This is a genomic window from Photorhabdus australis DSM 17609, from assembly GCF_000711895.1.
In the GTDB taxonomy this organism is placed as follows: domain Bacteria; phylum Pseudomonadota; class Gammaproteobacteria; order Enterobacterales; family Enterobacteriaceae; genus Photorhabdus; species Photorhabdus australis.
In genome coordinates this window covers 1-57671 of the sequence record NZ_JONO01000036.1, presented here as the reverse complement: position 1 = coordinate 57671, position 57671 = coordinate 1, and the positions used below count along the sequence as shown (strand labels likewise).

Genomic DNA, 57671 nt, shown 5'->3' with positions numbered 1-57671 from the left:
TTTTTTTTGCATAACATGACAAAGAACACATTAATAAAAATACAATTAAAACTATATATGAAATTGATATTAAAATAAAAAAACCATACAACACAGAAAATTCAATAATATAAAATCCACATTAAAAAATAGCTTTTTCAATATAAATATTTCCCAACAAAAATAAATTCAGAATTATTTATCAATGATAATATTTTAGCAGAAATTCATTAACATTAACTTATTTAACCTATTATAATGATGGATAAGAAACCATAAAATCAAGAATAAGATAAAATTTATAAAATAAAAAAGCGTAACAATTAAATTGCCACGCTTTTTAAATACACCAGAATTTAATTAATCCTGAGAAATTTTTGCCCAAGTATCACGTAAGCCAACAGTACGATTAAATACCAGATGTTCTGCACTAGAGTGACAGCTATCAGCACAAAAATAACCTTCACGCTCAAACTGATAAGTTTCTTCTGGCTTAGCATCAGCTAAACCTGGTTCAACAAATCCCTGACGAATTACCAGCGATTCAGGGTTAATAGTCGCCAGAAAATCATCTTCCACACTTGGGTTTGGTACACTGAACAGACGATCATACAGGCGGAATTCAGCAGGAACAGCATGAGTAGCACTAACCCAATGAATAACACCTTTCACTTTACGGCCATCTGCCGGATCTTTATTCAAAGTCTGTTCATCGTAACTACAATAGATTGTCGTGATATTGCCGTCGGCATCTTTTTCAATACGTTCCGCTTTGATGATATAAGCATTACGCAAGCGAACTTCTTTACCTAATACCAAACGCTTATATTGACGATTCGCCTCTTCACGGAAATCAGCCCGATCAATATAGATCTCACGGCTAAATGGCACTTCACGGTTGCCCATCTCCGGTTTATTCGGATGGTTAGGCATACTCAGCATCTGAGTCCCTTCTGACCTATTTTCGATCACCAATTTAACTGGATCGAGAACAGCCATGGCGCGAGGTGCATTTTCATTCAGATCATCACGGATACAGGATTCCAATGCGGCCATTTCCACATTATTATCCTGCTTGGTGACACCAATACGACGACAGAATTCACGGATGGCAGAAGCGGTATAACCACGACGGCGCAAGCCTGAAATAGTCGGCATACGTGGGTCATCCCAACCTTCAACAATCTTGTCAACCACCAGCAAATTCAATTTACGCTTGGACATAACGGTATATTCAAGATTCAAGCGCGAGAATTCATACTGGCGCGGATGACAATCAATGGTGATATTTTCCAACACCCAGTCGTACAGGCGGCGGTTATCCTGAAACTCCAGCGTACACAGCGAATGTGTAATACCTTCCAGCGCGTCAGAGATACAGTGGGTAAAATCGTACATTGGGTAGATGCACCATTTGCTACCAGACTGATGATGCTCTGCAAATTTAATACGATACAGAACCGGATCACGCATCACAATAAAGGGAGATGCCATGTCAATTTTGGCACGCAAGCAAGCTTTACCTTCGCCAAATTCACCAGCGCGCATTTTTTCAAACAAAGCCAAGTTTTCTTCAATACTGCGATCACGATACGGGCTGTTTTTACCCGGCTCTTTCAACGTTCCACGATATTCACGTATCTCTTCCGGGCTCAATTCATCAACATAAGCCAGACCTTTATTGATCAACTCAATGGCATACTGATACAGCGTATCAAAATAATTAGAAGAGTAACGAATATCACCACTCCACTCAAAACCTAACCATTGAACGTCATTTTTAATAGAATCGACGTATTCAACATCTTCCTTTACTGGGTTGGTATCATCAAAACGCAGATTACACTGGCCCTGATAGTCTTTTGCAACACCAAAGTTCAGGCAGATAGATTTCGCATGACCAATATGCAGATAACCATTGGGTTCAGGCGGAAAGCGAGTATGTACCAATGTATGTTTACCAGTTGCCAAATCTTCGTCAATTATCTGACGAATAAAGTTTGTCGGGCGGGCGTCTGCCTCACTCATTTCTTATACCTCAATAATGCAAAAATGCGTCACATAACCGCCTATAATCCAACAAGCAGTGCTGAGAAACAACCGTTTGTTCATGTAAAATGACGATTCAGTACAAAGTTGGAGCGAAAAAACGACTCTCTGCCGAATAAGGAACTGTTTCTATAATTTTTTACCGAAAAATAAGCATGATACTCAACAATCCAAACTCATTTATCCATGCTTCCATAATCTCATATATAACAAATAGTTACGAACAAACCTTTATCAAGGTCGAAAAAACACTCAACCGTAGCATAGTCAACAATACAGCGCGCTTTATTTATAATTTGAAGAAGCGTTGAGTAATTTACAACATGAAATAATTAATGAAACTATTTTCAATCAATTATTTCATTCAACCATAAAAAATATTATCGAATAACAACCACCCAACTTTAAAGAATAAATAGTTGACACTATGTTTTTCATAAATAACCATTTGATAAGATGAACATAAACCTATAATTTAAACCCCTAAGTCACCTATTAATTGATATTTTCATCCCGTAAATATAAAAAATAATTACACATATCAAATTTATGATTGAAACGCTATTAATGATATTCTAAATTAAATTTTTATATATAAAAAACTAAAAATAACAATAAATTAATCTCATGATTAATTCTGATAATTCAGGTATTTCACCATCATGATTTTATCTCAATTACGCCATTATCCTAATGGGCATTTGTTTGAAAATAAATTTATAATCAGTCCGACAAAATAAACTAAAGCATAATAAAGGGTTACGTTACATACACGCATTTTTATGTTTAAATCGTCGCAAATAAACAATAAAATACTTTGCAATTTATTATTAAGGTAATAATATTATCAGGTATCTTATCTGTAATAAAACTATCCAAGTACAGTATGATACACTTAATCAACCCTAATCATTCTGAATATTAAACTAAAAAATTAACACATGAAAACAATACTCAATAATTTCATTTATTTAATAAAACACCCTAAGGGAAATAAAAATGCCAAATATAATATCAAGCAAGAAAGTAGCAGCCGCGCCAGCAGTCATAGTCATTAATGGCAACTACATATCAAATGATTATCGTTCCGGTTTTAAAGTTGGAGCGACATCATTCGCACTAAAAATTGCTGATTATTTTATAAAAAGAAACTTACTTTCTGGTTTTATACTCTACAAAAGAGATGAATCATTAATTTCACCTAAAACAACCGAAAGTATAATTAAAGATATAAAATGTATAAATATCTTTTTTAATTTCTCTATGGAAATTTCAGACATCAGAAACATGCTGGAAAAATGTATTTCAATATTATCAATAAAAAATAATCAAACAACTCCCGCAATAGTTTATTATCAAACAGATACACTATTATCCTATCACCCTCCTCATATACCTTGTTGTATAACACATCATGGCCCTTTCGTAGAAGACTTTCAGCAACACTATTCTCTGGAAAAAACATATGATGCTTTTGAAAATAAAAATAAGGCTCAACACATTAATATTCAACAAATGAAAGGGATTGAAATATTAATTGATAAAAAATATTTTATTTTCCAACATTCAAAATTACAAGGTGATTTCTTACTTAAAAAAGGCATAAAACCAGACAATATCAAAAACATTAGCCCACCTATTTTCTTTGAAGAAAATAATGAATTTAATATAGAAAATAAATATATTAATGATTTTATCAAAACTAATAAAAATGAATTATTGTTGTTTAGCGCGGTAGCCAGATTAGATTATTTTAAAAACATAGAACTATTAATCAATTCAGCAATTGTTTTACTGGATAAAGGTATTCCCATTAAAATTTTCATTGCAGGTGATGAAGAGAACAAAAACACCAGAAGGAATAAACTGATATCTATGGTTCCCCTCAGATATCAGTCACATTTTTTTATATCACATAAGTTATCCCAAACGGAATTACTCAGCGTTTTCAATAGAATAAAAAATAAATCTATTTTTGTATGTACATCACGCTATGAAACTCTTGGCATTACACCATTAGAGGCTGCATTAAATGGTGTATATACAATCTTCCCTAATTTAAATTTAATTGAAGCAGCGTCTTATTTTTCTTCAGAGTATAAATTTGCATATAATATAGATTCCCTTACTGAAAAAATAATATCAATATACGAAAAAAATCTGTTTGCCACCAGTCAACAGTTACAATACATAAGCTCTTTAATTTCAAAGACATGCTTCGAAGATAGTATGGAAAAAGCATGGGAAGAAATCTCAATAAGTTATATGTCAAACCAAAACTCTGTCTCAGAGTGTCTATCATAACACTTAAACTATTCACTAAATCAATGGGCACATGCAAGTGCCCATTCCTAAGACTCTTATTAATTTATCTGTTTCTCATCATCAAGTTTTATGTCACTCGATCTATTTCGATAGCTAAAAACCATAAAATCAAATAAATCACTATGTTAATTCAATTGGAAATTTGAATCCGTTTACTACACATGACTTAATTTATGCAATTTTAAACAATATCGCTACAGTGATCACAATTACTCATTTATATGTAGCTTTTTATTATTTTTCAACTAAAAATAAGTTATATTGCTGTTGTTCATAGTGAGCTACTTTTTCAATAAAACATCCCTCAACTAAAGGTAAGAATTATGGGTATATTCAACTACTTACAGCGATTGGGAAAAGCATTGATGCTTCCCATTGCTACACTTCCCGTAGCCGCGCTTTTGCTACGTTTCGGCCAACCCGACGTATTTAATATTCCTTTCATCGCCAGCGCTGGCGGTGGTATTTTTGAAAATCTCCCACTGTTATTTGCATTAGGTATCGCAGTGGGATTAGCAAAAGATAATGCTGGCGCTGCCGCGCTGGCAGGTGTAGTTGGCTTTCTAGTACTCACTAAAGCCACGTCCGTCATAGACTCGACTATCAATATGTCTTTTTTCGCCGGTATTATCGCGGGTATCGTTGCCGGTCATTGTTATAACCGTTTTTCAGATACACGCTTGCCAGAGTTTCTTGCTTTCTTCGCGGGCAAGCGATTAGTCCCTATCATGACAGGCATTATTTGTCTGTTCATTGCATGGATATGCGGCTATGTCTGGCCATATGTCCAGCACGGCATTGATTCTTTCAGTCTGTTAGTATCAAAAAGCGGTACGGTCGGATGGTTTACTTATGGTGTACTTAACCGCTCTCTCATTCCATTTGGTTTGCACTATATTCTGCACTCTGTTTTCTGGTTTAGTCTGGGTGACTGTCTGAAAATTACTTATGATTTAGCCAGCTCTGTACATAATATCTGCCTGGCTCCGGATGTTGTCCGTTCTCTGACCATCGGCGCAGCGGTTCCAGGCATCGATGGCTCAACTATTACCCAAATCGCCACCGATATGAGCCGCGGCGACTTGAACCGTTTCTTTGCCGGCGATCCACATGCCGGAGTTTACATGGCCTGGGCTTATCCCATCTTTATGGGCGGTTTGCCCGGTGCTGCACTGGCAATGTATTTCGCAGCACCAAAGGAACGTCGACCCCAGATTGGCGGGATGCTGTTATCCGTTGCATTAACAGCATTCTTAACCGGTATAACTGAACCAATAGAATTCTCATTCTTATTCCTGGCGCCAGCTTTATATGTTCTGCATGCAATATTGGCTGGCGTTAGCATGGTTATCGTCAATTCATTGGGTATTCTGCATGGTTTTGGATTCTCCGCCGGATTAATTGACCTTGTATTAAGCTGGGGTCTGGCAACCAAACCATGGTTGTTAATCCCATTAATCGCCTTGTTCTTTATGCTGTATTTTGTTTGTTTCACCCTGATGATTCGTATTTTTAACTTACGTACACCAGGCCGTGAAATTGGAGAGACAACTCAAGCGACTTCCGCCGCCCAAGATAATGAAACAATCCAGCATTACATTGCCGCTCTCGGTGGCGTACAAAATATTCGTACGGTAGACGCTTGCATTACCCGCCTTCGCTTAACCGTTGAAGACAACACACAATTGGATGAACACAGGCTAAAACAACTAGGTGCAAAAGGCGTCCTGAAAATAGGTAAACAGAGCGTTCAAGTTGTATTGGGCCCCCAGGCAGAAAGCATTGCCGGGCAGATACGCACTCAACTACATTCAGATAGGCCAAATAAAAGGTCATAGTTAAAAACACCTCGAACTTAAAAGGGAACTCATCTCTCGTTCCCTTTTATTTTTATTGAAAAATAAGATGACCAAATAAGTGACAAAATCGTAAAATAGATAACTTTTACCATTAATTATCTGGCTATTTTTCGCATCTTATTTTAATATAAAAAATATCTTTAAGGTACAGTATATCTCTGCTCATACAAATGATTTAGTATTCGCACAATAAGAAGATTAGTTAACCAGCTAATTTATTCAACCGCTATAATTTCTTGTTTTAAGAGGCAATTATGAGACTTATCCCCCTAACGAATGCAAGTGATGTTGGTAAATGGTCTGCACACTATATCGTTAGTAAAATAAATGCATTTAACCCAACCGTAGAGCATCCTTTTATCTTAGGATTGCCAACTGGCAGCACTCCACTGGAAACTTACAAGGAATTGATTGCACTACACAAAGCAGGAGAAGTCAGTTTTAAACATGTCGTCACATTCAATATGGATGAATATGTAGGTATCTCCGAAGATCACCCACAAAGTTACCATAGTTTTATGCACCATAATTTCTTTGATCATATTGATATTCCAAGAGAAAATATCAATCTGCTCAATGGTAATGCGCCTGATGTTGATGCAGAGTGCCAACGTTATGAAGACAAAATTAAGTCTTATGGCCAAATTCATCTGTTTATGGGAGGAGTAGGGAATGACGGTCATATTGCTTTCAATGAACCCGCATCCTCTTTGACTTCACGCACCCGTATCAAAACACTAACTATAGAAACCCGCACTGCCAACTCCCGTTTCTTTGCTAATGATATTAATCAGGTACCTAAATATGCCCTGACGGTAGGTGTAGGCACTCTAATGGATGCAGAAGAAATTATGATCCTTGCAACAGGTCTCAATAAGGCTCAAGCCATTCAGGCGGCAATTGAAGGTAATGTCAACCATATGTGGACGATAAGCTGTCTGCAAATGCATCCTAAATCCATCATTGTTTGTGACGAACCGGCAACAATGGAATTGAAGGTAAAAACAGTCAAATATTTTCACCAATTGGAAGCAGATATTATCGGCGAATTCTCCAGCAAAAAATAAGAATCCATATCAGCCTAAAACCCATTTAGGCTGATTACCATAACAATCTCAATTTATATTCCCAATCATCCCCCCTCGATCCCATAGGAGGCTAAAATGTATGCTTTAACCAACTGCATTATATATACTGGTCACGATAGACTGGATAATCATGCTGTTATAATTGCAGACGGCTTAATTAAACGCATTTGCCTAACACAAGAGTTACCCGAACAGATTGAAAAACGTGATCTAAATGGCGCAATTCTTTCCCCCGGTTTTATTGATCTGCAAGTTAACGGCTGTGGTGGTGTTCAGTTCAACGATCAGTTGGAAAATATTTCAGAAAAAACACTGGATATCATGCAAAGAACTAATGAACGTTCTGGCTGTACCAGTTACTTACCAACTCTAATTACCAGCACAGACGAATTGATGATGGCCTCTGTTGAAGTCATGCGCACTTATCTTAATCATAATCAGCATCAGGCTTTAGGTCTGCATCTGGAAGGTCCTTATCTCAATCCGGTAAAGAAAGGCACTCATAATCCAGAGCTTATCCGTAAACCTACCCCGGAGATGATAAATTTCCTATGTGATAACGCCGATGTCATCACTAAATTGACTCTAGCGCCAGAAGTGGTCGAACAAAAATATATTCAGCAATTAGTAGAAGCCGGTATTGTCATTTCTGCTGGTCATTCAAATGCCAGTTATGAAGAAGCCCGACAGGGATTCCGACACGGAATTACTATCTCAACCCATCTTTATAATGCCATGCCAGCTATTTCAGGCCGCCAACCCGGTTTGATTGGCGCTATCTTTGATACACCTGAAATTTATGCTGGAATCATCGCTGATGGTTTGCACGTTTCATGGCCAAATATTCGTAATACCAAGCGTTTGAAAAACGATAAGTTAATTTTAGTAACAGATGCGACGGCTCCTGCCGGGCTCGATCCTGCCTCCTGTAAAATGGAGCATTTCACCTTCGCAGGTAAGACCATATACTATCGCAACGGATTATGTGTTGATCAAAACGGCGTTCTAAGTGGCTCTTCTCTCACTATGATAGATGCCGTTAAAAATAGCGTTGAACATGTTGGTATTGCACTAGATGAAGCTCTGAGGATGGCAACTCTCTACCCCGCTCGCGCAATTGGCGTTGATAAATATCTTGGCGCCGTTGAAACCGGGAAAATCGCTAACCTTATTGTTTTCAGTCACGACTTTAAAATTCGCAAGACCATCGTTAACGGAAAAGAAACTGAACTTTGACGGACTAAATAACTGATGAGTTATAACAACACACAAAAACAAATTGGTAATATTGACCTTGTGAAGCAACTTAACGGAGCCGTGGTATATCGGCTGATTGATCAACAAGGGCCAATCTCTCGCATTCAAATTGCTGAACAAAGTCAACTTGCGCCAGCCAGTGTGACTAAAATTACTCGTCAGTTACTCGAACGGGGCTTGATTAAAGAAGTCGATCAACAAGCCTCTACCGGAGGCCGCCGCGCCATTTCCATCGTTACTGAAAATCGTCACTTCCATACTATCGGTGTCCGTCTTGGCCGCCATGATGCTACCCTTGCTCTTTATGATATGAGTGGCAAAGCACTGGTTGAAGAACATTACCCACTACCTGAAACCACTCAGCAGAAAGTCGAAAACCTGCTTATCAGTGCAATTGAAAATTTTATTCAACAAAACCAACGTAAGATCCGCGAGTTAATCGCTATTTCAGTTATCCTGCCAGGACTCGTTGATCCACATAGGGGCATCATTCGTTATATGCCTCATATTAAAGTGACTAACTGGACTCTAGTAGATAACCTGAAAAAACATTTCAATATCACCTGTTTTATTGGTCATGACATCCGCAGTTTGGCATTGGCTGAACACTATTTCGGCGCCACCCGTGATTGTGAAGATTCAATATTAGTACGTATCCATAGAGGTACCGGTGCCGGGGTGATTATCAATAACCAGATACTTCTCAATAATAAAGGAAACTTAGGTGAAATTGGCCATATTCAAATTGATCCACTCGGTGAGCTCTGTCACTGCGGCAATTTTGGCTGCCTGGAAACTATCGCCGCTAACTCAGCGATAGAAGCGCGAGTTCAGCATCAATTAAAACAAGGTTTTCCAAGCCAGCTAACATTGAATAATTGCAATATCAGAGCTATCTGCCAAGCCGCTAATCAAAATGATCCATTAGCTTCTGAAGTGATAAAAAATGTCGGCCATTACCTCGGCAAAGCCATCTCTATCGCGATTAATTTATTTAATCCACAGAAGGTTGTTCTGGCAGGAGAAATTACTGAAGCTCAAAAAGTACTCTTACCCGCTATTCAAAGTTGTATCAACTCTCAGGTCTTGAAAGAATTTCGTCAAGATCTACCAATCGTGGTTTCTGAATTAATCCACTGTTCTGCTATTGGCGCCTTCGCTCTGACTAAACGTGCTATGCTTAATGGTGTTCTGTTACAACACTTACTCGAAGGAGTATAGTTATTTTTTGTTGATTTTGTCAGCAAAATGCTTATATGCCAAACAAACGAGCGACCTTAAGCAGATTTCAAGAAAAAAGCAGTTGACGCATTTAGCTGATATACGCATAATGCGCCCCGCAACGCCGATGAAGGTAATGCAAAAAAGATGGCTACGTAGCTCAGCTGGTTAGAGCACAGCACTCATAATGCTGGGGTCACAGGTTCGATTCCCGTCGTAGCCACCATCTTTTGCGGGAGTGGCGAAATTGGTAGACGCACCAGATTTAGGTTCTGGCGCCGCAAGGTGTGCGAGTTCAAGTCTCGCCTCCCGCACCATTACATTCATCAAGTTATCATTATTTAGATGGGGTATCGCCAAGCGGTAAGGCACCAGGTTTTGATCCTGGCATACCCAGGTTCGAATCCTGGTACCCCAGCCATAGTTTTGATGACATGTTGCGTAGTGGCTAATTTTCAGTTGGGGTATCGCCAAGCGGTAAGGCACCAGGTTTTGATCCTGGCATACCCAGGTTCGAATCCTGGTACCCCAGCCATTGACTGAATATCCCTTACTAGAAGTTCTCACGTAGCTCAGCTGGTTAGAGCACAGCACTCATAATGCTGGGGTCACAGGTTCGATTCCCGTCGTAGCCACCATTTTGTTGGGGTATCGCCAAGCGGTAAGGCACCGGATTCTGATTCCGGCATTCCCAGGTTCGAATCCTGGTACCCCAGCCATATTTATCAATGTGTTATGTAAAGTGACGCACTGAGAAAGAATATACAGAAGAATATTTTTTGATGCAGAAAGCCACCGCGAGGTGGTTTTGTTTTTTACTTTCCAGCCCGACCGATCTTTTCTTCCTTAACTTGTCAATTAGCTCTATCTAAAGAAAAGTGAACTGTTCACGCCATAAATAGATTTACGACGTGCTTGCAATCTTCACTACCAATCTATACCTATACGTTACAATCCTAACGCATACTTAAGCACCGCTTTTTTCATTACACCAGCCCGTTGAGCTGCCATCAGAGCCAAATTACGTGCTACTTTCAACCCCAGGAACTCACTACTGAACACCGTATAAAATAGATCCATTCCAGCCTGCATCATCAGATTATCCGGCATTCTACAGCGCTGATAACGCATCAACACTTCCAATGAATCCCATTGTTCTGTTAATTCTCTGGCCTTCACCAAAACATTAAGCAAAGTATTCACATCACGGTAACCAAGATTCACCCCTTGCCCAGCAAGTGGATTAATTGTATGAGCAGCATCACCCAGCAATACCAACCCTTCACGCACATAGCTGTTAGCATGATGCCGAGTTAAAGGAAATGAGCCAACTGCAATTGGAGTCACTTTACCTAACCGTACAGGAAATGCCTGAAAAATTTCCTGCTCAAGTTGAACCATTGACATTGTCTGTAACTGCCGTATACGAGCCGGTTTGTCATACCATACCAACGAAGCCCATTGATCAAATAGCGGAAGAAATGCTCTTGGACCTGAAGAAAAAAACTGCTGCCAGGTAATATCCTGTTGTGGCTGTTCCGTTTTTACCGTAATCAACATACAAGACTGTCTGTACTGCCAACCATGGCTGCCAATTCCAGCCATTTTGCGAACCTGAGAATGGGCACCATCAGCGCCAGCAATCAAACGGGTATTAATTTTAGTTCCGTCAGACAAAGTAACTAACCAGCTTTCTTTGTGACGTTGCATAGATTGTAGTACTGTCGGACACAGCAAAGTTAGATTAGGATGTTTTTCAAACTGTTGCCAAAGAGCCAACTGCAAAACACGATTTTCAACCATATAGCCTAACTCAGGCAACCCCAGGCTTTTCGCATCAAACACTAAATTGGAATCATTCTGTTCCCAAGTTTCCAATTTACGGTACGGCACACCGCGCATCTGTAATACTGAATCCCATGCACCAAACTGTTTGAGCAGATCCACAGAAGCACAGCTAATCGCCGATACGCGCACATCAGGCTGACTCTGTGCATCATAAGATTGTGGTGGTTGATGATCCAATAAAGCGACTGTCCAACCTTCCTGTGCCAGCCCCAATGCTGTTGCAGCGCCGATCATGCCAGCACCAACCACCACTACATCAAAAATCTGTTGTGAATTATTCATCTCAGTCATGCTATTAACCCATTGATTAGTACAGTGTACCGAATTTTTAATTCTCCGGTAGAGAATATCCTGTTTAACAGTCTGGTCACTGCTCCTTCAAATGAATACAATACCCGACAACTTTATGCCTAATACACAACTGCTTTTGCAGTGCAATAATACCTTTCAGCACTGTAAAAGCTCGGATGCACAAGAAAATGTCGACGATAAAAAAACTGTATATTAAAACTTGGGGCTGTCAGATGAATGAATATGACTCATCTAAGATGGCCGACCTACTAGAAAGCACTCACGGTTATCAGTTAACCGATGTCGCCGAAGAAGCAGACATTTTACTATTGAATACCTGTTCAATCCGTGAAAAAGCGCAAGAAAAAGTTTTCCATCAATTAGGCCGCTGGAAAAACCTAAAAGATACCAATCCAGATATCATCATTGGAGTCGGTGGCTGTGTCGCCTCTCAGGAAGGGGATTTCATCCGTCAGCGCGCTCAATGTGTAGATATTATTTTCGGGCCGCAAACATTGCACCGTTTACCTGAGATGATCAACCAGGTGAAAGGCACCCGCAGCCCGGTTGTTGATATCAGCTTCCCGGAAATCGAGAAATTTGACCGCCTGCCTGAACCACGTGCTGAAGGTCCGTCTGCTTTCGTTTCTATTATGGAAGGCTGCAACAAATACTGTACTTTCTGTGTCGTACCTTATACCCGCGGAGAAGAAGTTAGCCGCCCATGCGATGATGTTCTGTTTGAAATCGCACAGCTTGCCGCTCAAGGCGTACGTGAAGTCAATCTCCTCGGTCAGAACGTGAACGCTTATCGTGGCGCCACTTATGATGGTGATATCTGTTCTTTCGCTGAGTTAATTCGTTTGGTAGCGGCCATAGATGGTATTGACCGTATTCGCTTTACGACTAGCCACCCAATTGAGTTTACAGACGATATTATTGCTGTTTACGAAGACACGCCGGAATTGGTTAGCTTCCTGCATCTACCGGTGCAAAGTGGCTCTGACCGTATTCTGACGTTGATGAAACGGGCGCACACTGCTCTTGAATATAAGAGCATTATTCGCAAACTACGTAAAGCACGTCCTGATATCCTGATAAGCTCTGATTTTATCATTGGCTTCCCAGGCGAAACCCAAGATGACTTTGAGAAAACTATGAGGTTGATCGCTGATGTCAATTTCGATATGAGCTATAGCTTTATCTATTCTGCTCGTCCGGGAACACCGGCAGCTGATCTGCCTGATGATGTCAGCGAAGAAGAGAAAAAACAACGCCTTTACCTGCTACAACAGCGCATTAACCAACAAGCTATGAACTACAGCCGTGCTATGTTGGGCAGCGTACAACGTATTCTGGTTGAAGGAACTTCCCGTAAAAATGTGATGGAACTTTCTGGCCGTACTGAAAACAATCGAGTCGTCAACTTCGAAGGTCAGCCTGACATGATTGGCAAGTTCGTTGATGTTGAAATTGTTGATGTCTACGCCAACTCACTACGCGGTAAAGTTATCCGTACCGAAGATCTGATGGATCTTCGTATACACGAATCACCTGAGTCCGTAATAGCCCGTACCCGTAAAGAAGATGAAATCGGAGTCGGCATTTATCAGCCTTAAACATAGAGATAATCAGTGATTCAACAAACTTATTCACAAGTAGCAACTCAGGAAATTTTCCTCGAACCAGCCGATAATCAGCGCCTAATGAGCCTGTGTGGTCCGTTTGATGATAATTTGAAACAACTTGAACGCCGGTTGGGTATTGAAATCAGCCGACGAGATAACCGTTTTAAACTGATGGGTAAACCGCTGTGCGTTAGCGCAGCCACCAATATTCTACGCCATTTATATGTGGAAACTGCCCCTGTTCGTGGGGTAATCCCTGATATCAAGCCAGAACAGATTCACTTAGCAATTACAGAGAGCCGGGTTCTGGAACAAACCGCCGAAAGCATGCCTGACTACGGCAAGTCCGTTAATATTCGTACTAAGCGCGGTATGGTAAAACCACGAACTCCCAATCAAACGCAATATATCGCCAATATTCTCAGTCATGATATTACGTTCGGAGTTGGTCCAGCTGGCACTGGTAAAACTTATCTCGCTGTTGCTGCTGCGGTCGACGCACTGGAGCGTCAGGAAATTCGTCGCATTCTGTTAACCCGTCCAGCAGTAGAAGCTGGTGAAAAACTAGGATTCTTGCCTGGTGACCTGAGCCAGAAAGTTGATCCGTACCTGCGCCCGCTCTACGACGCTTTATTTGAAATGCTAGGTTTTGAAAAAGTTGAGAAGCTGATCGAACGTAATGTTATTGAAGTTGCACCATTAGCTTATATGCGTGGACGAACCCTGAATGATGCTTTTATTATTCTGGATGAGAGCCAGAACACGACTATCGAGCAGATGAAGATGTTCCTGACTCGTATCGGTTTCAACTCCAAAGCGGTTGTCACTGGGGATGTCACCCAAATTGATTTACCTCGCGGACAGAAATCTGGTCTGCGCCATGCAATTGAAGTATTGTCAGGAGTCAATGGGCTAAGTTTTAACTTCTTCCACAGTGATGATGTTGTCCGTCATCCGGTTGTTGCCAAAATCGTCATCGCTTATGAAGAATGGGAAGCAACTGAGCAGAAGCGTAAACAAATCACCAGTGAACAACGCAAGCAGGAAACACAATGAGCTCAGTCATACTTGATTTACAAATTGCTTGCGAGAATGCACAAAATCTTCCTGAAGAAACCCTATTCCAGCAATGGCTGGATGGGGTTTTACCTCAGTTCCAACCTGAAAGTGAAGTAACAATCCGTATTGTTGATGAAGCAGAAAGTCTCGATTTAAACCTGACTTACCGTGGTAAAGATAAACCAACAAATGTACTATCTTTTCCATTTGAAACACCACCAGAGGTTAATTTACCTCTACTCGGTGATTTAATTATCTGTCGCCAAGTAGTTGAAACAGAAGCAAAGGAGCAACAAAAAACAGTAGAAGAACATTGGGCACATATGGTTGTACACGGATGCCTACACCTGTTAGGTTATGACCATATCGAAGATGATGAAGCAGAAGAAATGGAATCTCTGGAAACAGAAATTATGCAAAAGTTAGGTTATTCTGATCCCTATCTTGCAGAAAAAGAGTAACCACCTACACCATTTTTGTGCTAAAAAATACCAACAACAACTTATTTAATGGGAAATTTTCATTAAAACGCCATGAGCGACGACCATCCTTCAAGTAACGATAACCCTGGCCCTAAGAAAGGTTTTTTTACTCTCCTTCTTAACCAACTTTTTCACGGTGAGCCAAAAAGCCGTGATGAACTGGTGGAACTGATCCGTGACTCTGAACAAAACGATCTGATTGATCCTGATACCCGCGATATGCTCGAAGGGGTAATGGATATTTCCGATCAACGTGTCCGTGATATCATGATCCCCCGTTCCCAAATCGTTACCTTAAAACGTAATCAAACCCTGGACGAATGTCTGGATGTGATTATCGATTCAGCCCACTCACGTTTCCCTGTGATCAGTGAAGATAAAGATCACATTGAAGGGATTTTAATGGCAAAAGACCTATTGCCATTTATGCGCACCGATGCCCCACCATTCAGCATAGATAAAGTTCTGCGTCAGGCTGTCGTTGTACCTGAAAGTAAACGGGTTGACCGCATGCTGAAAGAATTCCGTTCTCAACGTTATCATATGGCAATCGTCATTGATGAGTTCGGTGGTGTATCGGGTCTGGTCACTATTGAAGACATTCTTGAACTAATCGTCGGTGAAATTGAAGACGAATATGATGAAGAAGAAGATGTCGATATTCGTGCCCTTAGCCGTCATACCTATACAGTGCGGGCACTAACTCAAATTGAAGACTTTAATGAAGCCTTTGGTACCCAATTCAGCGATGAAGAAGTAGATACTATTGGCGGTCTGGTTATGCAAGCATTCGGTCATTTGCCAGCCCGAGGGGAATCTGTTGATATCAACGGCTATCTCTTTAAAGTTGCCATGGCTGACAGTCGGAGAATTATTCAGGTCCATGTTACGATACCAGACGATGCACCAATGCCTAACCTCGAAGAAGAATAAGGTCTAAATGAACAAAGTTTCATTATTACATTGTCAGCGGCTTCGTGCTTTGCTGGCGCTATTTTTCGGAGCCAGTGGAACACTGGCTTTTTCACCTTTTGACTTCTGGCCCGCCTCGATTATCTCCCTGTTTGGGCTACAATTGCTGACCTTAAACAGAACAACCCAACAAGCAGCATTTATCGCTTTTTGTTGGGGATTCGGCCTGTTTGGCAGTGGCGTAAATTGGGTGTATGTCAGCATCGCTGATTTTGGTGGCATGCCAACCGCGGTCAATATTTTTCTGGTCATCTTACTTGCCGCCTATCTATCGATCTACCCCGCTCTATTCGCTGGCTTACTTAACCGTTTTTTTGCAAAAACGAACGGGGTGAGGCTGGCTATAGCAGCACCTGCATTATGGCAAGTCACCGAATTCCTGCGTGGCTGGATTCTGACTGGTTTTCCCTGGCTGCAATTCGGTTATAGTCAATTAGACGGTCCGATGAAAGCCATTGCTCCAATTTTCGGTGTTGAAACAATTACTTTCCTATTGATGGCACTGAGCGGGCTATTAGTTTTGGCGGTCATACAGCGAAACTTTGTTTCTGGTATTATTGCTATCGCCCTTCTGCTATTACCATGGTCAATACGTCATTACCAATGGTATAACCTGCAACCGGAAAAAACGGTTGATGTGGCGCTGGTTCAGGGCAATATCCCACAATCCCTGAAATGGGCCCCCAATATGCTCAGTGAAACTCTGGACATTTATTTAAATAACAGTCGCCCATACATTGGTAAAACGCCTATTATCATCTGGCCTGAATCTGCAATTCCATCACTGGAAAGTTATCAGCGTGGTTTTCTGGCAAAACTGGATATGCTGTTACGTAATCAGCACACCAGCCTGATTACCGGTATCGTTGATGAAAGAACTGTTGGTGACAGTTATAAGACCTATAATAGCTTGATTGTTCTGGGTGATAAAATACCTTATCAATATCCATCGACCACTCGCTACGATAAGTATCATCTGGTGCCATTCGGAGAGTTTGTTCCCCTTGAATCGCTACTCCGACCTCTGGCGCCATTCTTCAACTTGCCAATGTCTTCATTCAGCCGTGGCAATTACATTCAACCACAGCTTTCTGTTGCAGGATATAACCTGACCGCCGCCATTTGTTATGAAATTGTACTTGGTGAGCAAGTTCGTTCTAATTTCAAACCAGATACAGAATTCTTACTCACTGTTTCCAATGATGCTTGGTTTGGTGCTTCAATCGGCCCCTGGCAACATTTCCAAATGGCACGTATGCGTTCCCTGGAATTAGGACGTCCGTTACTACGTGGTACCAATAATGGCATTACAGCCGTTATCGGCCCAGACGGGAAAGTGCAAACAGCACTCCCACAATTTACTCGTAATGTTTTGGAAGCTAAGGTGACACCTGCAACCGGGATAACACCATATGCACGCTGGGGTAACTGGCCGGTATGGGTAGTTACCGTATTGTTTACCTTATTTGCCCTGATATATAACCGCCGTAAATCTTAATTCCGACATCCATGCACCAGAAGGGGGCAAAATTGCTCCCTTGTATCATGCAAAACAGACTAACTTTCAATCCATTTTTTCATCCCATCGATAGAAAAAATAAAGGAGTAACAAGTTATGCAAACGAGTCGTCTGCGGCCAGCAGAAATTTCACCAGAGCTTTATAGCGCTGTTGCAAAAGTCGATGAATTAACTTATCAGTCCACCCTCGGTAAGGCACTCATTGAACTCGTTAAGGTAAGGGCTTCCCAAATCAATGGCTGTGCCTTTTGTCTTAATATGCATTCTAAAGCTGCCCGCAAGGCAGGAAATAGCGAACAAAAACTCTATCTCCTGAGTGCCTGGAAAGAGTCACCCATTTTTACATCACGAGAACGTGCAGCTTTAGGCTGGACAGATGCTTTATCCCGGATTGCCGAAATTGGGGCAAGGGATGAACATTACACCCAATTATTAGCAGAATTTGATGAAAAGGAGATTGTCGATCTAACATTATTAATCGGTCTTATTAACCTTTGGAACCGTCTGGCAATTGGTATGAAATATACTTTGCCCAATTCGGCTACTGACCTATCTTAAGAAATTCAGCATAGTTAATTACTAGCGATAATTAACTATGCTAACCCTCAACAACTGATATCACTCTATGTTATGCAAATAACCTACTTAAACAACTTATTGGTGCTAATTTTACCCTTCTTTACTATTTTGGCACGCTAATTGCTGCTATATCTATGAATGAAAAGGGAAATAACTGTTTCAATAACCAGAAAGGGGAAAATGCACTAAAAAAATGATAATCACGCACCTTTATTGTGCAAGATAAACAGCATTGTTCATTTATAGTGCGAGACAGCTCCCGAAATAGAAACAATCCATTTTCATTGACTAACCCTTTTGTACTATTTTTTAACACTATATATACATATGACAGCAAATGATCCTCGATTAAAAACAAATCACAGAGAGACTTTTGCAAACACAACATCGCAAACGATAGCCACATTAAAGGAGTTGTATATGCGTATGCGTAACCTAGTATTAACCATGATGTTACTTGGCATGGCGGGGGCTGTTCAGGCCGAAGAATTCACGGGAACACTAAAAAAGATCAAAGATGATGGTGTGATCATTGTGGGACATCGTGAATCTTCCGTACCTTTTGCTTACTACGATAATCAGCAAAAAGTCGTCGGTTACTCTCAGGATTATTCTAATCTGATTGTTGAAGCGGTGAAGAAGAAACTGGACATGCCAAATCTGCAAGTAAAATTGATACCCATAACTTCTCAAAATCGCATCCCATTGCTACAAAATGGCACTTACGATTTCGAATGCGGTTCCACTTCTAATAACCTTGAGCGCCAAAAACAAGTCACTTTCTCAAACTCTATCTTTATTGTTAATACACGTTTGTTAACTAAAAAAGGTTCCGGTATAAAAGATTTCCCTGACTTAGCAGGCAAAAATGTCGTTGTCTCAGCAGGTACGACTTCTGAAGTATTGCTGAATAAACTCAACGATGAAAAAAACATGAAAATGCGCATTATCAGTGCAAAAGATCATGGTGACTCATTCCGTACTCTGGAATCCGGCCGCGCAATCGCATTTATGGTGGATGATGCTCTGCTAGCCGGTGAACGTGCCAAAGCGAAAAAACCTAACCAATGGGAAATCGTTGGTACATCTCAGTCTAGAGAAGCCTATGGTTGTATATCACGCAAAGATGATCTTCAATTCAAGAAGCTGATCGATGAGACCATTGTTCAGGCGCAAACTTCCGGAGTGGCAGAGAAATCATTTGAACGCTGGTTCACACAACCCATTCCACCCAAGAATCTGAACTTGAACTTCTCTTTGTCTGATGAAATGAAAGCACTATTTAAGTCACCAAATGATAAGGCTCTTGATTAAAAATATAATTAAAGAAATGACTATTTGATTGGCATCACAGGGTGCGAGGTGGCCGTTCCCTGCCTCGCTTTTTTTTCTTAGCCAATCAATTGTTTTCAGGGGATCAAGCTACACCCTTGCAGGGAGTATTATTTATGTCAATCGATTGGAATTGGGGCATCTTTTTGCAAGCAGCTCCCTTCGGCAATACGACTTACCTAGGCTGGTTGATCGCAGGATTTCAGGTGACAATCGCCTTATCTATCTGCGCCTGGATTATCGCTTTCATTGTCGGTTCGCTATTCGGTATTTTACGTACTGTTCCCAATAAAATATTATCTGGGATAGGTACCTGTTATGTTGAGCTCTTTCGTAACGTACCACTGATAGTTCAATTTTTTATCTGGTATCTGGTTGTACCTGAACTACTGCCAGAAAAAATCAGCCTGTGGTTTAAAACTGAACTAGACCCTAATATCCAGTTTTTCATCTCATCTACTGTTTGTTTAGGTCTTTTCACCGCGGCACGGATGTGTGAACAGGTCCGCGCCGCCATACAATCATTACCACGTGGTCAAAAAGCAGCAGGGCTGGCAATGGGGTTAACCCTGCCACAAACCTATCGTTATGTTCTATTACCAAATGCTTACCGAGTCATCATTCCACCAATGACTTCAGAAATGATGAATCTGGTAAAAAACTCCGCCATCGCCTCCACTATTGGTCTGGTAGATATGGCAGCACAGGCAGGTAAGTTACTTGATTACTCAGCACATGCTTATGAAACATTTACCGCCATTACGTTGGCCTATATCGGAATCAATCTGGTGATTATGCTTGCCATGCACTTGCTTGAGAAAAAAGTGCGCTTACCGGGTAATATTGGAGGTCGATAAATGTACGAGTTTGACTGGAGTTCAATTATCCCCAGTATCCCATTTCTGCTACAAGGCTTAGTCATTACAGCAAAAATCACTATTATTGCTGTTGTTATTGGTATTCTCTGGGGAACCATGCTGGCCGTTATGCGCCTCTCTTCTGTAAAAGTACTGAGCTGGTTTGCCACTTTATATGTCAATCTGTTCCGTTCTGTGCCACTAGTTATGGTACTGTTATGGTTCTACCTGATTGTGCCTAGCCTGGTGCAGAATGTTCTGGGGATTTCTCCGAAAACAGATATTCGTTTAATTTCAGCTATGGTTGCATTCGCCTTTTTCGAAGCAGCTTACTATTCAGAAATTATCCGGGCGGGAATTCAGAGTATTTCCCGCGGGCAATCTTCGGCAGCACTGGCATTAGGTATGACACCAATGCAAAGTATGAGACTAGTTATCTTGCCTCAAGCATTCCGTGCGATGACTCCTCTGTTATTGACGCAGGGTATCGTGCTGTTTCAAGACACTTCATTGGTGTATGTACTCAGTTTGGCAGATTTTTTCCGTACTGCGGCGAATATCGGTGAACGTGATGGTACTCAGGTTGAAATGATTCTGTTTGCTGGGTTTGTTTATTTTATTATTAGTTTTGCCGCATCCATGCTGGTTAACTATTTGAAAAAAAGGACTGTTTGATGATCTCCCTGAAAAATGTATCCAAGTGGTATGGCCAATTTCAGGTTCTCACTAACTGCTCAACTGAAGTTAAAAAAGGTGAAGTCGTTGTAGTCTGTGGCCCTTCTGGCTCCGGCAAATCCACCCTGATAAAAACGGTTAATGGTCTGGAATCCATCCAGCAAGGTGAAATTCTGGTCAATGATATTAAAGTCAATGATAAAAGTACCAATTTAGCGCAATTACGTTCCAAAGTCGGTATGGTGTTCCAGCATTTTGAGCTGTTCCCACATCTATCTATCATTGAAAATTTAACTCTGGCTCAAATTAAAGTGCTTAACCGCGATAAAAAAGCAGCTGAAGAAAAAGGGTTAAAATTACTTGAACGTGTTGGGCTTGCCAATCAGGCTAATAAATTCCCGTCACAACTTTCCGGTGGTCAGCAACAACGCGTGGCTATCGCTCGTGCATTGTGTATGGACCCTATCGCCATGCTGTTCGACGAACCCACTTCTGCACTTGATCCTGAAATGATCAATGAAGTACTCGATGTCATGGTTAAACTAGCAGACGAAGGTATGACTATGATGGTTGTTACTCATGAAATGGGCTTCGCCCGTAAGGTAGCCAATCGGGTAATCTTTATGGATGAAGGCAAAATCGTTGAAGACAGCAAAAAAGAAGATTTCTTTGCAAATCCGAAATCAGATCGCGCCAAAGAATTTTTAGCTAAAATTCTTCATTAGTTATTATATCATTCCCGGTGGTAGCACCTGTCGCCACCGGATTTTCCCTCAGCCCCCTGTTGCTTATGTATCAAATCAGATATGCTATACCGATCTCATATTTTATTTATTAAATTATTGCTACAAAACGTAGCTTTTTACTCACCATAGGATTACCGGTGCCATGCAAGAACAATACCGTCCAGAAGATATAGAGCCGCAAGTTCAGCTTCACTGGCAAGAGAAGCAGACTTTCAAAGTGACAGAAGACAACAGCAAAGAAAAATATTATTGCCTGTCCATGCTACCTTACCCTTCTGGCCGACTACACATGGGCCATGTACGCAACTACACTATTGGCGATGTTATCTCCCGCTACCAACGTATGCTTGGTAAAAATGTCCTGCAACCTATTGGGTGGGATGCATTTGGCCTGCCCGCAGAAGGGGCAGCAGTAAAAAACAACACCGCACCAGCGCCGTGGACCTATGCCAATATCGAATACATGAAAGGTCAGTTGAAAACATTGGGCTTCGGTTATGACTGGGATCGTGAAGTCACAACCTGTACCCCGGAATATTACCGTTGGGAACAGTGGTTCTTCACTAAATTGTATGAAAAGGGTCTGGTTTATAAAAAGACCTCCGCAGTTAACTGGTGCCCTCACGATCTGACCGTTCTAGCTAATGAACAAGTGGTCGATGGCTGCTGCTGGCGTTGTGACACTAAAGTCGAACGAAAAGAAATTCCACAATGGTTTATCAAAATCACTGCCTATGCCGAAGAGTTACTAAACGATCTGAATACGCTGGAAGAATGGCCTGAGCAGGTCAAAACCATGCAACGCAACTGGATTGGTCGTTCCGAAGGCGTAGAAATCACTTTTGATGTAGCTGATAGCCAGGAAAAACTGACCGTCTATACCACTCGTCCTGATACGTTCCTGGGCGCTACCTATGTTGCAGTTGCCGCAGGTCATCCTCTGGCAAAACAAGCAGCAGAAAATAACCCTGAACTAGTTGCTTTCATTGATGAGTGCCGTAATACCAAAGTTGCAGAAGCAGATATGGCAACAATGGAGAAGAAAGGCATGGCAACTGGTATGTTTGTTATTCATCCATTGACCAAAGAGAAAGTAGCAATCTGGGTTGCAAATTTCGTCCTGATGGAATACGGCACCGGCGCTGTCATGGCAGTTCCTGGCCACGATCAACGAGACTGGGAGTTTGCGACAAAATATAACCTGCCAATGAAAGCCGTTATTCTGGACAATGAAGGTAATGAGCCAAATGTTCATGAAGCCCCCATAACGGATAAGAATGTCCTATTTAATTCCGGTGAATTTAGTGGCTTAAATCACGAAGCTGGTTTTAATGCCATTGCTGATAAACTGGTGGAAATGGGCGTAGGTAAGCGTAAAGTCAACTATCGTCTGCGTGACTGGGGGGTTTCCCGTCAACGTTACTGGGGTGCTCCTATTCCAATGGCGACGCTGGAAGATGGCACGGTTGTTCCGGTTCCAGCAGATCAACTGCCAGTCATTCTGCCAGAAGATGTCAAAATGGATGGCATCACCAGCCCAATTAAAGCTGATCCTGAGTGGGCAAAAACCACTATCAACGGTCAACCAGCATTGCGTGAAACGGATACCTTCGATACCTTTATGGAGTCTTCTTGGTATTACGCTCGCTACACTTGCCCAGATTATAATAAGGGCCTGCTCGATCCAGCAGCAGCTAATTACTGGTTGCCAGTAGACCAATACATCGGTGGTATCGAACACGCCATCATGCACCTGATGTACTTCCGTTTCTTCCATAAATTGATGCGTGATGCAGGCATGGTCAATTCCAATGAACCTGCTAAGCGTCTGTTATGTCAGGGAATGGTTCTGGCAGATGCTTTTTATTACATTGGCAAAAACGGTGAAAAAATCTGGGTATCCCCAGCTGATACCAATGTTGAGCGTGATGATAAAGGCCGCATCATGAAGGCAACAGACAAAGAAGGTCATGAACTGGTTTATACCGGCATGAGCAAAATGTCTAAATCCAAAAACAACGGTATTGACCCACAATTGATGGTAGAAAAATATGGTGCTGATACCGTTCGCCTGTTTATGATGTTCGCAGCGCCACCAGAATTGACTCTGGAATGGCAAGAATCCAGTGTTGAAGGAGCAAACCGCTTCCTGAAACGTGTATGGCGCCTAGTTTATGAACATAGCAGCAAAGGGGCAACTCAACCGCTGGATATCACAAGCTTAACAGTAGAACAGAAAGATCTGTTCCGTGATCTGCACAAAACCATTGCTAAAGTCACAGACGATGTAGGTCGCCGCCAAGCATTCAATACCGCCATTGCTGCCATAATGGAATTGATGAATAAACTGACCCGCGCACCACAAGAAACTGAGCAAGATCGCGCTCTGATGCAGGAAGCTTTACTGGCAGTTGTCCGCATGTTGTCACCAATGACTCCTCATGCTTGTTTTATTATGTGGCAAGCTCTGGGTGGTAAGGGTGACATTGATACGGCTAATTGGCCACAGGCTGATGAACAGGCCATGGTTGACGACACCAAATTAGTCGTTATTCAAGTTAACGGTAAAGTGCGTGGTCGTGTTACTGTGCCAGCGGATGCGACGAAAGAATATGTTCATGATATGGCTGCAAAAGAATATGGAGTGGCTAAATATCTTGAGGGCGTCACTATTCGTAAAATCATCTACGTACCAGGCAAATTACTGAATCTGGTCGTCGGCTAATAAAGGAGGCAATGTGCAGCATCGTATTTTAACGTTGTTGCTGGGGTTAGCGGTGCTGGTCACCGCTGGCTGCGGTTTTCATCTGCGAGGTACCACTCAGGTACCACAGGAACTCAAAAAGCTGCAATTAACAAGTAGCGACCCATACGGGCCACTGACTCGTTCTGTGCGCCAGCAACTTCGTCTGAATAACGTCACCATCCTTGAAAATGGCAGCGCCGAAATTCCTGTTCTGAAGTTAATTAACTCTTCTGAAAATAAAGATACGGTCTCTGTTTTCCAAGATGGTAAGGCTGCTGAACGCCAATTGACTCTGTATGTCAATGCTCAGGTTATTATGCCAGATGGTAGCGTATATCCACTCCAATCCAGGGTTGACCGTTCTTTTTTCGATAACCCGTTAGAAGCACTGGCGAAAGATGCTGAAAACGAGATGATCAATCAGGAAATGCGTGAACAGGCTGCCCGTCAGTTAGTACGCCAATTACTGACTGTACACAGTGCAGAAGAACAAAAGGCTAGGGAAAAACAAGCGGGACAGCAAACTATACACGCACAATGATCAAACTCTATCCCGAACAACTGATTTCGCAGCTCAATGAAGGGCTGCGAAACTGTTATCTAATATGGGGCAATGACCCTCTGCTACTACAGGAAAGCCAAGATCATATCCGCAGGGCCGCTGAACAGTTCTCTTTCACGGAACATTTCACTTATACCTTGGATAATCATACCGAATGGAGTGAGATATTCAGTATTTGCCAGTCATTAAGCCTATTTGCCAGCCGTCAAACACTCACTTTACTGCTGCCGGAAAATGGCCCTAATACAGTCATGGCGGCGCAATTGGTAAAACTGGAGGAATTGCTTCACTCCGATATACTATTGATACTGCGCGGTTCAAAATTAACCAAAGCACAAGAGAACAGTAACTGGTTTAAAGCATTAGGAAAAAACGGGGTTTACATCAGCTGTCAGACACCCGAACTGAGCCGTCTGCCTCAATGGATCGCACAACGGGCTAAAACCATGAAACTGACTCTGGAAAAGCCAGCCAATCAATTGCTGTGCTACTGTTATGAAGGAAACTTACTGGCCCTGGCTCAAGCACTTGAGCGACTCTCTCTACTATACCCAGATGGTAAACTGACTTTGCACCGTGTTGAGAATGCCGTAAATGACGCAGCTCACTTCACACCTTATCACTGGGCAGACTCACTATTATCAGGAAAGGCAAAACGCGCCTGGCATATTCTGAAACAGCTAAAACAGGAGGATTGTGAATCTGTTATTCTGCTGCGTACTGTACAGCGCGAATTACAACTGTTGCTTACACTAAAACGTCAAAGCACCACAACTCCCATGAAAACTCTGTTAGATCAGCATCGGGTATGGCAAAACCGCCGCGCATTACTAACAAGTGCGCTGCAACGTCTCACTCAACACGATTTACAGCGAGCAATTCATTTACTTGTACAGATAGAGCTCCGAGTTAAACAGGATTACGGTCAGTCCGTCTGGCCAGATTTAGAAACACTTTCCATGTTGTTATGTGGAAAAACACTACCTGAGAGCTTTTTTAATGCCTCATACAATTAACTCTACTTGCCCAGTACAACCCGTTATTCAAGCGTTATTTGGTGGAACATTTGACCCAATCCACTATGGACATCTGCATCCAATCGAAACTCTGGCACATCAAATTGGCCTGAAACGAGTGGTTCTGCTGCCAAACCATGTTCCCCCTCATCGACCACAACCAGAAGCCACAGCACAACAGCGGCTTGAAATGGTAAAACTAGCAACACAAGGCAATCCACTGTTTACAATCGATACCCGTGAAATGGAACGGACCTCCCCTTCCTACACAATCGATACATTGGAATCATTCCGTCAGGAGTTTGGTGAAGGGCAATCAGTGGCATTTATCATCGGTCAGGATGCTTTGTTATCGCTACATACCTGGCATCGTTGGTCAGAACTACTTAATATCTGCCATTTACTGATTTGTGCTCGCCCCGGTTATCAAACCCAGCTTTCAACAACTGAAATGCAGCAATGGCTTACGCAGCACCAAATCTACAATCCAGCCTTACTTAATAGTAAACCTAACGGTTATATCTATCTGGCAAACACACCACTATTGCATATCTCAGCAACAGATGTCCGACAACGCCACCAGCAAGGGCTGAGTTGTGATGATTTACTCCCCCCTTTAGTACAAAAGTATATAAATTCACAGGGGTTATATCGCCAATAGCGAAATCTAGCCCGATTAGTCATTTAGTTGGCTTACCCTCGAGTGGCCTGGCATGCTATTATTCGGCGCTATTTGATCAATTTGATAAAAAATAAGGATGAACCTTTTGCAAGGTAGAGAACTCCAACAATTTGTTATTGATAAACTTGAAGACTCCAAAGCACAAGATATTGTTTCTCTGGATGTTCACGGGAAATCCAGTATTACCGATTGCATGATTATCTGCACCGGAACTTCCAACCGCCACCTGATGTCTGTCGCAGATAATCTGGTTGATGACTGTCGTGCGAGTGGTCTGGCCCCACTTGGTGTTGAAGGACAGGGCGTATCCGACTGGATTGTCGTAGACCTCGGTGAAGTTATCGTACATGTCATGCAGGAAGAAAGTCGCCGCATGTATGAACTTGAAAAACTTTGGAGCTGAGTTTGAAGCTGCAATTAGTTGCTGTAGGTACGAAAATGCCGGACTGGATACAGACCGGCTTCATGGACTATTTACGCCGTTTCCCTAAAGATATGCCATTTGATCTGGTAGAAATTCCTGCCGGGAAGCGGGGTAAAAATGCTGATATTAAACGCATTCTGGAGAAAGAAGGTGAACAGATGCTGGCTGCTGTCGGCAAAAGCAACCGGATTGTCACTCTAGACATTCCGGGTTCTCGTTGGGAAACACCTCAACTGGCGCAGCAGCTTGAACATTGGAAACAGGATGGCAGAGATGTCAGTTTACTGATAGGTGGGCCAGAAGGTCTTGCACCAGCATGTAAAGCTGCGGCAGAACAAAGCTGGTCATTGTCATCTTTGACCTTACCCCATCCTTTGGTCCGGGTTTTAGTTGCTGAAAGCCTATACCGGGCATGGAGCATTACCACCAATCATCCCTATCACCGGGAATAATTTGGTTACCAACGGATAAAAGCGAATTCTGGCAATGGGATGAAGAATAAACGTACTCCTTTTCGTGATTATACGGCTGAATCAGCCTTGTTTGCCCGCCGCGCATTGGTGGCGTTTATTATCATCCTAGTACTGACAGGTATCCTGATTGCCAATCTTTACCATTTACAGATCACTCGTCACGAAGACTACCAAACCCGTTCAAACGAAAACCGTATCAAGCTGGTTCCAATCGCGCCGAGCCGCGGTATTATTTATGACCGTAAAGGCACACCATTAGCACTCAACCGAACAATCTACCAGTTGGAAGTCATACCTGAAAAGGTCGAGAACCTTCAGCAAACGCTGAATGATTTACGGAATGTTCTCGATCTGACTGACGAAGACATTGCCAACTTTGAAAAAGAACGTAAACGCTCGCGCCGCTTTACTTCTATTCCACTGAAAACTTCACTTGATCATATCCAAGTAGCACGCTTTGCCGTTAATCAATACCGTTTTCCTGGCTTTGAAATAAAAGGCTATCAACGCCGCTTTTATCCTTACGGTTCAGCACTGACTCATATCATTGGCTATGTTGCTAAAATTAATGATAAAGATGTAGAACGGCTGGATAAAGAAGGCATTTTACCTAATTACGCGGCTACCCATGATATCGGCAAACTGGGTATTGAACGCTATTATGAGTCTGTTTTACACGGAAAAACGGGTTATGAAGAAGTTGAAGTCAATAATCGAGGCCGTGTAATACGTCAATTACATGAACAGCCGCCACAGGCTGGGCAGGATATCTATCTGACGATCGATCTTGAGTTACAGATCTACATTGAGAAACTACTCACGACCAGCCGCGCAGCCGTTGTTGTCAGTGATCCACGCAATGGGGAAATTCTAGCTCTGGTATCTAACCCAAGCTATGATCCAAACCTATTCGTAAATGGAATATCCAATAAGAACTATCAGGAATTATTGAATAACCCTGACCGACCCCTTATTAATCGTGCAACTCAAGGAATTTACCCTCCTGCTTCAACTGTAAAACCTTTTATTACCGTTGCAGCACTGAGCACAGGCGTTATCAATAAAAATACCACCATTTTTGATCCGGGCTGGTGGCAATTACCAGGCTCAGAAAAACGCTACCGTGACTGGAAACGCTGGGGGCATGGCAGTCTAAATGCATATAGATCCATCGTGGAATCTGCAGATACATTCTTCTATCAGGTTGCCTATGATATGGGAATTGACCGACTATCTGAATGGATGATTAAGTTCGGTTATGGTGACTACACTGGCATTGACCTGTCTGAAGAACGCACAGGTATCATGCCTACCCGTGAATGGAAACAAAGAAAATATAAAAAACCTTGGTATCAGGGAGATACTATTCCTGTTGGGATCGGCCAAGGATACTGGACAGCAACGCCAATTCAAATGGTGAAAGCACTAACAACCTTAATTAATGACGGTAACGTAAAAACACCGCATTTGCTACTGGGCAAAAAACTGAAAGGTGAGATAGTCCCTTATCAACAAACAGAGAATATTCAGATAGGTGATATTCACTCAGGACACTGGGAACTGGCCAAAAGCGGTATGTATGGTGTAGCTAACCTACCAAACGGTACCGGCCACAAAAATTTTACTAAAACTCCTTATAAAGCAGCTGCCAAATCAGGAACAGCACAGGTCTATAGCTATGAAACTTACAATGCTAGTAAAATTGCTGAGCATTTACGGGATCACAAACTAATGATTGCCTTCGCTCCTTATGAAAACCCGACAGTAGCCCTTTCTATTATTCTAGAAAATGGTGGCGCGGGTCCGGCAGTGGGAACCCTTGTTCGCCAAATCCTCGATCATGTACTGTTAGGGGATAACAACACAATATTACCGGATGCAGTCCCAACACCACCCGGAACAGAAAACGATTGAATGATGCCATGACAGAAAACCAGAAAAAGGTTCCTCTCTGGACCAGATTACACATCGACCCACCACTGTTGTTGTGCATTCTAGCACTACTAGTATACAGCGCTTTTGTCATGTGGAGTGCCAGCGGTCAAGATATGGGGATGATGGAGCGCAGAATCGGCCAAATTGGTGCCGGATTGGTTGTCATGATAATTATGGCGCAAATCCCACCAAGAGTTTATGAGGGCTGGGCACCTTATCTATATATTGTTTGTGTCATTTTGCTAATTTTTGTTGATGCGTTCGGACAGATAAGTAAAGGGGCGCAACGCTGGCTCGATCTAGGTATCATCCGTTTTCAGCCTTCTGAAATTGCAAAGATTGCTGTACCACTGATGATTGCCCGCTTCATGAACCGCGATTTGTGTCCACCATCGTTGAAAAATACAACCATCGCTCTGATACTGATTTTTCTTCCGACTCTACTAGTCGCCGCCCAACCAGACCTCGGTACTTCAATTCTGGTCGCATCTTCTGGCCTGTTTGTCCTATTTCTTGCAGGGATGAGCTGGCGGTTGATTGGTATTGCAGCTCTGTTATTAGCCTGTTTTATCCCGATTCTATGGTTTTTTCTGATGCATGGATATCAGCGCGATCGGGTAATGATGTTACTTGATCCAGAAACTGACCCACTAGGAAAAGGTTACCATATCATTCAATCAAAAATCGCCATTGGCTCCGGTGGCCTATCAGGTAAGGGTTGGTTACTCGGGACACAATCTCAGTTGGAGTTTCTTCCAGAACGTCATACAGATTTCATATTTGCCGTACTCTCGGAAGAACTTGGTTTGATCGGTGTACTACTGTTACTAACATTATATTTGTTATTAATTATGCGCGGACTGGTTATCGCAACCAGAGCACAGAATACTTTTGGCCGGGTCATGGTTGGTGGCCTGATGTTAATTCTGTTTGTTTATATATTCGTAAATATCGGCATGGTAAGCGGCATCTTACCTGTAGTAGGGGTTCCACTGCCATTTGTTAGTTATGGTGGTTCAGCATTGATCGTCTTAATGGCTGGTTTCGGAATTATAATGTCGATTCATACACACCGAAAATTATTGTCTAAAAGTTTATAGAGAAGAGGTCTCAATGCGTCAAAACTGGCTTATACTCGGCATGATTTCAGCTTTGTTATCCGGCTGTACTGCTCCTAACGAGCAAAAATCTCCCCCGTTACCAGCGGTACCAACGCAGGACGTCCTAGGAGCAGAACCTCGCTATGAGCCTTATCATCCTGGCGCCAATAATGATTATCAGATGAACGGGCATATTTATCATATTGTGCAAGATCCATCCCTGTTCAGTGAAACAGGTTACGCCAGTTGGTATGGTGCAGAACACAATGGCAAAATGACAGCAATTGGTGAACGTTTTAACCCGTATGCACTGACAGCCGCCCACCCAACACTACCAATTCCAAGTTATGTTCGCGTGACCAATTTAAGTAATGGCCGTATGATGATTGTCAGAGTTAATGACCGAGGTCCTTATAAACCTGGACGAATTATCGATCTATCGAAAGCTTCTGCTGAACGCCTGAATCTGACTCAAAGTACCAAAGTCAAAATTGATTTTATTCAGGTTGCTCAGGATGGTTCTGTATCTGGTCCCGGTACTGTTGGCAGCCAGATAGTTAAACAGAGTTACGCTCTGCCTGGCAGACCGACTCTGACAACAAGCCCACTAGGAACACCCAGAATAGAAAACGTTCCTGATCAAACCAGCAGCCAACCGTTGACTGCTCAGCCTGTGGAACAGACACAACTATTGACTATACAACCAAAAGCCACAGAGCAACTACCTGTAATGAAGCTACAACCACCTAAACCTGTTACAGACAGCAACTTGGCAACAACAGCACAAACAGGACCATCAGTAAGTAGCTTTATGGTTCAGGTTGGTGCCGTTAGCAGCGAACAACGGGCAAAAGAGTGGCAACAAACGTTAGAACAGCGCTTTAATGTTCAAGGACGCGTAATTCAATATAGCAATGTTTATCGTGTACAATTAGGGCCATTCAACAATCGCCAGCAAGCTACCGATTTGCAACAGAAACTGGCTGACCAAATACAGCAATCTTCTTTTATTGTCAGCCCTTAACTATCCTCTTGCCGATATTTGGGTTTTGCTCAGATATCAGCAAGCGAGGTAAAAAAACGTAAACCTGCGGCCTGTCAAAATTTGCCAATGTTAGTATTTTTTTTCATTTGCTATGATGTGGCCCGATATCAACCTTTTCTCACGGATATTGTTCAACCGACCATGAAATACACAACCACCTCTCGTTTTATAAAAAGCGCTACCTTAGGTATTGCGCTGGCAATGAACGTATCTGCCTTTGCCAATGGGAACGATGTAAACCTGAAAACGATGATCCCAGGTGTACCCCAGATTGATGCTGAAGCTTATATTCTTATCGACTACAACTCAGGCAAAGTTCTGGCTGAAATGAACGCAGATTCACGTCGTGACCCTGCCAGCCTGACAAAAATGATGACCAGTTATGTTATTGGCCAGGCAATCAAATCAGGCAAAATCGGGCCAAATGATATGGTCACTGTTGGTACTGATGCATGGGCAACAGGTAATCCGGTATTTAAAGGCTCTTCCCTGATGTTCCTCAAACCTGGAGATCAAGTCTCAGTTTCCATGCTATCCCGTGGTATAAATTTGCAATCCGGTAATGATGCTTGTGTTGCAATGGCGGATTATGTTGCTGGCAGCCAGGAGTCGTTTGTTAATCTGATGAATGGCTACGTAAAATCACTTGGCTTACAGAATACAAATTTCAAAACTGTTCATGGTCTGGATGCAGAAGGCCAATATAGCTCTGCCCGTGATATGGCCTTGATTGGTCAAGCGCTAATCCGTGATGTCCCTGAAGAGTATACGATCTATAAAGAAAAAGAATTTACTTACAACAACATCCGTCAGATAAACCGCAACGGTTTGTTGTGGGATAAAAGCCTGAATGTAGATGGTATCAAAACTGGCCACACCAATGCAGCAGGTTATAACCTGGTCGCTTCTGCAACTGAAGGCGATATGCGTCTGATTTCTGCGGTACTAGGCGGTCACACTTATAAAGGCCGTGAGACAGAAAGTAAAAAACTGCTAACCTGGGGTTTTCGTTTCTTTGAAACTGTTGCTCCACTGAAAGCTGACAAAGAGTTTGCCTCAGAACCTGTCTGGTTTGGAGACAACGATAGGGTTCAGCTAGGCGTTGATAAAGATGTTTATCTAACTATTCCCAGAGGCCGTTTGAAAGATCTGAAAGCCAGCTATGTCATGAATGATACTGAATTACATGCCCCATTGGCGAAAAATCAAGTTGTCGGTACGATCAACTTTCAACTTGATGGCAAGACCGTTGAACAACGTCCTTTAGTTGTCATGAATGAGGTGAAAGAAGGCGGTATTTTCAGCCGTTTTATCGACTATATCAAATTGCTGTTCCATCACTGGTTTGGCTAATCACCAAACCTAAAACAGAAACCCACCGAAGCGAGTCGGACTTATAGCCTGACCGTAATAAACATCCCCGTGATTTAAGACGGGGAAGATATAAGATTTTATAGAAAAGACTGACTATACGTATTGCGAAAAACAAAACAGAAAACAGGAGCGCCCATGAAAACGAAATTAAATGAACTGCTTGAGTTCCCTTGCTCATTCACCTACAAAGTGATGGGTTTAGCTGAACCTGAGTTAGTCAATCAGGTCGTTGAAGTGGTTCAGCGCCACGCGCCGGGCGATTACTCTCCACAAGTGAAGCCAAGCAGTAAAGGCAATTACCACTCAGTATCCATTACTATCAATGCTACTCACATTGAACAAATAGAAACTTTATACGAAGAGTTAGGTAACCTTGAACTGGTACGAGTAGTGTTGTAACACAAACCCAAACAATCCCCTGTAATTTATCAGGGGATTTTTTATTTATCAGAAGCACCACAATTTCGAGTGTACTAAACTGGTGAGAATCTTTTCTGAGGGTTATACTGGCTAAATCTTATAGCGACCAAACGAAATCTCAATTGCAATATAAAACAATTTTCTTACGCCAATTAGGAATACAACCTTACGAGCCGATTTCTGATGCAATGCATTTGTTTACTGAGCAACGAGATATTAACACACCCGATGAAATCTGGCTGGTACAACACCCAAAAGTATTTACTCAGGGACAAGCAGGTAAAACAGAGCATTTATTATTTCCCGGTGATATTCCGATTATTCAGTCCGACCGTGGTGGGCAAGTCACCTATCATGGTCCTGGTCAGCAGGTTATGTATGTCATGATTGACATCAAGCGCGCCAAAATTGGTGTGCGACAATTAGTTACAGCGATAGAGGACACTGTCGTTAAAACACTTGCTCATTTTGGCGTGAAAGCCTATGCCCGACCTGATGCTCCTGGTGTTTATGTCGATGAAGCCAAAATCTGTTCCCTCGGATTACGAATACGTAAAGGCTGCTCTTTCCACGGGCTAGCGCTTAATATCGCCATGGATTTAGAACCATTTCTACGAATTAATCCTTGTGGCTATTCTGGTATGAAAATGACTCAACTCAGTGAATTAGTTCCTGGAATTACTATTGAGCAAGTACAACCAATTTTGGTAGAGACATTCTGTCAGCAGTTGGGATTTAAACTGAATCGCTAAAGATGATATAATTTTTTAATATTCTCAAAAATTTTTTAATGGATTTATCACGCAGTGGACTGAAGATAAATCTCAACCTGATGAATTTAACACTGGAACCAGCACGATTATGAGTAAACCAATTCAGATGGAACGCGGAATTAAGTACCGCGACGCTGACAAAATGGCGCTGATCCCTGTCAAAACAGTGATTACCGAACGTACAGAAATCTTGCGTAAACCTGAGTGGATGAAAATTAAACTTCCTGCGGATTCCAGCCGCATTCAGGGTATCAAATCTGCTATGCGCAAGAATGGTCTGCATTCCGTTTGTGAAGAAGCTTCCTGCCCCAACCTGGCTGAATGTTTCAATCACGGTACAGCAACTTTTATGATCCTTGGCGCAATTTGTACCCGTCGTTGCCCTTTCTGTGATGTTGCCCATGGCCGCCCGATGACTCCTGATGCCAACGAACCGGTAAAACTGGCACAAACCATTAAAGATATGGCACTACGCTACGTCGTTATCACTTCCGTTGACCGTGATGATCTGCGTGACGGCGGTGCTCAGCACTTTGCTGACTGTATTTCTGCTATCCGTGAAAAAAATCTATCCATTAAAATTGAAACCTTGGTCCCTGATTTCCGTGGACGTATGGATCGTGCTCTTGAAATACTGACAGCGACACCGCCGGACGTTTTTAATCATAATCTGGAAAACGTGCCACGGGTTTACCGTCAGGTACGCCCTGGAGCAAACTATGAGTGGTCACTGAAATTACTCGAAAAGTTCAAAGAAGCCCATCCTGATATCCCAACTAAATCAGGTCTGATGGTGGGTCTCGGTGAAACTAACGAAGAAATTCTTGATGTTATGCGTGATCTGCGCCGCCATGGTGTCACTATGTTGACTCTGGGCCAATATCTACAACCTAGCCGCCACCATTTACCAGTACAGCGCTATGTCAGTCCACAAGAATTTGATGAAATGAAAGAAGAAGCACTAGCGATGGGATTCACCCATGCGGCTTGTGGGCCATTTGTTCGTTCTTCTTATCACGCTGATTTGCAAGCCAAGGGTGAAGAAGTTAAATAACCATAAGCCTAGTTATGCTTAATATTATTCTGGCCGTATTTATCGGTGGAGGTTTAGGTAGTGTATTACGTTGGTTTATAAGCCTCCGCCTTAATAATATTCCAATTAACATCGCAATTGGTACCCTTACCGTTAATTGTATTGGTGCATTCATCATCGGGTTGGGGTTGGCATATTTTAATAGAGCCACATATCTTAATCCGACCTGGAAATTAATGCTAACTACCGGATTTTGTGGTGGCTTAACAACGTTTTCTACTTTTTCTGTCGAAATTGTTTATCTATTACTAGACGGAAAACTAGGATGGGCACTGGGAACTGTTTTACTTAATCTTTTTGGATCACTGTTGATGACAATCTTAGCTTTCGCATTGATGGGTGAGCTTTAAATTTCATTACACATATAGCAAAAATTAAAAAAAACCCGTTGAAACAACGGGTTTTCGAAATACGGAGTTAAAATCAGATAGCGACAACGTTTACAGCAGATGGACCTTTAGCGCCGTCAGTGATTTCAAACTCTACCTTTTGGCCTTCTGCCAGAGTTTTAAATCCGTTACTCTGAATAGCAGAGAAATGCACGAATACGTCTTTGCTACCATCTTCTGGAGTGATAAACCCGAATCCTTTAGATTCATTAAACCACTTAACGTTACCTTTAATTTTTGACATCAAACATACCTTTAACGTGAAATAAGACACAAAACCTGTGTCGCATACAGTACAGCAAATAAATTGGTTCACTGTCTACAACCAAGATCACGAAAAGCATAATAAAATACGATAGATGTCATCTTTATTTAGTTTTGCTGCTAAATAATGCACATATATAAATATTCTATCACCATCTCTGGTCTTTTATCAGGCGACTCATCAAATAAGCGAACTGTTATGCTTTTTCATGTTCTAATAACCAGCTTTTAATATTTAAACCACCGGTATATCCAACTAATTTTCCATCATGACCAATAACACGGTGACAAGGCACAATTATTGATATCGGATTACGAGAATTAGCCATGCCTACTGCACGACAATAATTCGCTGAGCCTAATGCCAATGATAATTGTTTATAACTCCACACTTCTCCAAACGGGATTTTACATAACTGCAACCATACACGTTGTTGGAATTCCGTTCCCTCAGGGTTGAGTGGAACAGAAAACTCAGTACGTTTACCCGAAAAATATCCTCGCAGCTCTTTTACGCTCTGTTTAGTAACATCATTTTTCACTTCAGGCGCTGTTTTTTCATCAACAAAATATAGACTGGTCACTCCCTTATCATCCGCAGTGATATGAACATACGGTTTAGGAAATCCTTTAGGTGTCTCAAAATACTGATGATACATAACCACCTCCCTCGAACTTGAAAAAATATAAGTCATTATTGAGATTAGAGTAAATCGTCTTTTCAATAAATTGCAATGATGAATTCAGTTGCTCCCTTACCACCGACTAGAAAGCTTAAGCTTTCCTGAAGAAGAAAAAAGCCTTCCAACCACAAGGAATAACTGACCCTGTAATTTTGACAATGGTCATTCAATATAGAATTAACACCATATATAGTGTGGTTGAAATAAAAAAACACCATATGTAGTATAATTCAAATTAGTACCTTTTAGAAAATTATTACTAATAAACCAAACTTTGTCACTACATGCCCACAAACTGGAAAAGGAGTGCTTAATGTGCATTACTATTTATAGCAAACCTGACTGCGTACAATGCAGCGCAACCTACCAAGCCCTAAGCAAAAGAAATATTCCTTATCAGATTGTTGATTTAACCAAAGACCCTCAAGCTTTAGCTATTGTTCATGCTATGGGCTACCAGCAAGTTCCAGTAGTCATCGCAGGCACACAGCACTGGACAGGATTCCACCTTGATAAAATCAACACATTAGCCGAGAATTTGTAGGTTTATTATGAAGATGAATCCGCTAGTCTACTTTTCAAGTTCATCAGGTAATAGCCATAGATTTGTCCAAAAATTGAAAATGCCAGCTCTTCGTATTCCAGCAGACAAATCAGTAAGCCTACTAAACGTAACCTCTCCTTATATTTTGCTGACACCAAGTTATGGGGGTGGCAGTGCTAAAGGCGCTGTTCCGCTACAAGTGATCCAATTTCTAAATATTGCCGAAAACCGAGCGCTGATTCGAGGAGTTATCGCCGCCGGGAATACAAATTTTGGCGAAGCTTACGGCATTGCCGGACGGATAATTTCGGATAAATGCCAGATACCACTCCTGTATCGTTTTGAGTTAATGGGCACCGAAGAAGATATACAACGAGTACGCTGTGGTATTCAAAGATTTTGGCAACACTACTCACCAGAGGATACACAATCATGACTTCAAAAATTAACAAGCAACAGGATTACCACGCTCTAAATGCCATGCTAAATTTGTATGATGATGAAGGAAATATTCAGTTCGATAAAGATAAACTGGCCATTTATCATTATTTCCGCCAACATGTAAATCAGAATACAATCTTTTTCCATGATCTAAAAAAGAAACTAGATTTCCTCCAACAGGAGGGATATTACGAAACAAAAGTATTGGAGCAGTACGATTTTACTTTTATTAAAAAGCTCTTTCAGCAAGCCTATAGCAAAAAATTCCGCTTTCAAACCTTTCTGGGGGCATTCAAATATTACACCAGCTATTCTCTGAAAACCTTCGATAATAAACGCTACCTAGAACGTTATGAAGATCGGGTATGCATGGTTGCACTGACTCTGGCTCAAGGCAACCAAGCACTGGCTTACCGCCTGGTCGATGAAATTATCAGTGGCCGTTTTCAACCAGCGACGCCAACTTTCCTTAATTGCGGAAAAAAACAGCGGGGAGAGTTAGTTTCTTGTTTCCTGCTTCGCATTGAGGACAATATGGAATCCATTGGGCGTTCAATCAATTCAGCATTACAACTTTCAAAACGTGGCGGCGGTGTCGCATGCTTACTCAGTAACCTACGAGAAGCGGGTGCACCAATAAAAATGATTGAAAATCAGTCATCAGGTGTCGTTCCTGTAATGAAAATGCTAGAAGATGCATTTTCGTATGCCAACCAACTTGGTGCACGTCAAGGTGCCGGTGCCGTTTATCTCAATGCTCATCACCCTGATATTCTTAGTTTTCTGGATACAAAACGGGAAAATGCTGATGAAAAGATCCGTATAAAAACACTCTCTCTTGGTGTTGTCATTCCTGATATTACTTTTGAATTGGCTAAAAACAACGAAGATATGTATCTGTTCTCACCTTATGATATCCAGAGAGTTTATGGTGTGCCAATGTCTGAAATTAGCATTACAGAAAAGTATGCTGAAATGGTGAATAACAAACACATTGGTAAATCAAAAATCAATGCCCGTGAATTCTTCCTGACATTAGCTGAGATACAATTTGAATCCGGTTATCCTTATATTATGTATGAAGACACTGTTAATCGTGTTAGCCCAATTAAGGGCCGAATTAATATGAGTAACCTATGTTCCGAAATTCTGCAAGTTAACAGTGCCAGTGAATATGAAGATGATTTAAGTTACCGCTATATCGGCAAAGATATTAGTTGTAACCTGGGATCAATGAATATCGCTCATACAATGGATTCACCTAATTTTGCCCTCTCAATTGAAACAGCTATTCGTGCTTTAACCGCCGTATCAGATATGAGTCACATTCGTTCCGTGCCTTCTATCGAAAAAGGAAATCAAGATTCTCACGCAATTGGTCTAGGGCAAATGAATCTACATGGTTATCTGGCAAGGGAAAAAATTTATTATGGATCTGAGGAGGGAATAGATTTCACAAATATCTATTTCTATATCGTTGCTTATCATGCTTTACACACTTCAAATCAAATCGCAATTGAGCGCAATAGCTACTTTAAAGGTTTTAAAGACTCTCGTTACGCCAACGGCGAATTTTTCAATAAATATACGGAGAGATCTTGGCAACCTAAAACTAAAAAAGTCTATCAGTTATTTGAACAAGCAGGAATCACTATTCCTAATCAACAAGACTGGCTTGAATTGAAAACCTCAGTTATGGTTCATGGTATTTATAATCAGAATCTTCAGGCTGTTCCTCCCACTGGTTCTATTTCATATATCAACAATTCAACATCAAGTATTCACCCGATTGTCTCCCGTATCGAGATCCGTAAAGATGGTAAAGTAGGAAGAGTATATTACCCTGCCCCATTTATGACTAACGACAATCTTGAATATTACAAAGATGCCTACGAAATCGGGCCAGAAAAAATTATCGATACTTATGCCGCAGCAACTCAACATGTTGATCAGGGATTATCACTGACACTTTTCTTCAAAGATGACGCCACAACCCGCGATATTAATAAAGCGCAAATTTATGCCTGGCGTAAAGGGATCAAAACACTTTATTACATCCGCTTGAGGCAAATTGCTCTGGAAGGTACAGAAGTACAGGGCTGTATTTCATGCTCATTGTAAAATTAATACTGGAAATTTATTATGATTAACAATCCTATATGTGCAATTAATTGGAATCGGCTTGAAGATGACAAAGATCTAGAAGTTTGGAATCGGCTAACAACCAATTTTTGGCTACCAGAAAAAATTCCATTATCTAATGATATTCCCTCATGGAACACGCTGACCGCAGAAGAGCAAAAGTTAACAATTCGGGTATTTACCGGATTGACCCTGCTGGACACCATCCAGAATACTGTTGGTGCTCCAGCATTGATGGAAGATGCAATGACACCACATGAAGAAGCTGTTATGTCCAATATTAGCTTTATGGAGGCGGTCCATGCACGATCTTACAGTTCTATCTTTTCAACACTATGCCTGACTGCTGATGTGGATGATGCTTATTACTGGAGTGAAAACAACCCTGCATTACAGAATAAAGCTAAAATTATTTTAAATTATTACTGTGATAGCCATCCATTAAAGAAAAAGGTAACCAGTGTTTTTCTGGAATCATTTTTATTCTACTCCGGTTTTTATTTACCTATGTATTGGTCAAGCCGAGGAAAATTAACAAATACAGCGGATTTAATCCGGCTCATTATTCGTGATGAAGCTATTCACGGTTATTACATTGGGTATAAATTCCAACAATCATTAAATAAACAACCTACTTCAGAGAAAAAAGAAATTAAAGACTTTACTCTTTCATTATTATTTGATTTATATGAAAACGAAATTAAATATACAGAAGATATTTATGATATTGTTGGCTGGACAGAAGATGTTAAAAAATTCTTACATTATAATGCTAATAAAGCATTAATGAACCTTGGGTATGAAGCCCTATTTCTCTCAGAAATGACAGATGTCAGCCCGGAAATATTGTCCGCATTATCACCTGAAGCAAATGAAAACCATGATTTCTTTTCTGGCTCAGGTTCATCGTATGTTATCGGTAAAGCAGTTAATACAAAAGATGAAGATTGGGATTTTTAAATAAAATGACTTTATTTTATTTAAAATATTTCAAATACCAGATAGCCATAATATAATAATATTTACAGGAAAAATTATTAAATCTGTTTTTTAAACGATAAAATGCCATAAAACCCTTATGTTTTCTATGGCATTTTTCAGATTTTCGACTATTCCTACGATATTTTTTCCAGAAAAAGCCATCCCTGCCATTTCAAACAGAAAAAAAACATTAGAAAAATTAATATTTTTCAAATTAAATTTCATTTCAACTGAAAATAATAAACTACATTGATTAATAATCAATTCCATTAAAAATATGATTGATAATTCACACAAATTTAGATGAAAAATTCTTTAATAACATTAAAATAGAGAAAATTATGGTTTTAACAACAGGAATAAATTGCCAATAACAATTGACTAATTACAATGATATTATTGCAAATATATCTATTTTTAATAATTTATTATCAGCACTTTTTGATTAATAAACATTAACATAGGGTTGTCATGCTATCTCAGTATGTTAGGGTATATATCTTCAAAGAATCATGCAGAGACAAATAATGCATAAAATTATTATATAATCATCGAAAGGAAATTAACTATTTCATGGCAATTAAACTCGAAGTTAAAAACCTTTATAAAATATTCGGCGAACATCCAGAATGTGCATTCAAATTACTCAATTCTGGTCTGAGTAAAGATCAGATATTTGAAAAGACAGGTCTAGTTGTTGGTATACAAAATGCCAATCTGGCCATTGAAGAAGGCGAAATATTTGTCATCATGGGATTATCCGGCTCCGGTAAATCCACAATGGTACGCCTTCTCAATCGTCTGATAAAACCAACTCTCGGTCAGGTATTAATTGATGGTGAAGATATTTCTGAGATTTCAGAAACAGCTTTAAGAGAAGTTCGCCGTAATAAAATCAGTATGGTTTTCCAATCATTCGCATTAATGCCGCATTTAAATGTACTGGAAAATAGTGCTTTTGGCATGGAACTTGCCGGTGTCCCTAAACATGAACGCCACAAAAAAGCACTGGATGCACTGAAACAAGTAAACTTGGAAAATTACGCGCAATCCTACCCAGATGGACTTTCTGGCGGTATGCGCCAACGTATTGGACTTGCCAGAGCATTAGCTAATGACCCTGATATTTTGCTGATGGATGAGGCGTTTTCTGCCCTTGACCCATTAATTCGTACAGAAATGCAGGACGAACTGCTAAGTCTACAAGGTAATCAGCCACGAACCATTGTTTTTATCTCCCACGATTTAGATGAAGCTATGCGTATCGGTGACCGGATCGCTATTATGCAAGACGGTGTTGTTGTACAGGTTGGGACACCTGATGAAATTCTGAACAATCCAGCCAATGACTATGTGAGGACCTTTTTCCGTGGCGTGGATATCAGCCATGTATTCAGCGCTAAAGATGTTGCTCGCCGTCGTCCGGATTCTCTTCTTCACGTTGCACCAGGTTTTGGTCCTCGTTCTGCATTGAAAGTTCTTGGTAATGAAGACAGAAACTATGGTTACCTGATTGAACGTGGACAAAAATTCGCAGGCGTAGTTTCGGTAAATTCATTGGAAAAAGCATTACAGGAAAAAAAATCTATCGAACACGCCATATTGGCAAAACCGACTGCTGTTGCCTCAGATACGTCTCTTAATGAACTAATTTCTGTTGTAGCACAATCACCTTGTGCAGTTCCGGTTGTTGGGGATGACGACAAATACATTGGTGTTATTTCCAAAGGGATGCTGTTGCAAGCTTTAGACAAGGAGACATCAATTGAATAATCAAAACGAACATCAACCCCAGCCGGCACAAGAAACATGGGATACCGATTCCTCCTCTACTAATAACGCAGATCCTTGGGGTAGTGAAGCCAGCGTTGAAAATTCAGCTGGCTCTGATTGGCTGGATGTACCAGCAACGACTGTACCGACTGAACACTTTAATATCATGGACCCATTCCAGAACACACTTATCCCTTTGGATTCATGGGTAACTCATGCTATTGACTGGATCGTGCTAAATTTTCGGCCAGCATTTCAGGGAATACGTGTCCCAATAGATTTTGTTCTCAGTAGCTTTGAACAATTTCTAACAACAATGCCCGCACCGATTGCCATCATGTTGTTTGCCTTGATTGCCTGGCAACTATCAGGCATTGGGATGGGGATTACCTCACTTGCTTCGTTAATAGTGATTGGTGCAATTGGAGCATGGTCTGAAGCTATGGTTACTCTGGCACTAGCTCTGACATCTCTGCTGTTTTGTATCATCATCGGCTTACCACTTGGTATCTGGCTGTCACGCAGCGAAAAAGCAGCAAAAATTATCCGGCCTCTACTTGATGCAATGCAAACTACCCCCGCATTCGTCTATTTGGTTCCTATTGTTATGCTATTTGGTATCGGCAACGTACCTGGAGTTATCGTCACTATTATCTTTGCTCTGCCTCCAATTGTCCGTCTAACAATTTTAGGTATCAAGCAGGTTCCAGCAGACCTGATAGAGGCAGCCGAATCTTTTGGTGCCAGTCCTCGCCAAATGCTGTTTAAAGTACAACTACCATTGGCTATGCCAACCATTATGGCTGGAATAAACCAAACCCTGATGTTAGCCCTGTCAATGGTTGTTATCGCTTCAATGATTGCCGTGGGTGGCTTAGGGCAGATGGTTTTACGGGGTATTGGTCGTCTTGATATGGGACTTGCCGCTGTGGGGGGAGCCGGGATCGTGATTCTTGCGATTCTCCTTGACCGTCTCACTCAGTCTCTCGGTCGTGACAGCCGCACTAAGGGGACAAATCGCTGGTATAGCACTGGGCCAACTGGATTAATTATCCGCTTGTTGAGCAAAAAAGCGTAATTTTTAATAAACATATACCCTATGGATTTCAAGATGGATCGCGACGGCAAGGAAGCGAATCCCTGGGAGCATAGATAACTCTGTGACCGGGGTGAGTGAGTGCAGCCAACAAAGAGGCAACTTGAAAGATGACGGGTATATAATTATTACAACAGAAGGTAACTCTATGTACAAAACAGTCATCTGGGCTGTAGTAGCCCTATCATCACTAATAAGTCCGCAGATATCCGCTACCGAATTACCCGGTAAAGGTATCAGCGTACAACCAGTACAAAGTACTATCACCGAAGAAACATTCCAGACACTGATCGTTAATAAAGCACTGGAAAAACTTGGCTATGACGTCAAACCAATCAAAGAAGTAGACTACAACGTTGCCTACTCGTCTATCGCTTCTGGCGACGCAACCTTTATAGCAGTAAGTTGGGAACCGCTGCACAACAACCAATATCAAGCAGCGGGTGGTGACACCAAATTTTACCGCGTTGGTAACTACGTGGAAAACTCTGCACAGGGGTACTTAATCGACAAAAAAACAGCGGAAAAATACAACATTACCAATATTGCTCAATTGAAAGATCCGAAAATCGCCAAATTATTTGATACCAATGGCAATGGTAAAGCGGATCTCACCGGCTGTAATCCTGGGTGGGGCTGCGAAGCCGCAATTAATCATCACCTCAAAGCGTATAGCCTAAGTAATAGTGTTGAACATAATCAAGGGAACTATGCAGCCATGATGGCGGATACAATTGCCCGTTATAAAGAAGGTAAACCTATTCTATATTACACATGGACACCTTATTGGATTAGTGATGTGCTAAAACCGGGTAAAGATGTTATCTGGCTGCAAGTTCCTTTCTCGGCTATGCCTAACAGTGAAAAAATAGATACGAAGTTACCAAATGGAGCAAATTATGGCTTCCCTCCAAGTATTATGCATATTGCCGCCAATAAAAAATGGGCAGAAGATAACCCGTCAGCAGCCAAGCTATTTTCTATTATGAAAATGCCGCTTGCTGATATTAACGCCCAAAACCTGCGGATGCATAATGGTGAAGCATCACAAGCAGATATCGAACGCCATGCCAATGGTTGGATTAAAGCTCATCAGAAATTATTTGATGGTTGGGTTAAAACTGCCATTGAAGCCAAAAATACAAATAATTAACACTTGAATACCATAGTGAATTGGTCTATGCCAGTTCACTATTTCTCCATTCTATTTTCTCTTATACCAAACTGGTCAGCTCAATTATTGTTTTTGGGATTCACCCCATCATTCCCTTTGTTTTAGCATTGAATCTAATAATAAAAGCTCATTACAATGTGAGAAATTTAGTACGTAATTACTGACATCTTTACTTTAATGAGCTGTCTACTCTCTCCCCTTAACCTACCGTTTAAACGTAAGAAAACCTAACTATGGAAGAAAATATTTCCCGTACACCGTTAAGCCCTGCTTTAATTGCTCTGATGGCGGTTGCCACAGGCTTGGTTGTTGCCAGTAACTACTATGCGCAACCACTACTTGATACTATCGCTTTACAATTTAACCTCACGGCCAGCGAAGCAAGCTTTATTGTTACTTCAGCTCAACTGAGCTATGCCATTGGCCTGATTTTTCTGGTGCCATTAGGGGACATGCTTGAACGGCGCGGTCTGATCGTTTCGATGACCATATTAGCTGCTATCGGCTTGATAATTACCGCTATGTCGCAAAATATCTGGCAGATGTTACTGGGAACTGCCTTAACTGGCTTATTTTCAGTAGTTGCCCAATTGTTGATCCCTCTGGCCGCAACACTTGCTCTTCCCCATCAGCGAGGAAAAGCAGTCGGTACAATTATGGGAGGATTGTTACTTGGAATATTACTGGCAAGAACAATCTCTGGAACAATGGCTACTCTCGGTGGCTGGCGAACTATTTTTTGGATTGCTAGCATTTTACTGGTAACCCTTTCCCTGACATTATGGCGCTATCTTCCTCGTTATAAGCAAGTCACTAACCTTAATTACTTCCAATTACTTGGCTCTATTGTAAAACTCGTTACTACAACCCCTCTTCTAAGAGTACGCGCCATATTGGGAGCGCTGACATTTGCCACTTTCAGCCTTTTATGGACACCAATGGCATTTCTGCTCTCAGCCCCTCCTTTTAATTATTCTGAAGGAGTAATCGGTTTATTTGGATTAGTCGGTGCTGCCGGAGCACTAATGGCAACCAGAACTGGACAACTAGTCGATAAAGGAAAAGGTTCTCTAACCACCAGCATCGCTCTGATATTATTACTTCTTTCATGGATACCAATTGGCTTTGCCAAAGAATCATTGATTAGCTTCCTAATTGGCATTTTGATCCTCGACATTGCTATTCAAGGTGTACATGTCACTAATCAGAGCACAATATACCGCATTATGCCAGAAGCCAGAAATCGACTGACTGCCGCTTATATGACCAGTTATTTTATTGGTGGTGCTCTTGGCTCCCTGGTTGCAGGTTATGCTTATAAACACTTAGGTTGGTATGGTATTACTGCCGCAGGAATGGCTATTTGTGTAATTAACCTGCTCGTATGGTTTTTGGGCAAGAAACATGAACCAAAGACGCCGCAGGAAACAAGTGGTACTTAATAAAAATATTTGCAGAACATTTAGTATGGATAATATTTTCTATTCCATTCCATTTTGTTATGTTACATAACATTTATATAACCAGATGTATATTCTATGCCTATTCCTAACAGCTTAATGCCTTTATCCGCTAAAAAATCATCTTTTACTGATGGAATAATAGACAGCCTGCCAATTGTTATCGGCTACGTACCTGTAGCTTTTGCTTTTGGTCTTAACGCTATTAAATTAGGCTTTAATCCAATAGAAGCCATTTTCTTTTCATGCATCATCTATGCCGGTGCAAGCCAATTCGTTATTACTGCCTTACTGAGTGCGGGTACATCGTTATGGGTTTCTGCCCTGACAATAATGGCAATGGATGTTCGCCACATTCTTTATGGTCCATCTTTAAGGCACCGTATCAAAGATAAATTAACAGAGAAAAAAACCCTTATCTGGGCTTTTGGCCTGACAGATGAAGTTTTTGCCGCAGCCACAGCAAAACTGATTAAGAATCAGCGTAGTTGGAGTGAAAATTGGATGGTTGCTATTGCGATCTGCTCCTGGCTTGCCTGGGTCATAGGTACCGCAGCAGGCGCATTTCTTAGCAACGGTTATCTGGAATCCTACCCCGCAGTAGAAGCGGCCATGACTTTTATGTTACCAGCGCTATTCTTGAGTTTCCTTCTTGCATCTTGCAGAAAACAAAATAGCTATTGTGTTGTAGCAGCTCTGGCCGGAGCACTATTGGGGATTACATTTTTCTCAATCCCTATTGCCATTCTGGCAGGTATTGTCGGTGGTTGTATTGCTGCGTTATTACAACCAAGAAGTTGCAATAGCATTTCTGACCAAAAGGAAACACCATGATTGACAGTAAAATTCTGCTCATTGGGCTACTCGTTGGATTAGCTAATTTTTTATTCCGCTACCTACCATTACGTTTTGGTACAGCACGTCAATCTGTCGGCAGACAAGGCGGAAAAGTAAGCATCATTCTCGATAGTATTGGCATCGCATCCATTTGCTCTTTACTGATCGTTTCCGGCGTACCTGATGTAATGAAAGATAACCAGAAGCTACTTCCTACCTTGGTGGGCTTTCTAACTATCTGCTTAGTTTTCTACAAAACAAAGAAAATTATACTCGCAACTCTATTAGGTGCTCTACTTTTTGGACTAACATTCAAAATATTTATGAATTAGGTATCAATATCAAAAGAAATATGATGATAATAAATAACTACAATTGCTAAATTTATCTTTTAATATACCATTTGGATGTTTGATAACAAAAGTTATCTTACCAGTTGAAACTAATAAGGTATCTAAATAATGGAAAGTTCGTTTACGCCTACCGAAGAATTACTGAATATTCGTGCAGCACAGCAAGCCAAATTAAATAAAGATATCCCTTATCAAGAGATCCTGTTGACTAGGTTATCAATGCACGTCCAAAGTAAGTTGCTTGAAAACCGTAATAATATGTTGAAAGCTCAAGGAATCAATGAAACTTTGTTCATGGCCCTGATGATCCTTGATACTAAAGAAAGCCACAGTATTCAGCCGTCAGAACTCAGTGCCGCTTTAGGTTCTTCCCGTACTAACGCCACTCGTATCGCTGATGAATTAGAAAAGCAGGAGTGGATTGAAAGAAAAGAAAGTCATAACGATCGCCGCTGTCTTCACCTTCACCTGACAGAGCAAGGTACAAAATTCTTAAATAGTTTGCTCCCACCTCAACATGATTGCTTAAGAAGACTTTGGTCATGTCTTGACCAGGAGGAACAAAAACAGTTAGAGAAGTTAATGAGAAAATTATTAGTCAAACTTGATACAATGGGCGATTGTATCAAATAAACAGCTTGTTGTTTAATCGAACTCTTTTTAACCAAGTAACACTTTCCTGGTCAAATCGTTCGAAAAAACTTTCTTGTTAGCCAATATGATCTATTCTGCAAAGAGCTAACTCTTATTCTTCGATAACATTGGACTCTGTGTAATTCACCTTTCCAGTAGTGATGATATAGCGCTACTGGAAAAGTGATCCTAAAAGACGGTAGTTACCGGAAGAAAATAACAAGCACGGAGATTTACTATGAGTGCAAATGAGGAAGTGCAAGCACCACAAAACCTGAACAGTAGCAAAAAAAGACAGCGAAGTCGCGCCTTAGTGTTACTAACCCTTGCCTTTAGCTTACTTGGTGTTGCCTACTTTTTTTATTGGTTTATCGTTTTACGCCATCATCAAGAAACAGATAACGCCTACGTTACAGGCAACCAAATTCAAATCATGTCGCAAGTTGCTGGCAGTGTAATTACTGTTAACTTCGATAACACGGATTTTGTGAAAAGCGGTAGTGTGTTGGTACAACTCGATCCCCGTGATACAGAATTAGCTCTGGAAAAAGCAAAAACTGCTCTCGCCAGTAGTGTCCGCCAAACTCATCAGCGGATGATTAACAGTAAACAATATCTGGCTAATATTGCCCTGCGCCGCTCTGAATTAACTCGAGTCCAAAGTGATCTCAGCCGCCGTGAAATACTTGGTGCTCAGAAAGTCATTGGTAAAGAAGAATTGCAACATGCACGAGAAGCTGTTACAAGCGCCCAAGCTGCATTAGATGTCGCCATCGAACAATATAACGCCAATCAAGCAATTATTCTGGATACTCCTTTAGAAAAACAACCCACAGTTGAACAAGCTGCAACGGATGTTCGCAATGCCTGGTTAGCGTTACAACGCACTAAAATAGTCAGCCCAATTGATGGTTATGTTTCACGTCGCAGTGTACAAATTGGTGCACAAATTAATAAAAATACACCACTGATGGCAATAATCCCAGCATACGATATGTGGATTGAAGCTAATTTTAAAGAAACTCAGCTCGCCGACATGCGTATTGGTCAACCCGCAGAAATTACTAGTGATTTTTACGGTGAGGACAAAATATTTAATGGCAAAATCACGGGGCTTGATATGGGTACAGGAAGTGCCTTCTCTTTATTGCCTGCTCAAAATGCCAGTGGCAACTGGATCAAAGTTGTTCAACGCTTACCTGTCCGCATTGAACTGGATCCTGAACAATTAGAGAAATACCCATTACGCATCGGCCTATCTACTAAAGTAAGGGTAGATACCGCCCATTCTGATGGACAAGTTTTATCAAACCAAACACGCACTAAATCAGCTTATCAAACAACAGCTCTGACAATAGATATGTCTCCGGCAAATAAAATAGTCACCGACATAATTAATAATAATGCTGGAAAATAATATACCGGAGGCCAAAGTGACAAGACAGCCGCTTACAGGCGCTAAACTTGCATGGATGACTATTGCGTTATCCCTGGCAACTTTTATGCAAGTTTTAGATTCTACAATCGCTAACGTGGCAATACCCACTATCGCAGGTAATCTGGGATCATCAAATTCTCAGGGGATTTGGGTAATTACCTCTTTCGGTGTTGCTAACGCGATTTCAATCCCAATTACTGGGTGGCTAGCAAAACGCATCGGTGAAGTTAAACTATTTATCTGGTCAACAGCCTTATTTGCTATATCTTCCTGGCTATGTGGCATTTCCAACAGTCTTGGAATGTTAATTTTCTTTCGGGTTATTCAAGGATTAGTTGCAGGTCCTATTATTCCTCTTTCACAAAGCCTACTTCTGCATAATTATCCACCAGCCAAAGGAAATATGGCGCTGGCATTATGGTCAATGACTATTATTGTCGCCCCGATTTTTGGTCCTATCCTGGGTGGTTATATCAGTGATAACTATCATTGGGGATGGATATTCTTCATCAACGTTCCTATTGGTATCGTGGTTATTTTAATTGCCATGCAAACGCTAAAAGGACGTGAAACTCAAACAGAAATCAAACCTATCGATACAGTAGGACTCCTATTGCTAATTATCGGGGTGAGTTGTTTACAGATCATGTTGGATCAGGGAAAAGACCTGGACTGGTTTAATTCTACAGAAATTATTGTATTGGCGGTGATAGCCGTAATCACATTGATATTCCTGACAGTATGGGAATTGACCGATGACCATCCGATTATTGACTTGTCACTATTTAAAGAACGCAATTTTACTATTGGCTGTTTCTGCTTAAGTTTGGCCTATCTACTCTACTTTGGCACAATCGTTTTGTTGCCTCAGTTATTACAAGAAGTGTTTGGCTATACTGCAACCTGGGCAGGTCTTGCCGCTGCACCAGTAGGGTTATTACCGTTGATAATATCTCCGCTAATCGGTAAGTTCAGCGACAGAGTAGATATGCGTTACATAGTGACATTCAGCTTTATTGTTTACGCTGTTTGTTATTATTGGCGTGCATATACGTTCGAACCAGGCATGGATTTCGCCGCTTCCGCATGGCCTCAGTTTATTCAGGGATTTGCCATTGCTTGCTTTTTTATGCCATTAACAACCATCATCCTTTCCGGTTTACCGTCAGAACGGGTAGCATCAGCATCCAGCCTATCAAATTTCATTCGGACACTGGCTGGGTCAATAGGAACATCAATAACGACAACCATGTGGACTCAGCGCGAATCCATGCATCACTCTCATTTTACTGAATATATCAATCCTTATAGCCTTGATACTCAACAGATTTATCAACAATTATCGGCACTAGGAATGAATAACCAGCAAATTTCTGCTTATCTGGCAAAAGAGATTACCCATCAGGGACTCATAATTTCAGCAAATGAAATTTTCTGGCTCTCTGCCAGCGTATTCCTGATTTTGATCATACTTGTCTGGCTGGCTAAACCGCCATTCACACAAGGAAGTAAAGAGAGTATTAGCGGAGCTCACTGAATCTTAAATAACGAAACGGGAGCACCACCGCTCCCGCTTTTACAATCAAGCTTTATTCTGTCGCCACCATTCAGCCAGCATAATGCCAGTTGCAACAGAAACATTCAGGCTTTCAACCAAACCTGTACCACCAACGAACAAACTCATATCACCATGTTCCCAAGCACTGTCACTCAGGCCATCACGTTCTTGACCAAGTACCAAAACCATTTTTCCTGGCAATTCAGCTTTAGCTAAATCGGTACTCCCTTTATGGCTAGATGTAGTCACAATAGTGTAACCGGCTTTGCGAAATTTATTCAGTGTAGCCGTCAGACTATCAGCATCAATGCCTTTAATATGCTCAGCACCTCCTTCCGCTGTACGGATAGCCGCACCAGACTCCAACAAAGCTACATCCTGCAAAACGACTCCCTGTACGCCAAAATGTGCACAGCTTCGCATAATAGCGCCAATATTATGAGGATTACCCACATCTTCAAGAGCCAAAACACAATCTTTTACCGGAGCATCTTTAAGGTAAGTTTCTACATCCAAACCACTACGTTTTTTAATCAGGAAACAGACACCACCATGATGCTCAGTGCCTGACACTTTTGTCAATTCAGCTTCATCCACAACATGATAAGCTTTGCGGTTAGCAGCCATCCATTTCAAAGCATTACGAAAACGAGGTGTCACTGACTCAATAAACCAAGCTCTAACTATCGCTTCAGATCGGTTCTTAAACATCGCCTGACACGCATTTTCGCCATAAATCCGGGTTTCTTCCATTCGCTGACGACGGAGCTGCTCAGGATTAATCTGACTTTTCCCGCTAATACCATCATGCTCTCGCACCAGAGAATCACTCTCAGGACGTGAAACTGTTTTCCAGGGCGATCTTTCACGCTCAGTAATACGCGGAGAACGGGATGATCGCTCATTGTCCCAACGACGCTGACCTTGATCGCGCCCTTTGCCTGACGGACGTTTATTACTACTGCGGCTATCATTCTTGTCCTCGCTACGGACATACATCACTTTGACTTTGCCATTTTTACCACTATATGAATCGTTCATTCGTTTCTCCAACTACTTTATGGGCGCGAAGATTACCTGATGTATGCATAGTAAGCTACCTCTGACAACCACAATCCATTAAAATGTACCCTAAATTTTTTCCTGCCTTTTTACCTAAAGGACCCAGGTTCTTGATTTATGAATGATAATTCTGTCGTCCAACTGCACCAACAGCGCCTTATTCGCTCCACGCGCCCCTTTCGTGCCCGAGGTTGTCGTATAGAACGATGCTCTTACTACCTGCTGATACGGAAAAACGGCTTGTGCGATACAATTAAACCGGCAAATGCTACCAGCCGCTTTTGCCTTATCATGTTTGATACCGAGCCAATGAAGCCCAGTAAAAAGTCCTTATCTGGACAATATTCCATTGTTATCCATCAACAGTACTGCAAAAACAAATTATTTATTACGGATGTCAGCCAGAGAAGAACAACACTGTACTGCGGAAGTGGCAGCAATCATTCTGGAAAAAGCTAGAGACATAACGGCTTCTCAGCAATTGCTTACCCATTTTAGTTATTTCCATCAGCAATATCTGGCAGGTAAACCCCATCATCGAGAAGTGTAAATCACAGCAATTGCTGGCGAAATCCGCTACAGTTGTCAACATTAATTGCTAATTAAGGAACCTCCTGATGAGCCAGCGCGGACTTGAAGCTTTATTACGCCCTAAATCCATTGCTGTAATTGGTGCCTCAGAAAAACCAGAACGAGCTGGTTCAGTTATGATGCGTAACCTACTCGCAGGAGGATTTGCTGGGCCAATACTACCGATAACCCCGAATAAAAGTTCCGTTCAAGGGGTTTTAGCCTATCCTTCAATAGACAAATTACCTATTACACCAGACTTAGCTGTTATCTGTACTCATCATAGCCGCAATTTACAATGTCTGGAGCAATTGGGACAACGAGGTTGTAAAACAGTTATTATTCTTTCTTCACCAAAACCCCAATTTGCTGAACTAAAACAGTATTGCCAAAACTACAGTATCCGACTACTTGGGCCAAACAGTTTGGGATTATTAGCTCCCTGGCAAGGACTAAACGCCAGTTTTTCTCCGGTTCCAATACTTAAAGGGAAGTTAGCCTTCATTTCTCAATCCGCAGCAGTATCCAATACCATTCTTGACTGGGCACAGCACCGAGGAGTTGGATTTTCCTATTTTATAGCGCTGGGCGACAGTGTAGATATCGATATTGACCATCTGCTTGATTTTCTGGCTCGTGACAGTAAAACCAGTGCCATTCTGCTCTATTTAGAACATATTCATGATGCTCGTCGCTTTCTTTCAGCGTCCAGAAGTGCTTCTCGCAATAAGCCAATCCTGGTGGTTAAAAGTGGTCGAACCAAGCAGGCACAGAAATTACTTGGTGAGCAACAAAACCTAGATGCTGCTTACGACGCAGCTATTCAGAGAGCAGGGTTATTACGGGTACAAGATACGCATGAAATGTTTTCTGCTGTAGAAACATTAAGTTATATGTCACCTTTACGAGGAGAACGGCTGTTTATCGTCAGTAATGGTGCAGCCCCGGCAGCAATGGCCCTGGATGAATTATTCCGTCGTAACGGTAAATTAGCGACGTTAGGAGAAGAAGTAACGAACACATTAAGAACACAATTACCAGAAACTATTGCCTTACATAACCCACTGGATTTAAGAGATGATTCCACAGTGGAACGCTATATCGCAGCACTAAAACCGTTGTTGGATAGTCACGACCATGATGCCTTGCTACTTATTCACTCTCCTAGCGCGATTGCTCCCGGCATTCAGACAGCCACTAAAGTGATTGAAACAATCCGACAACACCCACGGGGAAAATGGCTAACTATTTTTACCAACTGGTGTGGTGAATATTCGTCACAAGAAGCCCGCCGTCTGTTCAGTGAAGCCGGTATTCCAACTTACCGAACCCCAGAAGGCGCTGTGACTGCCTTTATGCATATGGTGGAATATCGCCGCAACCAGAAGCAATTAACAGAAACACCAGCATTACCAGCAAATATCACTGCCAATACAGCTCGCGCTCACCAGTGCATACAACAAGCCTTGGAACAAAGGAATTTTCGTCTAGATACTCATGAAGTTCAACCTATTCTGGAAGCCTACGGTCTCAATACACTCCCGACATGGATTGCTCATAACAGCGATGAGGCAGTCAGCATTGCTCAACAGATTGGTTATCCTGTCGCCCTAAAGTTACGCTCCCCAGATATCCCACATAAATCAGAAGTTCAGGGAGTTATGCTCTACTTACGAAATGCGGATGAGGTCAGGGCTTCTGCTCAAGCAATTATCGAACGTGTCAACCAGAATTTTCCACAAGCAAGAGTTCAGGGCCTGTTAGTTCAAAGCATGGCAAATCGTGCCGGAGCACAAGAATTGCGAATTGCAGTAGAACAAGATGAAGTATTTGGTCCACTGATTATGCTAGGAGAAGGTGGTGTTGAATGGTTACAGGAAACACAAGCCGCTGTTGCATTGCCCCCCCTTAATATGGCACTAGCTCGATATTTGGTTATTCAAGCCATTAAAAGTAGAAAAATTAAGCTAAGGAGTTCTCCTCAATCCTTAGATGTGCTGGCTCTCAGCCGACTCTTGGTTCAGGTGTCTAACCTATTACTTGATTGCCCACAAATTATACGATTAGACATTCATCCTTTACTGGCTTCTGGTAATGAATTCACACTATTGGATGTTTCAATGGAATTATCTTCGATAGAAGGTGATCCAAGAACCAGATTAGCTATCCGCCCATATCCAAGCGAACTAGAAGAAACCATAATACTGAAAGGTGGTACAGAATGCCTTCTGCGTCCGATTCTGCCAGAAGATGAACCATTACTGAAAGATTTTATCAGCCAGGTTACTAAAGAAGATCTCTATTACCGCTATTTCAGTGAAATTAGCGAATTCACACACGACGATCTGGCAAACATGACTCAAATTGATTACGACCGTGAAATGGCATTTGTTGCCGTGCATCACCCTAAAAACAGCCCGGAAATTATCGGTGTTGCTCGTGCCATAGCTGACCCCGATAATGTCGAAGCAGAATTCGCTGTACTGGTACGTTCTGATTTAAAAGGGATTACTCTTGGGCATCAGCTTATGGTCAAACTTATTAATTATACGCGAGAATATGGCATAAGCCGCCTCAACGCTATTACCATGCCAGAAAATCGTACTATGATAAAACTAGCTAAGAAACTAGGATTTACTATAGATGTTCAATTTGAGGATGGCATTGTAAACTTAGCCCTTGAACTTTAAATCAACTACGTGATGAATCGCACAGACTTGGATCATTAGAGAGCAAAGCGTTAAATCATGCTCACAATTAGCTAGACTAATGGTATTATCGCCAGATCATTTGATTCATCGCTTTATATAGTGGTATTTCAGCCATCTAACATAAGAGAAAAAACGCACTGTGATGTTGTCCAAATTCAAACAAGTTAAACATCAACAACACCTTGCACAACTGCCTAAGCTACCTCAGTCAGTTGCTGATGTTAAAACACTTTATCAACCCGAAGTGTTCCGCAGCACCCTGCTGGAAAAAATCGCTAACGCTGAAAAACATATTTATATCATCTCCCTTTATCTGGAAAATGATAACGCAGGGCAAGATATCCTTAATGCACTTTATGCAGCTAAACAACAACGCCCCGAACTAGACATTAAAGTTTTTGTCGATTGGCATCGGGCACAACGTGGACGAATTGGTGCTACTGCGATGGCAACTAATGCCGATTGGTATTGCTCTATGGCAGAAGCATATCCTGACGTAAAAATCCCAATATTAGGTGTACCAATAAATACCCGTGAAGCACTAGGTGTTTTACATTTAAAAGGTTTTATCTTTGACAATACTGTAGTTTATAGCGGAGCAAGCATTAATGATGTTTATCTCCACCAACATAATAAATATCGTTATGATCGCTACCATTTGCTTCACAATGCAAAACTTGCAGAAGTAATGAAACAGTTTGTTGATAATCACATTTTCTCCGCAGAAGCTGTACAGAAACTGGACTGTAGAAATCGTCCTCGTAGTCCTGAAATTAAAAATCTGATCCGTCAACTTCGTTTTTCTCTGCGACACACTACATATCAGATCAATAACCAAGCAACAAACGATGAATTATCTGTCACTCCACTTTCTGGTCTAGGGAAAAAAAACCTTCTTAATAAAACCATCAACCATCTGATCGCCAGTACAGAACAGAAACTCATTATTTGTACACCATATTTTAACCTTCCAGCAGTTATTGTCCGGCAGATTGTTCATCTTCTTCGTCGAGGTAAACAAGTGGAAATTATTGTTGGCGATAAAACGGCCAACGATTTTTATATTCCACCCGAAGAACCATTTAAAATTATCGGTGCATTACCATATCTATATGAAATCAATCTACGTCGTTTTGTCAGCAGACTACAACGCTATGTTGACAACGATCAACTGACTGTACGGTTATGGAAAGATGGTGATAATAGCTATCATTTGAAAGGTGTGTGGGTGGATAATCAATGGCAATTGATTACAGGAAATAACCTTAATCCTCGTGCCTGGGGACTAGATTTAGAAAATGCAATTCTTATCCATGATCCTCATGAAGAAATGCAAGAACAGCGTACAAAAGAATTAAGCTATATCCGTACTCACACTACGATTATTAGCAATTATCAGAAACTAGACAGTATCCAGCTTTATCCAGTCAAAGTACGTAAACTTATCCGTCGTTTACGCCGCATCCGAGTCGATAGACTGATTAGTCGTATCCTATAATTGAATCGATAAAGCTAATTATGGTTATAAATCCTCTGTTGCAAATAACTTCAGGGGATTTTTTTGTCATCTCGTTTTAATTTAATAAATCTTAATTTCATTTAAATAATAGTAATATTCAAACGCACATAAATCCAAAGTTAGATTTTTAGGATTAAATAGCGTAGTAATTAACCCGAATTCTGGATAAGAAATTGACGAGAAGCCTGTTCCAGGAGCAAAGTTTTGGTGCAGACCCAAAAACTGTTGTGGCCCACTAAATTTAGGACACATTATTAGCCTTTTTCCAGAATTCCTCTTTCTCTACCGGGGTAGCGCCATTATTAAAGCGGTGAGGACGGCACTGATTGTAATAACCCATCAGCCATTGGCCGATATCACACCTTGCCGACATCTCATCCGGATAGCCCCCTTCCGGTATCCATTCACTCTTCAGACTTCTGAACAACCGTTCCATAGGGGCATTATCCCAACAGTTTCCGCGTCGGCTCATACTCTGTATGACCCCTTCTCTCCATAATAACTGTCGGTAACGCTTACTGCTGTATTGACTTCCCTGATCGGAATGAAATACCACTCGCTTTTCCGGCCTGCGTATCTCCAGTGCATGACGCAATGCCCGACAAACCAGCTCTGCGTCTGCCGTTGATGACAT

Annotated in this window: 51 protein-coding genes, 5 tRNA genes and 1 pseudogene; 50 read left to right on the top strand and 7 right to left on the bottom strand. The window is 41.5% G+C overall.

Annotation, left to right across the window (positions count from 1 at the left end; genetic code table 11):
* Window positions 1–339: 339 nt before the first annotated feature.
* The gene (gene glnS / locus BO26_RS11850) at window positions 340–2007 is read right to left on the bottom strand and encodes a glutamine--tRNA ligase (protein ID WP_036771573.1); all 1668 of its coding nucleotides are present in this window, start codon (window positions 2005–2007) and stop codon (window positions 340–342) included.
* Between the two features lie 1020 nt (window positions 2008–3027).
* Here glnS and BO26_RS11845 point away from each other — a divergent pair.
* The 10 genes from BO26_RS11845 to BO26_RS11795 all read left to right on the top strand — a co-directional run bounded on the left by BO26_RS11845 (window position 3028) and on the right by BO26_RS11795 (window position 10497).
* Entirely contained in the window at window positions 3028–4332 is a 1305-nt protein-coding gene (locus BO26_RS11845; protein WP_036771572.1) for a glycosyltransferase, read from the top strand.
* 344 nt (window positions 4333–4676) lie between these two features.
* Window positions 4677–6191: an N-acetylglucosamine-specific PTS transporter subunit IIBC gene (gene nagE, locus BO26_RS11840; RefSeq protein ID WP_036771570.1), complete on the top strand. Its 1515-nt coding sequence runs from the start codon at window positions 4677–4679 to the stop codon at window positions 6189–6191.
* 275 nt (window positions 6192–6466) lie between these two features.
* Window positions 6467–7279 (top strand): glucosamine-6-phosphate deaminase, encoded by an 813-nt coding sequence (nagB, locus tag BO26_RS11835; RefSeq protein ID WP_036771569.1) that lies wholly within the window; start codon window positions 6467–6469, stop codon window positions 7277–7279.
* Window positions 7280–7375: 96 nt separating this feature from the next.
* Window positions 7376–8536 carry an N-acetylglucosamine-6-phosphate deacetylase gene (gene nagA, locus BO26_RS11830; protein ID WP_036771568.1) on the top strand — a complete coding sequence of 387 codons (1161 nt, stop codon included), beginning with the start codon at window positions 7376–7378 and terminating at the stop codon, window positions 8534–8536.
* Between the two features lie 15 nt (window positions 8537–8551).
* Window positions 8552–9778 (top strand): DNA-binding transcriptional regulator NagC, encoded by a 1227-nt coding sequence (nagC, locus tag BO26_RS11825; RefSeq protein ID WP_036771567.1) that lies wholly within the window; start codon window positions 8552–8554, stop codon window positions 9776–9778.
* Between the two features lie 149 nt (window positions 9779–9927).
* A tRNA-Met gene (locus BO26_RS11820) sits at window positions 9928–10004 on the top strand.
* A 6-nt stretch (window positions 10005–10010) separates the two neighbouring features.
* A tRNA-Leu gene (locus tag BO26_RS11815) sits at window positions 10011–10095 on the top strand.
* 29 nt (window positions 10096–10124) lie between these two features.
* Window positions 10125–10199, top strand: a tRNA-Gln gene (locus BO26_RS11810).
* A 39-nt stretch (window positions 10200–10238) separates the two neighbouring features.
* Window positions 10239–10313 (top strand) — tRNA-Gln (locus BO26_RS11805).
* A gap of 109 nt (window positions 10314–10422) precedes the next feature.
* A tRNA-Gln gene (locus tag BO26_RS11795) sits at window positions 10423–10497 on the top strand.
* A gap of 229 nt (window positions 10498–10726) precedes the next feature.
* Here BO26_RS11795 and ubiF read toward each other — a convergent pair.
* On the bottom strand, window positions 10727–11908 hold the full coding sequence (gene ubiF / locus BO26_RS11790) for a 3-demethoxyubiquinol 3-hydroxylase (RefSeq protein WP_081861897.1): 1182 nt from the start codon (window positions 11906–11908) through the stop codon (window positions 10727–10729).
* Between the two features lie 197 nt (window positions 11909–12105).
* Here ubiF and miaB point away from each other — a divergent pair, with 197 nt between their 5' ends.
* The 24 genes from miaB to crcB all read left to right on the top strand — a co-directional run bounded on the left by miaB (window position 12106) and on the right by crcB (window position 35759).
* On the top strand, window positions 12106–13536 hold the full coding sequence (gene miaB, locus BO26_RS11785; RefSeq protein ID WP_036771565.1) for a tRNA (N6-isopentenyl adenosine(37)-C2)-methylthiotransferase MiaB: 1431 nt from the start codon (window positions 12106–12108) through the stop codon (window positions 13534–13536).
* An 87-nt stretch (window positions 13537–13623) separates the two neighbouring features.
* Window positions 13624–14601 (top strand): PhoH family protein, encoded by a 978-nt coding sequence (locus tag BO26_RS11780; RefSeq protein ID WP_236637440.1) that lies wholly within the window; start codon window positions 13624–13626, stop codon window positions 14599–14601.
* Window positions 14598–15065, top strand: a complete 468-nt coding sequence (gene ybeY, locus BO26_RS11775; RefSeq protein ID WP_036771564.1) for an rRNA maturation RNase YbeY — start codon at window positions 14598–14600, stop codon at window positions 15063–15065. The genes BO26_RS11780 and ybeY overlap by 4 nt, the downstream gene beginning before the upstream one ends.
* 72 nt (window positions 15066–15137) lie before the next feature.
* Window positions 15138–16019 carry a CNNM family magnesium/cobalt transport protein CorC gene (gene corC, locus BO26_RS11770; protein WP_015835269.1) on the top strand — a complete coding sequence of 294 codons (882 nt, stop codon included), beginning with the start codon at window positions 15138–15140 and terminating at the stop codon, window positions 16017–16019.
* Between the two features lie 7 nt (window positions 16020–16026).
* Entirely contained in the window at window positions 16027–17556 is a 1530-nt protein-coding gene (lnt, locus tag BO26_RS11765; protein ID WP_036771561.1) for an apolipoprotein N-acyltransferase, read from the top strand.
* Between the two features lie 117 nt (window positions 17557–17673).
* The gene (locus BO26_RS11760; RefSeq protein ID WP_036771558.1) at window positions 17674–18135 is read left to right on the top strand and encodes a carboxymuconolactone decarboxylase family protein; all 462 of its coding nucleotides are present in this window, start codon (window positions 17674–17676) and stop codon (window positions 18133–18135) included.
* Between the two features lie 441 nt (window positions 18136–18576).
* Entirely contained in the window at window positions 18577–19470 is an 894-nt protein-coding gene (locus BO26_RS11755; RefSeq protein WP_036771556.1) for an amino acid ABC transporter substrate-binding protein, read from the top strand.
* 134 nt (window positions 19471–19604) lie between these two features.
* Window positions 19605–20345 (top strand): amino acid ABC transporter permease, encoded by a 741-nt coding sequence (locus tag BO26_RS11750; protein ID WP_036771554.1) that lies wholly within the window; start codon window positions 19605–19607, stop codon window positions 20343–20345.
* The gene (gene gltK / locus BO26_RS11745; protein WP_036771552.1) at window positions 20346–21020 is read left to right on the top strand and encodes a glutamate/aspartate ABC transporter permease GltK; all 675 of its coding nucleotides are present in this window, start codon (window positions 20346–20348) and stop codon (window positions 21018–21020) included.
* Window positions 21020–21745 carry an amino acid ABC transporter ATP-binding protein gene (locus tag BO26_RS11740; RefSeq protein ID WP_036771549.1) on the top strand — a complete coding sequence of 242 codons (726 nt, stop codon included), beginning with the start codon at window positions 21020–21022 and terminating at the stop codon, window positions 21743–21745. The genes gltK and BO26_RS11740 overlap by 1 nt, the downstream gene beginning before the upstream one ends.
* Window positions 21746–21908: 163 nt before the next feature.
* Entirely contained in the window at window positions 21909–24491 is a 2583-nt protein-coding gene (gene leuS, locus BO26_RS11735; protein ID WP_036771547.1) for a leucine--tRNA ligase, read from the top strand.
* 13 nt (window positions 24492–24504) lie between these two features.
* Window positions 24505–25053, top strand: coding sequence for an LPS assembly lipoprotein LptE (gene lptE / locus BO26_RS11730; RefSeq protein WP_110882746.1), 549 nt, complete (start codon window positions 24505–24507; stop codon window positions 25051–25053).
* Complete coding sequence (holA, locus tag BO26_RS11725) at window positions 25050–26090, top strand: DNA polymerase III subunit delta (RefSeq protein ID WP_036771545.1); 1041 nt, start codon at window positions 25050–25052, stop codon at window positions 26088–26090. Before lptE ends, holA begins: the two co-directional genes overlap by 4 nt.
* The gene (nadD, locus tag BO26_RS11720; RefSeq protein WP_051690961.1) at window positions 26074–26751 is read left to right on the top strand and encodes a nicotinate-nucleotide adenylyltransferase; all 678 of its coding nucleotides are present in this window, start codon (window positions 26074–26076) and stop codon (window positions 26749–26751) included. The genes holA and nadD overlap by 17 nt, the downstream gene beginning before the upstream one ends.
* A gap of 97 nt (window positions 26752–26848) precedes the next feature.
* A complete protein-coding gene (rsfS, locus tag BO26_RS11715) occupies window positions 26849–27175 on the top strand; it encodes a ribosome silencing factor (protein WP_074439079.1) in 327 nt (108 codons plus the stop codon).
* Window positions 27176–27177: 2 nt separating this feature from the next.
* The gene (rlmH, locus tag BO26_RS11710; protein ID WP_036771541.1) at window positions 27178–27648 is read left to right on the top strand and encodes a 23S rRNA (pseudouridine(1915)-N(3))-methyltransferase RlmH; all 471 of its coding nucleotides are present in this window, start codon (window positions 27178–27180) and stop codon (window positions 27646–27648) included.
* A 39-nt stretch (window positions 27649–27687) separates the two neighbouring features.
* Window positions 27688–29583: a peptidoglycan DD-transpeptidase MrdA gene (mrdA, locus tag BO26_RS11705; RefSeq protein WP_036771538.1), complete on the top strand. Its 1896-nt coding sequence runs from the start codon at window positions 27688–27690 to the stop codon at window positions 29581–29583.
* An 8-nt stretch (window positions 29584–29591) separates the two neighbouring features.
* Window positions 29592–30704 carry a peptidoglycan glycosyltransferase MrdB gene (mrdB, locus tag BO26_RS11700; protein ID WP_036771582.1) on the top strand — a complete coding sequence of 371 codons (1113 nt, stop codon included), beginning with the start codon at window positions 29592–29594 and terminating at the stop codon, window positions 30702–30704.
* Between the two features lie 13 nt (window positions 30705–30717).
* Window positions 30718–31728, top strand: a complete 1011-nt coding sequence (gene rlpA, locus BO26_RS11695; RefSeq protein WP_036771537.1) for an endolytic peptidoglycan transglycosylase RlpA — start codon at window positions 30718–30720, stop codon at window positions 31726–31728.
* A 162-nt stretch (window positions 31729–31890) separates the two neighbouring features.
* Window positions 31891–33102, top strand: coding sequence for a D-alanyl-D-alanine carboxypeptidase DacA (gene dacA, locus BO26_RS11690; protein WP_036771579.1), 1212 nt, complete (start codon window positions 31891–31893; stop codon window positions 33100–33102).
* A 156-nt stretch (window positions 33103–33258) separates the two neighbouring features.
* Window positions 33259–33522: a DUF493 family protein YbeD gene (ybeD, locus tag BO26_RS11685; protein ID WP_015835287.1), complete on the top strand. Its 264-nt coding sequence runs from the start codon at window positions 33259–33261 to the stop codon at window positions 33520–33522.
* Between the two features lie 143 nt (window positions 33523–33665).
* The gene (gene lipB, locus BO26_RS11680; RefSeq protein ID WP_036771536.1) at window positions 33666–34295 is read left to right on the top strand and encodes a lipoyl(octanoyl) transferase LipB; all 630 of its coding nucleotides are present in this window, start codon (window positions 33666–33668) and stop codon (window positions 34293–34295) included.
* Window positions 34296–34404: 109 nt separating this feature from the next.
* Window positions 34405–35370, top strand: coding sequence for a lipoyl synthase (gene lipA, locus BO26_RS11675; RefSeq protein ID WP_036771535.1), 966 nt, complete (start codon window positions 34405–34407; stop codon window positions 35368–35370).
* Window positions 35371–35384: 14 nt separating this feature from the next.
* The gene (gene crcB, locus BO26_RS11670; RefSeq protein WP_036771533.1) at window positions 35385–35759 is read left to right on the top strand and encodes a fluoride efflux transporter CrcB; all 375 of its coding nucleotides are present in this window, start codon (window positions 35385–35387) and stop codon (window positions 35757–35759) included.
* Window positions 35760–35832: 73 nt separating this feature from the next.
* Here the strand turns inward: crcB and cspE are convergent, their stop codons facing one another.
* Both cspE and BO26_RS11660 read right to left on the bottom strand, forming a co-directional pair.
* Entirely contained in the window at window positions 35833–36042 is a 210-nt protein-coding gene (gene cspE, locus BO26_RS11665; RefSeq protein ID WP_021323071.1) for a transcription antiterminator/RNA stability regulator CspE, read from the bottom strand.
* Window positions 36043–36259: 217 nt separating this feature from the next.
* A complete protein-coding gene (locus BO26_RS11660; protein ID WP_036771532.1) occupies window positions 36260–36721 on the bottom strand; it encodes a methylated-DNA--[protein]-cysteine S-methyltransferase in 462 nt (153 codons plus the stop codon).
* Between the two features lie 337 nt (window positions 36722–37058).
* Here BO26_RS11660 and nrdH point away from each other — a divergent pair, with 337 nt between their 5' ends.
* Genes nrdH through nrdF form a run of 4 tightly spaced genes read left to right on the top strand, consistent with a single transcriptional unit; the run spans window position 37059 to window position 40832 of the window.
* The gene (gene nrdH / locus BO26_RS11655; RefSeq protein ID WP_036771531.1) at window positions 37059–37289 is read left to right on the top strand and encodes a glutaredoxin-like protein NrdH; all 231 of its coding nucleotides are present in this window, start codon (window positions 37059–37061) and stop codon (window positions 37287–37289) included.
* 13 nt (window positions 37290–37302) lie between these two features.
* On the top strand, window positions 37303–37725 hold the full coding sequence (gene nrdI, locus BO26_RS11650; protein ID WP_072023249.1) for a class Ib ribonucleoside-diphosphate reductase assembly flavoprotein NrdI: 423 nt from the start codon (window positions 37303–37305) through the stop codon (window positions 37723–37725).
* Complete coding sequence (gene nrdE / locus BO26_RS11645; protein ID WP_072023248.1) at window positions 37722–39851, top strand: class 1b ribonucleoside-diphosphate reductase subunit alpha; 2130 nt, start codon at window positions 37722–37724, stop codon at window positions 39849–39851. The genes nrdI and nrdE overlap by 4 nt, the downstream gene beginning before the upstream one ends.
* Window positions 39852–39872: 21 nt before the next feature.
* Entirely contained in the window at window positions 39873–40832 is a 960-nt protein-coding gene (gene nrdF / locus BO26_RS11640; RefSeq protein WP_036771529.1) for a class 1b ribonucleoside-diphosphate reductase subunit beta, read from the top strand.
* A 90-nt stretch (window positions 40833–40922) separates the two neighbouring features.
* Here nrdF and BO26_RS24870 read toward each other — a convergent pair whose 3' ends face one another.
* Complete coding sequence (locus tag BO26_RS24870) at window positions 40923–41123, bottom strand: hypothetical protein (protein ID WP_036771527.1); 201 nt, start codon at window positions 41121–41123, stop codon at window positions 40923–40925.
* Window positions 41124–41426: 303 nt separating this feature from the next.
* Between BO26_RS24870 and proV the strand changes: the two genes are divergently transcribed.
* The 9 genes from proV to emrB all read left to right on the top strand — a co-directional run bounded on the left by proV (window position 41427) and on the right by emrB (window position 51154).
* Window positions 41427–42626, top strand: a complete 1200-nt coding sequence (proV, locus tag BO26_RS11630) for a glycine betaine/L-proline ABC transporter ATP-binding protein ProV (protein WP_036771526.1) — start codon at window positions 41427–41429, stop codon at window positions 42624–42626.
* A complete protein-coding gene (gene proW / locus BO26_RS11625; protein ID WP_036771525.1) occupies window positions 42619–43704 on the top strand; it encodes a glycine betaine/L-proline ABC transporter permease ProW in 1086 nt (361 codons plus the stop codon). Before proV ends, proW begins: the two co-directional genes overlap by 8 nt.
* 166 nt (window positions 43705–43870) lie before the next feature.
* Window positions 43871–44875, top strand: coding sequence for a glycine betaine/L-proline ABC transporter substrate-binding protein ProX (gene proX, locus BO26_RS11620; protein WP_036771524.1), 1005 nt, complete (start codon window positions 43871–43873; stop codon window positions 44873–44875).
* Between the two features lie 254 nt (window positions 44876–45129).
* Window positions 45130–46338, top strand: a complete 1209-nt coding sequence (locus BO26_RS11615; protein WP_036771523.1) for an MFS transporter — start codon at window positions 45130–45132, stop codon at window positions 46336–46338.
* Window positions 46339–46434: 96 nt separating this feature from the next.
* Window positions 46435–47190 carry an AzlC family ABC transporter permease gene (locus tag BO26_RS11610; RefSeq protein ID WP_051690960.1) on the top strand — a complete coding sequence of 252 codons (756 nt, stop codon included), beginning with the start codon at window positions 46435–46437 and terminating at the stop codon, window positions 47188–47190.
* A complete protein-coding gene (ygaH, locus tag BO26_RS11605; protein ID WP_036771521.1) occupies window positions 47187–47525 on the top strand; it encodes an L-valine transporter subunit YgaH in 339 nt (112 codons plus the stop codon). Before BO26_RS11610 ends, ygaH begins: the two co-directional genes overlap by 4 nt.
* A 129-nt stretch (window positions 47526–47654) precedes the next feature.
* Window positions 47655–48179 carry a transcriptional repressor MprA gene (mprA, locus tag BO26_RS11600; protein ID WP_036771520.1) on the top strand — a complete coding sequence of 175 codons (525 nt, stop codon included), beginning with the start codon at window positions 47655–47657 and terminating at the stop codon, window positions 48177–48179.
* 238 nt (window positions 48180–48417) lie between these two features.
* Entirely contained in the window at window positions 48418–49596 is a 1179-nt protein-coding gene (gene emrA, locus BO26_RS11595) for a multidrug efflux MFS transporter periplasmic adaptor subunit EmrA (protein WP_036771518.1), read from the top strand.
* Window positions 49597–49612: 16 nt separating this feature from the next.
* Entirely contained in the window at window positions 49613–51154 is a 1542-nt protein-coding gene (gene emrB, locus BO26_RS11590) for a multidrug efflux MFS transporter permease subunit EmrB (RefSeq protein WP_036771576.1), read from the top strand.
* A 45-nt stretch (window positions 51155–51199) separates the two neighbouring features.
* On the opposite strand, the gene BO26_RS11585 is transcribed toward emrB, so the two are convergent.
* Entirely contained in the window at window positions 51200–52216 is a 1017-nt protein-coding gene (locus tag BO26_RS11585) for a tRNA/rRNA methyltransferase (RefSeq protein WP_036771516.1), read from the bottom strand.
* 138 nt (window positions 52217–52354) lie between these two features.
* Here BO26_RS11585 and BO26_RS22120 point away from each other — a divergent pair.
* The 3 genes and pseudogenes from BO26_RS22120 (at window position 52355) to pssA (ending at window position 57016) form a co-directional block, all read left to right on the top strand.
* Window positions 52355–52787 (top strand): annotated as a pseudogene (locus BO26_RS22120) (DTW domain-containing protein).
* 67 nt (window positions 52788–52854) lie between these two features.
* Window positions 52855–55497 (top strand): bifunctional acetate--CoA ligase family protein/GNAT family N-acetyltransferase, encoded by a 2643-nt coding sequence (locus BO26_RS11575; RefSeq protein ID WP_036771513.1) that lies wholly within the window; start codon window positions 52855–52857, stop codon window positions 55495–55497.
* A gap of 163 nt (window positions 55498–55660) precedes the next feature.
* Window positions 55661–57016, top strand: coding sequence for a CDP-diacylglycerol--serine O-phosphatidyltransferase (gene pssA, locus BO26_RS11570; protein ID WP_036771511.1), 1356 nt, complete (start codon window positions 55661–55663; stop codon window positions 57014–57016).
* Between the two features lie 262 nt (window positions 57017–57278).
* Here the strand turns inward: pssA and BO26_RS11560 are convergent.
* Window positions 57279–57671: DDE-type integrase/transposase/recombinase (locus BO26_RS11560; protein ID WP_036771507.1), on the bottom strand; the 393-nt coding region annotated here is incomplete at its 5' end.

What these genes read in the sequence shown, in the direction of transcription:
- glnS (WP_036771573.1), bottom strand. Translation starts at nt 2,007, where the DNA reads ATGAGTGAGGCAGACGCCCGCCCGACAAACTTTATTCGTCAGATAATT.
- BO26_RS11845 (WP_036771572.1), top strand. Translation starts at nt 3,028, where the DNA reads ATGCCAAATATAATATCAAGCAAGAAAGTAGCAGCCGCGCCAGCAGTC.
- nagE (WP_036771570.1), top strand. Translation starts at nt 4,677, where the DNA reads ATGGGTATATTCAACTACTTACAGCGATTGGGAAAAGCATTGATGCTT.
- nagB (WP_036771569.1), top strand. Translation starts at nt 6,467, where the DNA reads ATGAGACTTATCCCCCTAACGAATGCAAGTGATGTTGGTAAATGGTCT.
- nagA (WP_036771568.1), top strand. Translation starts at nt 7,376, where the DNA reads ATGTATGCTTTAACCAACTGCATTATATATACTGGTCACGATAGACTG.
- nagC (WP_036771567.1), top strand. Translation starts at nt 8,552, where the DNA reads ATGAGTTATAACAACACACAAAAACAAATTGGTAATATTGACCTTGTG.
- ubiF (WP_081861897.1), bottom strand. Translation starts at nt 11,908, where the DNA reads ATGAATAATTCACAACAGATTTTTGATGTAGTGGTGGTTGGTGCTGGC.
- miaB (WP_036771565.1), top strand. Translation starts at nt 12,106, where the DNA reads ATGTCGACGATAAAAAAACTGTATATTAAAACTTGGGGCTGTCAGATG.
- BO26_RS11780 (WP_236637440.1), top strand. Translation starts at nt 13,624, where the DNA reads ATGAGCCTGTGTGGTCCGTTTGATGATAATTTGAAACAACTTGAACGC.
- ybeY (WP_036771564.1), top strand. Translation starts at nt 14,598, where the DNA reads ATGAGCTCAGTCATACTTGATTTACAAATTGCTTGCGAGAATGCACAA.
- corC (WP_015835269.1), top strand. Translation starts at nt 15,138, where the DNA reads ATGAGCGACGACCATCCTTCAAGTAACGATAACCCTGGCCCTAAGAAA.
- lnt (WP_036771561.1), top strand. Translation starts at nt 16,027, where the DNA reads ATGAACAAAGTTTCATTATTACATTGTCAGCGGCTTCGTGCTTTGCTG.
- BO26_RS11760 (WP_036771558.1), top strand. Translation starts at nt 17,674, where the DNA reads ATGCAAACGAGTCGTCTGCGGCCAGCAGAAATTTCACCAGAGCTTTAT.
- BO26_RS11755 (WP_036771556.1), top strand. Translation starts at nt 18,577, where the DNA reads ATGCGTATGCGTAACCTAGTATTAACCATGATGTTACTTGGCATGGCG.
- BO26_RS11750 (WP_036771554.1), top strand. Translation starts at nt 19,605, where the DNA reads ATGTCAATCGATTGGAATTGGGGCATCTTTTTGCAAGCAGCTCCCTTC.
- gltK (WP_036771552.1), top strand. Translation starts at nt 20,346, where the DNA reads ATGTACGAGTTTGACTGGAGTTCAATTATCCCCAGTATCCCATTTCTG.
- BO26_RS11740 (WP_036771549.1), top strand. Translation starts at nt 21,020, where the DNA reads ATGATCTCCCTGAAAAATGTATCCAAGTGGTATGGCCAATTTCAGGTT.
- leuS (WP_036771547.1), top strand. Translation starts at nt 21,909, where the DNA reads ATGCAAGAACAATACCGTCCAGAAGATATAGAGCCGCAAGTTCAGCTT.
- holA (WP_036771545.1), top strand. Translation starts at nt 25,050, where the DNA reads ATGATCAAACTCTATCCCGAACAACTGATTTCGCAGCTCAATGAAGGG.
- nadD (WP_051690961.1), top strand. Translation starts at nt 26,074, where the DNA reads ATGCCTCATACAATTAACTCTACTTGCCCAGTACAACCCGTTATTCAA.
- rsfS (WP_074439079.1), top strand. Translation starts at nt 26,849, where the DNA reads ATGAACCTTTTGCAAGGTAGAGAACTCCAACAATTTGTTATTGATAAA.
- mrdA (WP_036771538.1), top strand. Translation starts at nt 27,688, where the DNA reads ATGAAGAATAAACGTACTCCTTTTCGTGATTATACGGCTGAATCAGCC.
- mrdB (WP_036771582.1), top strand. Translation starts at nt 29,592, where the DNA reads ATGACAGAAAACCAGAAAAAGGTTCCTCTCTGGACCAGATTACACATC.
- rlpA (WP_036771537.1), top strand. Translation starts at nt 30,718, where the DNA reads ATGCGTCAAAACTGGCTTATACTCGGCATGATTTCAGCTTTGTTATCC.
- dacA (WP_036771579.1), top strand. Translation starts at nt 31,891, where the DNA reads ATGAAATACACAACCACCTCTCGTTTTATAAAAAGCGCTACCTTAGGT.
- ybeD (WP_015835287.1), top strand. Translation starts at nt 33,259, where the DNA reads ATGAAAACGAAATTAAATGAACTGCTTGAGTTCCCTTGCTCATTCACC.
- lipA (WP_036771535.1), top strand. Translation starts at nt 34,405, where the DNA reads ATGAGTAAACCAATTCAGATGGAACGCGGAATTAAGTACCGCGACGCT.
- crcB (WP_036771533.1), top strand. Translation starts at nt 35,385, where the DNA reads ATGCTTAATATTATTCTGGCCGTATTTATCGGTGGAGGTTTAGGTAGT.
- cspE (WP_021323071.1), bottom strand. Translation starts at nt 36,042, where the DNA reads ATGTCAAAAATTAAAGGTAACGTTAAGTGGTTTAATGAATCTAAAGGA.
- BO26_RS11660 (WP_036771532.1), bottom strand. Translation starts at nt 36,721, where the DNA reads ATGTATCATCAGTATTTTGAGACACCTAAAGGATTTCCTAAACCGTAT.
- nrdH (WP_036771531.1), top strand. Translation starts at nt 37,059, where the DNA reads ATGTGCATTACTATTTATAGCAAACCTGACTGCGTACAATGCAGCGCA.
- nrdI (WP_072023249.1), top strand. Translation starts at nt 37,303, where the DNA reads ATGAATCCGCTAGTCTACTTTTCAAGTTCATCAGGTAATAGCCATAGA.
- nrdE (WP_072023248.1), top strand. Translation starts at nt 37,722, where the DNA reads ATGACTTCAAAAATTAACAAGCAACAGGATTACCACGCTCTAAATGCC.
- nrdF (WP_036771529.1), top strand. Translation starts at nt 39,873, where the DNA reads ATGATTAACAATCCTATATGTGCAATTAATTGGAATCGGCTTGAAGAT.
- BO26_RS24870 (WP_036771527.1), bottom strand. Translation starts at nt 41,123, where the DNA reads ATGGAATTGATTATTAATCAATGTAGTTTATTATTTTCAGTTGAAATG.
- proV (WP_036771526.1), top strand. Translation starts at nt 41,427, where the DNA reads ATGGCAATTAAACTCGAAGTTAAAAACCTTTATAAAATATTCGGCGAA.
- proX (WP_036771524.1), top strand. Translation starts at nt 43,871, where the DNA reads ATGTACAAAACAGTCATCTGGGCTGTAGTAGCCCTATCATCACTAATA.
- BO26_RS11615 (WP_036771523.1), top strand. Translation starts at nt 45,130, where the DNA reads ATGGAAGAAAATATTTCCCGTACACCGTTAAGCCCTGCTTTAATTGCT.
- BO26_RS11610 (WP_051690960.1), top strand. Translation starts at nt 46,435, where the DNA reads ATGCCTATTCCTAACAGCTTAATGCCTTTATCCGCTAAAAAATCATCT.
- ygaH (WP_036771521.1), top strand. Translation starts at nt 47,187, where the DNA reads ATGATTGACAGTAAAATTCTGCTCATTGGGCTACTCGTTGGATTAGCT.
- mprA (WP_036771520.1), top strand. Translation starts at nt 47,655, where the DNA reads ATGGAAAGTTCGTTTACGCCTACCGAAGAATTACTGAATATTCGTGCA.
- emrA (WP_036771518.1), top strand. Translation starts at nt 48,418, where the DNA reads ATGAGTGCAAATGAGGAAGTGCAAGCACCACAAAACCTGAACAGTAGC.
- BO26_RS11585 (WP_036771516.1), bottom strand. Translation starts at nt 52,216, where the DNA reads ATGAACGATTCATATAGTGGTAAAAATGGCAAAGTCAAAGTGATGTAT.
- BO26_RS11575 (WP_036771513.1), top strand. Translation starts at nt 52,855, where the DNA reads ATGAGCCAGCGCGGACTTGAAGCTTTATTACGCCCTAAATCCATTGCT.
- pssA (WP_036771511.1), top strand. Translation starts at nt 55,661, where the DNA reads ATGTTGTCCAAATTCAAACAAGTTAAACATCAACAACACCTTGCACAA.